We start from the raw sequence: 57,499 nt of genomic DNA on the forward strand, positions 1-57,499 counted from the left end.
TAACGCTTTTTCTTTTGTTACTTTTGGTGTTGTTTCATATGTGAGCAATTCTTTTATAATGTTGCTAGATTCTCCTGAGTAGTGCATCACAGCACCATTTTCTGTATTGATGTTGATCATAAATTGCATATACTCTACTGGAATCCCATTCACATATACGGAAAAGAAAAATCTTTCAACTCCATATTTTTCCTCATCGCGTTCATCCCAAAGATGAAGATATTGTGTGACATCTGGAATAACTCGTTCTAAAAATTGAAGTGCTTTCTGTAAGCATTCCTCTCTTGACAGTATTTGTTTTGCTTCTTTAGCTTCTGTCAGTTTTATAAAGCCAATTAACTCATTGGTTGATTTATTAATAGTAATGCCAACTAAATTATTATACTTTAACATCGGCAAATGTTTTTTAAAAAATTCATTCATTAAATATGGATTCTTCTCTTTCTTTTTGCAATTCCTCTTTCGGTACAAATTTCATCCTTATTTCAAATTCATTTTCCGTCTCATCTACTTTTGTAAAACTTTCTTTATCCCAATCAAACAAAGCAAATATATCATCTTGTTGACTACCTTTTGTCGGTTTGATAACCTCTACTGTTGGAGGTAATTTATAGTGATCTGGTCCAAACAAATCCTTACCTGTACTTGCATGAATAGACGCATGGACAGGTTCTGGCTCATACAAAAGGTGATATCCTTTTATTTCTTGTCCATTTTCATATGCACATGAGGAGAATGTTAAATCAGCAAACACCAGCCTCATATCTTGTCTAGCTTTCAGATTTTCTAAAACGATGTTCTCATTAACAATTTCAATTGGCCATAACGGCTTTTCTTGTATACTTTTTCGTCCGTTATAGGAGAAATTCACAACATTCCCTGAAGGATGCACTCGCACAACACACCTTGTATTCGGCAATGGATATCCATTCACCTCTTGCATATAATTTACTTCCTTTAAATCTCGCCAATCCTCCACATACACATATGTATAAAGCTCAAATCCTTCTCGCAAATGATTTTTTATAAATTTATTTGCAATCTCTTTCGCTTTGTTCTCATCCATCTTTTCATTATTACTCGGAAAATAATCGTCATCATCTATTTTTAATTCAAGTAACGCTCCGGTATGTCTATTTAACGAAATTTGTATCGTTTTCTCCTCATCCTCTTTATATTCCCACCATAATAGATGGTGCGGATCATCCACTCCTTCTTTATCATCTACAACAAGCCTATATTCATCTGGAATTTCAATAATATGAGCTACTTGCTCTTTTCTTTCTTTATCTTTTCGATTCATCATACCTCTCCTTAGTTATACGTTAAGTTAATTATAACAAAATTCCAGAAAAGGATTTAATTGACTAAAATAAAGCTAGAGATATATCTAATCTTTTACTTCATTTCACGATGTAGTGTCACTCGCTTTAATCGTGGACAATATTTTTTAGTTCGACGCGCTCTGAGTTGTTTCGTTTATTTTTCTTAAAAATATAATTCCAATCACTACATTCTGTACAAGCCAATGTAATATTTACACGTACGTGTATTTCCCCTCTCATTTATTCACGATTACAAATAAAACGTAATTATTATGATTCATTTAATATATAGTTCTATTTCAAATTGCCGATTATAAAAAAGACAAAAAACTGAAACAATTAGTTCATACGAATTTCACATGAATCTATTACTATAAGAATTGTACATAGTGAACTTACTAACAATCGCGTTTATTCATATATAAAATTTCATTTGAAAGGAGTTGAAAATATGAAAACTAAATATCGCTTTATGATTTCATCATTTGCTGCTTGCGCCTACATGATTTGGTGTTTAGTATAATAACAACTTCACTTGTAAATAGGAAAAGGTGTGTATATAAATGGAATATAACCAATCAACAGTTAACTACTGGAAAGCTTTTGTATTACCTTATACATTCGCTTTAGAAGAGTTAAAAACTAAATTTGAAATTATGAACCGGGAAGCTCAATTTTTAGAAGACTACAACCCGTTTGAACATATAAAAACTAGACTTAAACAACCCGAAAGTATCATTAGGAAGCTTGAGCGTAAAAACTTATCACCAACAGTTGAAAATGCTCAAACACAATTACAAGATATTATTGGCATCCGTATTACATGTTGCTTTGTAGAAGATATTTACCATTTAAAAGAGGTTATTGAGAAGCGCGAAGATATGGAAATTGTAGAAGTAAAAGATTATATCGCTAGCCCAAAACAAAATGGCTATAAAAGTTTACACATGATAATAAAATATCCATTGTCACTAAATTCTGGTACGAAAGATGTCTTTGCAGAAATTCAATTACGTACACTTGCTATGGACTTTTGGGCAAGTTTAGAACATAAACTTTACTACAAATATGAAGGAAACATACCTGATTATTTGAAGGATGAACTGCACGATGCTGCTATGAAAGCTGAAGATCTTGATAATAAAATGGCAACAATCCGTCAAGATATTGATGACATTGAAGCATGTTCAAATCAAATTTTATTACCACTTTAAAAAGGTTCTCTCCTATGAGAACCTTTTTTATTTCTTTTCTATCGTACGAACCTCTTCAATTTTCCATCCTTCATCTTCTTTTCCAAGCCCATATTGTACTTTCTTCTGAAGAGTAATTCCCCCGTCTATTTCCTTTTCCTCTGTTTCAACAATAACAAGCCCACCTTTAAGAGCTTTCATATTCATATGTTCCAATTCGATTTTCTTATTTCCCTTTTGAAATGCCGCTTCCTTTTGTGTTTTTAAGTCTTCCGCACCGAGCATTTTGTTTGAAAATAACGTCATATGCTCAGTAAATTTTTTTTCATTCGTCGTTCGTACAAATGCTTCAATAACCCCTTGAATAGCCCCCTCTTCTTCTTTCGTTATATGTACTTGTTCTTCCATCTTCTTAGCGACTGTTTTCTTTTCTATATGCTCCTCTTTAGATTGACAACCAACTAACAATAGTCCGACTAGAATAGCGACTCCTAATTTCCCCGTAAAACCTCTCATCTTTTCACCCTTCCTAAAAAGAAAAAATGAGGCAAAAATGCCTCACTTTCTTTTATAATTAGCGTCTTCCTTTATTTGGGTCGCCGCCGCCAACAATATCAAAGACACGTTTAGCTATATTTGTATTCTCTTGAACGCCAGAGAATAAGTATTTACCTGGTCCGAATGCATATACGTTCACATCTTCACCTGTATGTCCACCCGTTGTCCATCCTGTAACCGAACGCTTATTGAAGATATCCTCAATCGCATTATCAATCTTTGTTACATCTTTTGATGGAGCTATATCATTTACAGCTTTAATTTCTTCTGGTGTTAATTGTAGATCAATATACTTTTTCAATGTTTCTTCTACATTTGCACCTTTTGCAATCTCATTTGCCATAAAGTCTGGTGTACGTTTCGCAGCTTTAATCGGCTCTACTTTAAAGTTATACTCACCATTCGCACCTAAAGACAATCCTCCAGTAGAATGGTCTGCAGTTGCAACAACTAATGTATTTTTATCTTTTTTCGCAAACTCAATCGCTGCTTTAAATGCTCTTTCAAAGTCTTCCATTTCACTCATTGCTGCAACGATATCATTATCATGTCCAGCCCAGTCGATTTGACTTCCTTCAACCATTAAGAAGAAACCATTTTTATTTTTGTTCAAACGATCAATCGCTGCATTTGTCATCTCTTCTAATGACGGTGTTTTATCATTACGATCAATCATTTTATCTAAACCGCCTGGTGCAAATAGGCCAAGAACTTGATCGTTTTTATCATTTAATAATTGATTGCGATCTGTTACATAACTATAACCAGACTTCTTAAACTCTTCGGTAAGATTACGGTCTTTTCTAACAAAGTTATTTACGCCACCGCCAAGCATAACGTCTATTTTATGCTTATCTTTTATTTTCTCATCAAAGTAATCATTTGCGATTTCATCCATATTTTTACGACTAATGTTATGTGCACCGAAAGCAGCTGGTGTTGCATGTGTAATTTCAGAAGTTGCAACAAGTCCAGTTGACTTTCCTCTTTCTTTCGCTTGCTCAAGCACTGTTTTTACTTTTGCTTTATCATTATCAACTGCAATAGCTGCATTATATGTTTTTATACCTGCTGACATCGCAGTTGCTGCTGATGCAGAGTCTGTAATATTTTCATGTTCATCTTCTGGATATGTTTTTTGTGTTCCTACAAGATGTTTATCAAATTCTGTAGATTCCATTTCAAATGTTTTTGGATTGTCTTTCATGTAGCGATGAGCTGTCATATATGAAGGCCCCATACCATCCCCAATTAATACAATGACATTTTTAATCTTTTGATCGCTATCTTTCCCATCTGCTTTAACACTGTCTGTGCGTGTGAAATTCCACGTCGCTACAGAAGTAATTGCCAATGACGCCACAACCGCAAATGGCCATGCTTTTTTTACGAACTTTTTCACTTTTTTGTCCCCCTAATTAGGTTATTCATTTCCCACTATCAAATTTAATAGAAGACTGTTAAGAGAAAATTAGTTATATGTAAATTTTTTGTTAACTTATGTAAATATAAGTTATAATTTGTATAACTGTGTCCTTTCATATCAATCATAGCGCCCTTTACAAACTAAATATAAAAAAATCAGATTTCTTTTAACGTAAACCTCTTACTTTACATTTCATAACAATATCAACTCTATTTTTAAAAATAAAATGGAAACTTGGTGAACCTTTATGAAAACAATAAAACTAAACGAATCTTCCATTCCAGATTTACTCTCTCTTTGTGAATCAGTCGGGTGGCTACAGCACGAAAGTTTTATGAAAGAACAATTCCATATGTACCTTTCAATTGGCACAATTTTTGGCTATGTACATGAGAATAAACTTATTGCATCTGGAGGGGTGTTTTCATTCGACCCTGGATTTTCTTCTATCGGCATGTTAATCGTACATCCTGATTTTCAAAGACAAGGCATTGGCCGTATCTTGCTAAACAACAGCTTAAAACTAGCTCATTCACCGCTTCCTATTATGCTCATTGCAACAAAAGCTGGTGAACCTTTATATCAATCATATGGATTTCAATCAATAACAACAATTCATCGTTTCGAAAAACAAGCGACTTACATAAATACAAATTCCGTTCCCATAAAACAAATTCAGCAAACTGATCTTCAATCTCTAATTTCTCTTGATCAAACTGCGACTGGTGCACATCGTTCTAAGATTTATTCATCGCTACTATCAAGAGCAACTTACTCATTTAAAATTGAACGGAATAATCAAATAGATGCTTTTGCTTTATGCATACAAAAAGGAAATGTACTATGTATTACTCCACTTATTTCAAAAAAAGAAGCAGACTCTATTCAATTATTAGAAATGATTTGTAAATCGTGGAATGGGACAATACGCATTGATGTTCCGCATTCACAATTCATATTCCGCCAATTTCTGCAAACAGCAAATTTCCATGAAACACTTCTTTCACCTCTTATGATAAAGAATAGTAATCAACTTCCTGGAAACCGTAATATGCTATTTGCTATGATAGATGCAGCGTTATGCTAGAAAGGGGACAACTAATTGAAGCAACTTACCTATCTTATGGCGGGCTGTCTGACTCTTGCATTATTAGTAGGATGTAGTGCCGCAGAAAAGCCCGTGGAACAAGTAAAACAAGTGAAAAATACAATTACTGCGAAATTAACTACAGAAGAAAAAATGATTGAAATAGATGGTCAAACGATTTACTTTAAGCAAATTGGCAGCAAGAAACCACCTTTACTTATGATTCATGGATTCGGTGGATCATCAGATGGATTCCAAAAGATTTATTCTGATTTAGCAAAAGATCATACAATTATTTCTGTGGATGCTTTAGGATTTGGGCGTTCATCTAAACCGATGGACTTTTATTATTCCTTTCCAACTCATGCGAACTTATATTATAAGTTAATGAAAAAACTAGGTTATGAGACATTCGCAATACTCGGTCATTCCATGGGCGGAGAAATTTCTCTTAATTTAACATATTTATATCCTGATGCGGTTACCCATCTTATTTTAACCGACGCTACAGGTGGCCCGCACTCATTAGTAAGTAAACAAGGCTCTCCTAAACCACAATTGTCGACGGATTTAAGTACAGTTTCTTCTGTTGCAGACTATGATGAAAGCAAAGTAAAATTTAAACGTAATGATGAAGAACATTATAACAAAATGAAATTGTGGCCTAGGCGTCTTCAAATCAATGCAAATGAAATAAAACAACCAACTTTAATTATATGGGGAAGAAATGATAGTAGTGTTTCTTGGAAAGAAGGAGAAACTTATCATCAATTCTTAAAAAATAGCACTTTTCATATTATAGAAAAAGGTTACCACGCACCATTTCGTCAAGAACCACAAGAATTTGTAGGGTATGTACAAGATTTCTTTGAGAAAAATCCTATAAGTGCTGAAAAATAAACGGGTATCTCATTTTTGAGATACCCGTTTTCATATATTAAGCAGCTTGCTTTTGGCGTTTTTGAGTTTTTGATCCTAATACTTTCGGTATAACGAAACCATCGATTCCAAGTTTTCCAGCATTCATACCAGAAACAAGAACGAACATTGATAAGATAACCATTTCAGGGTTTACACCAATTGACCCACTAAACAGATAGGAAAAGTTCATTACAAGACCGAAAAAGACCGCTGTTTTTGTTAAACAGCCTACAATTAAACCAATCCCGACTAAAATTTCTCCCCACGTTACAAGTGTATTAAACAGATCTACATTTGGAATTGCAAATTCTTGTAAGAATGATGCCCACCAAGATTGAACCGCCGGTTGTGCTCCCTTAGATTTTTCAATTGCACCTTGTAGATAACCAGTTGCATCGAATCCTTTTCCTTGTAGTTTACCGATTCCAGCCATTAGCCATGTGTAACCAAGATATACTCGGATTATCGCTAATACAAAAGAAACTGCTTTGTTTTCTCTTAAAAATTGAATAACCATATCTTCCTCCTAAAGTTGTAATTAAGTTAGTTACAAATAATATAATAACATTAGTTACTTATTTTTATAATGTTAATTATGAATAATTTGTGACATCCGAATACAACATCCAAAACTAACGTTTATATAGTAACTTTTATTACCTGTAAAAACTTGAACATATCATACCACAGTTGATAATCATTTTCACTGAAAAAATTGTTAAAAAACTGTGTGCTAAATGTAAAACGTGTTCATTCTATATTTGAATAAGTGTATTTTAGATTATTCATACAATCGAAATGTACGGGGCTTTTCATCAATTAATCTTGCTTCTTGAAAAGCATCTTCTAATGTTTTTTTATGATTAATAAGCCCGTAAAATAAGCAAATTGTAAACATAAGTGCTGCATTTCCATCCACATAATCTATCGATCGAATATACGATTTTGCACCATTTTGTAAAAATACTTCTGCTAGTTTTTGTTCTCCTAACGTACAACCACTATTTACAATATGGATATTATGCAATTTTGCATATCTCTTAATTTCTGCTGCACCAAAGTATCCTCTCGGTTCATTTTCGTCATACACATCTTCTCCTAACTCTTCCATTACAAATTCCCCTTCATCACCATGAAAGCAAAAAATAACATAATTGATATCTTTATATAAAGTCTTTCCGGAAAGAACATCGATGAAATCTTTCGGTCTACCGATCCAATATGTCACAACTCTCGCCCCAAAATATTCAAGTGTTGCTCGAATTGATTGCGCTTCCAAATCAGAGTTATAGCCAACTACTAGTGCAATGTTCATTTGACATCCCCCTTCCTATAAATCTATTTGATATATCCCCGTTTCTTCTAAAAAATCATCTCTCGTTAAAACTACTTTTTGTAAATATTGTCTATAAGCTGTAATTGTTCCATCATGCGAAACGATACAAACTTTTTCTGCTTTTAACTGATAGCACCAATGCAGAAACTCACCTACTATTTGTTGAAATTCCTTCTCTCGGATTATATTGATTCCCTCATTCCATAACAGTTCATTTGTACTTTCTTCTAACGAAAAATGTGGAAATAGATTTCTAATTATCTTTCGATCTAACAATTGATCACACGGCAATGTTTTAGCTAATTCACGATAAGGGAAAATGCGTGGGGATATATATGGATGAACGATTTTTTGACAAGCAACATTCGAACTCCACATTGTCGCAGTTTGTAGTGTTCGAAGTGTAGGACTAGTGATTAATATGTCCCTGTCTTGTAATGGTACATCGCACTGAAGCAATTTAGCCTGCTTCTTTCCTACTCCCGTCAACGGCGGATTCACCACTTGCAAACTTAATGGTAAATCCTTTGTATGTTCACCTTCACCATGACGAACAAAGACAAGTTTCATACTCCTCTTCCTCTCAATATAAAATAGTCTCACATATTCCTTCCCTATTTTATTCTTCATTCCTGCTATATGAAAAAGTAATATGTAAAAAATATTTGACATGCATATTTGGAAAACATTACAATTATATATGTCAAATATTTTTTACAAGAAGAGAAGGACCACAAATATGAAATGGATTATCGTCTTTATCGGAATGATCATATAGGGATACATAAATAGCTTTTTTAATAGTGATAAAACTGCTAATCCTTGGATTACAGATGATGAACGTGAAGCAAAAATTAAGCAAAAAGCAATTATCGCAAGCTGGTCCGGTGTTTTCATTTTTTGCATCATTAATCTCTTAAACAAATGGTTAGATTTAGGAGCGAGCGAAAAATCCCCTTACTTGCCAGACCCTTTCGGGGCTATTTTAAAAGAAAATGTAGAGTTACAAGTTTTACTTATGCTATTTATTACGTATGGAATATTTTACTTATATTACCGAAGAAAACTAAGTGCTTAACTTTTATCTCATGATTTTCCTCCTAAATGGTTATAGTAATTAGGACGAAATGAAAAAAGGAGAGATATAAAAATGAGTAACTCAAATGACTTTTTAGATACATTGCATGAAAAGCAAGCAAAAGATGAACAAAATAGAAAACATCAAGGGAATGGAAACCCTGCGAAAAAAAAGCCAAATAAGACGCATAAATAACATTGAAAATCCTGCCTGAAAATTATATTTCAGGCAGGATTTTTTACTCGTCTTTCACCGAAATGACATCTTCCCAATTCCATTTCTCATAATACCACTCTGGTACATCTATATTTTCAATCCACTTCTTTTCATATTTCCCATCGCTATAAGCAAGCCATACATCAGCTTTCTTACGATTTGAACGTATCCACATTAATTGGTTGCTCTTCTTTATAAAGATAGGATTATAATCACCTTGATTATAAGGTGGCTTTGTGATTTGATGTTGTTCATCGCTTGTACTATTTATCTCATATAAAGTTGGTAGTGGCCTTTTTTCCGGATGTATCGATAGTTCTGCTTCCTTTGCCCTTGAAACGATAATTACTTTATCGTTCTTCCATGTGAAGTCCCAATCAACATATCCTTTTGGAGTAAATGTATTTTGCTGTAGGGCTGGTAATTCTTTTACTTTTAAATGTTTATTCTCTAATGCAACTCTTCCGCTACCTTCAATATACGCCAATATATTTTTTGATGGCGACCATTGAAACCATTGTGTATTTAACAACATTTGATTTATTTTTTCAAAACGACTGCCGTCCGCTCGAATTAAACAAAGTGTATTACTATCCGCTGACAAAGAAGCTGTTGGTACTGCTAAGAACGAAATCCACTTTTGATCTGGTGACCACTTAAATCCACTTGCAACTAATGCTAAAAAGTCATCATGCTCATTCGGTAGTGCATATAAATGTTTCATCTTATGAGGATTCATATTTGCATCCTTTTCCGTTTCATATAGCTGAGCTCCTGTCCATCCTGTTGGAAGCAAATACGCTTCAGATGATACAAGAAACCTCTTACCATCAGGATACCATGCATAGTCACCTACACCAGCTGATACATTTTCAAAATCTGCTTTCTTTTTTTCAGCATCAAACGTATTTAATGTACATGCAAATACAAATGCAATTACATTCTCTATTGGTGACCATTGATAATTCGATGCTTCTGATTGAAACGGTGTAACTTTCTTTCCATCTTTCAACCGATACAGTTCAAGATGATTTCGCTTCTTTCCTTTTGCATATGCAAGCCATCCTCCATCATATGACCATTTCGGCCCTGTTATGTACTCTCCTTTTGTAATCTGCTTTTCTTTTTCACCGACTTTAATCCAAAGATCATGATTACGAATAAAAGCAACTTTTACTCCATTATTTTCTGCGCTAGTAATAGAAATTGTACAGAAAAAAAGAAACAAAATCACGCTGCCACTTACTATAAACTTTTTCATATAACACCCCTATTTTTCCCTATAGCATCCCTCACATTCCGCTTGCTATATGCATGTTGTAGCCATTCGACATAATCCTCAAAAATTTCCCAAGAAATTTTCAATTCAAAGAAGATTGGTATGAATTATGTCGAATGTATAGTTTAGCCAACACCCGTCTTTATAATTAACGATAGAAATATAATATTTATTTCCTGAAAATTAGAACTTTTATTAGTGGGAGTTTCATTGTTGCAACTGATGCAACTGGAAATACATCTAATTTAAACGTTGATTTAGAAGTAAAGTAATAAAATTATTGTTGACAAGCTTTTAAATATAGTTTTATAATACAAAACATAGTTTAGTTGAACGAATTATATATCGGCTTTGAAGGAATACTAGTAGCGACTTATATCCCTGTCTCAGAGAACTGATGGTTGGTGCAAATCAGTACATATACAAGCGTGAATTACAATTCTGGAGCTTCTTTCCCGTAATGCTTTTTATGCATGAAGAGAAAGACGGATCTTTCCGTTATCTTAAAGTAAGTGGTAAACAATTAGTTGTTTACAAATAGGGTGGTACCGCGATTTTTATCGTCCCTATCGGATATTCCGATAGGGACTTTTTTGCGTCCTTCCCTTTTAAATAACTTCATATATACGCGTTGAAAGAATCGCAGTAGTATCTTGTATCCCTGTTTCAGAGAGCTAATGGTCGGTGGAAATTAGCACATATATAAGTACGAATTACAATTCTGGAGCTTCTTTTTCGTAGTGCTTTTATGCATGAAGGAAAAGACGGAGTTTTTCCGTTATCATTAGTTGAGATGTAAGTATATTTTCACTTACAAATAGGGTGGTACCGCGATTCTTTCGCCCCTATCGGATGTTCCGATAGGGGCTTTTTCTATTTCTCACACAAACAGTTGTTAAATAATTCCGAATCTTATGATAAAATTCTATAAGCGCTTACAATTTTGAAAGGAGGTGGTACAAGCTATACGAACCGGTATTCATTTTTATAGAAAAAAAGGAGGATGTCTAAATGACAAAGAAAACAAAAATTCCATCACATTTAAAACCATTCGTATCCACACAGCATTATGATCAATACACGCCGGTGAATCACGCTGTTTGGCGTTACATTATGAAACAAAACCATAACTTCTTAAAAGATGTTGCTCATCCAGCATACGTTAATGGACTACAATCATCTGGTATTAATATAGATGCGATTCCAAAAGTAGAAGAAATGAATGACTGTTTAGCACCAAGCGGCTGGGGCGCCGTAACGATTGACGGACTTATTCCCGGCGTCGCATTCTTTGACTTTCAGGGGCACGGATTACTACCAATCGCAACAGATATTCGTAAAGTAGAAAATATCGAGTATACACCAGCTCCTGATATCGTTCATGAAGCAGCAGGACACGCACCGATTTTACTTGATCCTACATATGCAAAATATGTGAAACGATTTGGACAAATTGGAGCGAAAGCTTTCTCCACCAAAGAAGAACATGAAGCTTTCGAAGCTGTTCGTACATTAACGATTGTAAAAGAAAGCCCGACTTCTACACCTGAAGAAGTTGCAGCTGCTGAAAATGCTGTAATCGAAAAACAAAACTTAGTTTCTGGTTTATCAGAAGCAGAACAAATTTCACGTCTATTCTGGTGGACAGTGGAATATGGCTTAATCGGTAATATAGATGACCCGAAAATTTACGGTGCTGGTCTCCTTTCCTCTGTCGGTGAAAGTAAGCATTGTTTAACAGATGCTGTAAAGAAAGTCCCATTCTCAATTGAAGCTTGTACAGGTACAACTTATGACGTAACAAAAATGCAGCCACAGCTATTTGTTTGCAAATCATTTGAAGAGTTGACTGAGGCACTTGAGAAGTTCTCTGAAACGATGGCATTTAAAACAGGTGGCACAGAAGGATTAGAAAAAGCAATCCGCTCCGAAAACCATGCTACAACTGAGCTAAGTAGCGGATTACAAATTACAGGTACATTTACAGAGACAATTAAAAATGATACTGGTGAAGTCATTTATATGAGAACAAATACACCAACTGCATTAGCAATTCATAATAAACAGTTAGCAAATCATTCTATATCTGTGCATAGCGATGGATTCGGGACACCAATCGGCTTACTAGATGGAGATATTGCATTAGAAAATTGTACAGAAGAACAATTACAATCATTATGCATTACAATTGGAAATAGTGCAGAGTTTACTTTTGCAAGTGGTATTCATGTAAAAGGAACAGTAACAGACATTGTAAAGAATGATAAAAAGATTGCTCTTATCTCCTTTATAGATTGTACAGTTACTCATAAAGATCGCTTATTATTTGATCCTTCATGGGGAGCATTTGATATGGCTGTCGGCTCACAAATCACTTCTGTATTCCCAGGAGCGGCAGATGCAGCTGCATTTTTCCCAATAGATGAAGAAGTACAAGAAACTCCTGATCCGCTTGTACTGATTGAGCTTGAACGTATGTATCAAACGGTTCGTGATATTCGAGGTGAAGGTACTTTACACGACGCGCATGTCGAGCAATTAGTAGCAATCCAAGAAGTATTAAATAAATTTTATCCGAAAGAATGGTTGCTTCGTCTTGAAATTTTAGAATTGCTTTTAGAACATAACAAAGGTCATGAAGCATCAGCAGCATTATTACAACAACTTTCTACCTTCACAACTGACGAAGCTGTAACGCGTCTTATTAACAATGGTCTTGCACTACTACAGATAAAGGATGTGAAAAATGATGCTACGATTAACTAATGAAGAAGTACAAGAGGAATTAGCAAAGCTGGATAAATGGACAGTGAAAGATGAAAAATGGATCGAAAGAAAATATATGTTTTCCGACTACTTAAAAGGAGTCGAATTTGTCTCTGAAGCCGCCAAACTATCAGAAGAACATAATCACCATCCATTTATCCTTATCCAGTATAAAGCAGTCATTATTACTTTGTCATCATGGAATGCAAAAGGTTTAACGAAACTAGATTTTGAGCTTGCGAAGCAATTTGATGAATTATTTTTACAAAACGAAAAAGCAATTATAAGAAAGTAAAAAAGAGAAGCCGTTTTTAGGCTTCTCCTTTTATTTTGAAATGTATACAATGTCCAAATGGGTCCTCAACTTGTAATATTCCATCTTTGTACGTAGCAATCTTGCCAATATTTTTTAAGCTTTCACATACTTGTTCTTTTTGTTTTTCATCCGCTAGTACAATTGTGAAATATTTCAAGCCAACGGAATTTGGCATTTGCGGTGGTATCCCTTCACCTTGCCATGTATTTAAACCAATATGGTGATGATAACCACCTGCGGATACGAACAACGCTCCATTACGAGCTGGGATGGTTACTTCAAAACCAAGACCATCAACATAGAAACGTTTCGCTTCTTCCAAATCAGCTACATGGAAATGAATATGCCCCATCACAGTACCAGCTGGAAAGCCATTCCATGTACTTCCTTGCTGTAATAATTCTTCACCGGCTAACGGGTTACTAACAAATGGTAGCTCTCCATTTTCATCACGCCAAACTTCTTTTTGGCGATCATGATAAATTTCAATCCCGTTTCCATCTGGATCAGCTAAATAAAGAGCTTCACTAAAGTAATGATCGGCTCCGCCGTGCAGTGGATATACCATCTCTACAAGATGACGAAGAACATTCGCTAAATCCTGTCTGCTTGGTAATAAAATTGCGTAATGATATAACCCTGTTCTCCCTCTTTGTTTCGGAAAAGCTTCTTTCTTTTCTTCAATGATAAGGAGTGGTTCGTCATTTTCATTCCCAAATGTAACGACTGTTTCATCTTCTTTTAACACTTTCATGCTTAGTACTTCCGTATAAAACTCTAGTGATTTCTTTATATTTGATACGTATAAATGAACAATATCAAGTGTTGTATCGGGATGAAGTTGAAAACCCATCTTGTTAGCCCCCCATGTAAATTAAGCTTTTTTAAACACTTTTTCTTTTAAGAAATTATCTATAAAACCGTCTGCTTTTGCAACAAATAAGTACGCACCCATCGCTAACAATGCAAGTTCTAATTCGAAGCCAGGATTTTTTCCATCTCCTAATAAACCAGCTGACCATTTCACTTTTACAATTGCTCCAACCATAACAAGTGCAAATAATAATCCAATATATCTTACACCTAAACCTAGAATTAACAATAGACCACCAACTAATTCCACTGTTGCTACACCGTATGCAAGTCCTCCTGGTAAACCAATGCTTGTGAACCACCCTGCAATATTGTCAATTCCTGATTGGAATTTTGTTAAACCGTGCATAAAGAACGTTAGCCCTAACACGATACGAATAATTAAGTTACCGATATGTTGATTCATTTCTTTCTCTCCTTTATAGTTTTCTTATACAGAACTTTTATTTACATTACAAAACATACACTAATTTTTTTTATTCGTCAATTCATTTTCAGTGGGAAAAAATATATTTTTTTTGCTATGATACAAATAGTTGTTTACAAAAAGGAGCTTGATTTTTATGAACATTGGTTCTGCAATACGTGAAATTCGTCAACGTAGAGGGATAACAATCGCACAAATTTGTGAAGGAACAGGTCTTTCTAAAGGCTTTATGAGTCAGGTTGAAAATAATAAAACATCACCATCTATCTCAACTTTAGAAACGATCTCCAATTTTTTAAACGTTCCCCTTCCCTATTTATTATTAGAACAAAAAGATCGGTTGAAAATTGTAAAAAAAGAAGAACGTAAATACAGTGTATACGGAAAAGATGAACAAAGAATTGAACATGTTGCGGAGCAAGGTGGTCTTCGCCTATCTCTAGTAGAAATTCCTACCGGGTTTCCGAAAGAAAACTCACCAAATGCTCATGAAGGAGAAGAATGTCACCTTGTATTACGTGGAAAACTAGAAGTTCAACATGGGGAAGATATTGCAATTGTAGAAGAAGGTGATTCTTTCTCCTGGAATGCATGTGTTCCTCATATTGTTCGTAATGTAGGTGAAGAAACTGCATTATTACTTATCTCTAGTCATGCGGAAAATCGAAAACGTGTTTACTAAATAATAAAAAAGAAGCCTGTTTCAAACAGGCTTCTTTTTTATTCCCGTATAATTCCATAACTTGTCCCAACTAGTACCGTCTTTTCATGTTGGTTACGATAAACTGACTCTATTGAAACTTTTTTATACCCTTCCATTTGTTCAATATTTGTTAAAGTTAATTCACAAGTAATCGTATCCCCTGTAAAAACTGGTCTAATAAACTCACTTACTAATTCCCTTGCTATGTAATGTAACTCTTCGCCTACTTTCGTCCCAATGCTAGCAGTCAATAAACCATGAACCATTAATCGTCCATTCTCATCATATTCCATATGATGTCTACCTTTATCGCCTGTAATATTTGCAAATTCAAAAACTTCTTCCTCGGTAAACTTTCTTTCGTATTTAAATACATCCCCAACTTTTATACTCATTTTTATCCCCCTAATAATAACTGAATTTTCTTTCATTTTACCATAAAATGAGCCTCAATTCATTTTCTATTATGAAAAGAATCAGAATTACTTAACTATGATTTTTCTTTACTTTCCGCTCATTTATCGATGGCCATCCCTTTTTGCAACTTGGTATCCGTAGTACGCACATGTTCCATTTCTTGATAACTCTCTTACTTCAAAACCACAACTTCTATAAAAATCGAAATTGTTAGCAGATGTATGCGCAAACCAATCGCCATGCGGAAGCTTTTGCAAACAAAGAGCCACAAGTTTCTTACCTAATCCTTTTCCTCTATACTCACATTTCACAACTAAATTTACTATGTTAGCAACCATGATTTGATCAGAAATCACTCTAACCATCGCGACCATCTCTTCTTCATCCCAAATTGTGAAAGCCCATGTTGAATTTTCAAATGCAATCGTAAACTTTTCAATTTGCCAAGAAGGGATATTATCATTACTCCAGCCAGCATCTTCAAATAATGTCTTAATCGCATATGCTGGCACTCCATTCGTTCCTTCACGAATAATTAGTCCATTATGATAAATATACATTTAATCCCTCCTTTTATTTTTATATACCATTCTTCAAAAGATACTTATTACCTTTAAAAAAATGAGTTTTTCATCCAACTCTCTTAATAGAATAAACTAGGACATCAATTCCATGAAATGCAGTTGTTTTTTCATAGCTAAGCCCTGTTTTTCTGGCGACAAATATTGAAGCTGGGTGGTTCGGATTAATAAGTGAAATTAATTTATTCATTTGTAACGCTTGAAAACCATAGTCTCGAAATGCTGCCGCTGCCTCTTTCGCATACCCTTTTCTCCAATACTTAGGAAGTAGCCAATAGCCAATCTCAATTTCCTCTTTTCCATCTACTTTCTGCTGGACAAGCCCTGCATGACCAATTCGTATGCCCGTTTCCTTTTCAATCATTACAAATAAACCGAGACCATTTTTATAATTCGGAAGTACCCACTCCTCCAAACTTTTTTTACATTGCATGTATGTTTTTAACGTTCCATTTCCAATATAACGCATTACCTTCTCATTCCCCCATAACGAAGCATAGAACTCTAAATCCTCCATTGTATATTTGCGAAATTGTAGACGATCTGTATGGAACACTATTTTATTCACTCCCATCATTTTGAACCTCATTACATAACAACATATCTCAAATTACGTAAGTGTTGAATGCTTTGTATTAAGAAAATCCCTAAAAAGAAAGAAGATTCAGTCTTATTAAGTTGTATTATATCAAAAAAAAAGCAGTAGACAAAAGAGTGTCTACTGCATCCATATCATAACTAGTATAAAGAAAACTACAACTGAGGGGGTGTAGGCTTTCGAAATATACTAGATACTTATCCCGTTCTAACGGGCGGTAAACTTACCAATTTTTCAAGTGGAAAGTTTACCGCCCATAAGAACTTTTGCGGTCATTAAGAAAGCACCGTTAAGTATTCAAATACACGTTGAGCTTTTTCTCCACCCATTCGTGCATGTTGAAGCAACGAGATGCCATGCGGGCCAGGTGCAGATAATGCTTCTGGCTGTACTACTAAAATAGCTTGTACAACGTCTAACTCTCCAAGCATGGCTGCTGCAAAAATATCCATCCGAGCTCCCTTTTCCAGTAAATAAAGAGCAATATCTTTACGCCCTACATGGGCCGCTGCTCCTAATGCACTTTCCCAATCTGAGCCGCCCCAATTATAAGAAGCATGCAGTAAGCTAGGTGATTCGGCCAAAATCTCCTGTACTCTTTCTAGATCTCCATGAGCTGCCATAACAAATTCTCTTACTAATTCAGTGGTAATACGTTTCTCTGTTTGCATCTCTCTGCTCCTTTTTCACAAATTCGTTTCGGTGTAAAAAATGGCTTGTCGTTTCCTTGAAAAATATCTACTTCTATGCCAAATACATGTTGAAACATTTGATGACATAACACTTCTTCTGGTACACCATCATACTGAATCTTTCCTCGCTTTAATACGAGTAAACGATCACTGTAAACAGCGTAACAGATTTTTTCATTCCTTCACCTCTAATTGATAATGATAATCATTAATTACTATTCTACTTTAATTGACAAGGATTATCATTGTCAATATGAAACGCATACAGTTTCTACAAAAACAAAAAAACGCTACAAAAAGAGTTCTTCTTTTCGTAGCGCCTCATTTAACAATTCTCTTCATATTCGCTCTCCTCTAATTGATCACGCATCGCTTTAACACGCTTAAAGAAGAGGAATGACAAACTTAAAAATAATATGATACTCCCCATCATAACAAAAGTTTGTACCGTCTCTTTTGCTCCATTCGGAATTAATAAACCAACCATCAAAAATGTACTTACTGCAAGAAGCACTTGTCCGAATCGAATATAATCTGCTATTTTTTGTTGTAATTCTTTCATTTATTTATCACTCCCCTCCTCACTGTATCATATTCTATAAAACTTAAAGACAAGTAAATAGAGCCAATCTGGGAGATGTTTTCCAAAGAAAAAGAGCCGCTTAAATGCGACTCTTTCATATCTATTACAGGCCTTTATATGCCTCCATATAAATTTCTTTCAGTTCTGAAATAAGCGGTAATTTTGGATTAGCTGTTGTACATTGGTCTTCAAAAGCTCTTTCTGCTAACACTCCGACAACCTCTTCAAATTGTTCTTTAGCAACTCCTTGCCCTGCAATGCTCATATTAATATTCAAGCTTTTTCCAAGCGCAATAATTGCTTGAACGAGTGATTCCACACCTTCTGCTGTTGAGCTTGCTGGAAGTCCGAGCATTCTCGCAATATGTGCATAGCGTTCATCCGCTACAAAGTGCTCATATTTTGGGAACAATGCGTGTTTTCTTGGCTTAATAGCATTATAGCGGACTACGTGCGGCATAAGAATTGCATTTGCACGCCCATGTGGAATATGGAATTCTGGTCCAAGTTTATGTGCTAAACTGTGATTAATACCTAGGAATGCATTTGCAAATGCCATACCTGCGATTGCGGAAGCATTATGCATTTTTTCTCGAGCTTCTTCATCATTTCCATCTTTATATGCTCTCGGTAAATATTTAAATACGAGATCAATTGCTTTTAATGCTAAACCATCTGTATAGTCATTTGCCATAACAGACACATACGCTTCAATTGCATGTGTTAATACGTCCATGCCAGTATCTGCTGTTACATGAGGTGGTACTGTCATTACAAATTGTGGATCAACAATCGCTACATCTGGTGTTAATTCATAATCTGCGAGCGGATACTTTATATTATTTTTCTTATCTGTAATAACCGCAAATGGCGTCACTTCTGACCCTGTTCCTGATGTTGTTGGAATTGCAACAAACTGCGCTTTATTTCCTAATTTCGGATATTTACATGTGCGTTTTCGTATATCTAAAAACTTCTGTTTAATTCCATAGAATGTTGTTTCTGGGTGCTCATAGAATAGCCACATCCCTTTTGCTGCATCCATAGCTGAACCACCACCAAGTGCGATAATTACATCTGGTTTAAAGCTTTTCATCATGTCCGCACCTTTAAAAACAGTTTCATCTGATGGATCTGGCTCGACTTCAAAGAAAACTTCAACTTTCACATCATTTACATGTTTACGTAAATAGTGTGTAACTGTATCTACATAACCATGCTCCACCATTCCTGGATCCGTTACAATAAATGCACGTGAAATATTAGGCATGTTTTCCAAATATGCTGTCGCATGTTTTTCAAAATAAATTTTTGGTGGTAATTTGAACCATTGCATATTCTTTTTTCTATTTGCCAGCCTTTTTATATTTAATAAATGAGTCGCCGTTACGTTTTGGGAAACTGAGTTTTTCCCGTAAGAACCACAACCAAGCGTAAGTGATGGAATAAATCCGTTATATATATCGCCAATTCCCCCTTGTGATGAAGGTGCATTTACGATGAGACGGCAAGCTTTCATGCGTAATCCAAATTGTTTTTGTACTTCTTTATTTGTAGAATGAATGACTGCTGAATGCCCTAAGCCACCAAGGTCTAACATTCCTTCGCAGTATGTTAATCCTTCTTCTAATGAATTTGCTTTTACACAAGCTAATACTGGGCTCAGTTTCTCACGAGATAGTGGATACGCTGCTCCGATACCTTGTATTTCAGCTACAAGCATTTTTGTATTCTCAGGCACAGTAATCCCAACTAATTCGGCAATATACTGCGCTGATTTCCCTACAATATCGCTATTTACTGCACATGTATTTTCATTAATAACAAGCTTTTCTAATTTTCTTCTCTCTTCTTCTGTTACAAAGTAACAATTGTTTGCAATCATTTCTGTTTTAACATCATCATAAATTTCCTTATCTACAATGATAGCTTGTTCTGATGCACAAATCATTCCGTTATCAAACGTTTTCGATAAAATCAAATCATTAACAGCTCGTTTAACATGTGCCGATTTCTCTATATAACATGGTACATTACCAGGGCCTACGCCTAACGCTGGTTTGCCAGTAGAATAAGCTGATTTCACCATACCAGCTCCTCCAGTTGCTAGAACGAGTGCAACACCTTCATGGTTCATTAATTGTTTCGTTGCTTCGACAGAAGGTCTTTCAATCCATTGAATACAGTGCTTTGGTGCACCAGCCTTCACTGCTGCATCATATACTGTTTTCGCCGCTGCAATGGAACAATTTTGTGCAGAAGGGTGAAATGCGAAAATAATTGGATTTCTCGTTTTTATTGCGATTAATGCTTTAAACATCGTTGTCGACGTTGGATTAGTTACTGGTGTTACTCCTGCTACTACACCGACAGGTTCCGCAATTTCTATTATTTCTTCATGAGGATCTTCGTGAATAATTCCTACCGTTTTATCTTTCTTTATGCTATGCCAAATATATTCAGTGGCAAAAATATTTTTAATGCATTTGTCTTCATATACACCACGGCCCGTTTCTTCAACAGCCAATTTCGCAAGTGGCATATGTTGATCAACACCTGCTAGTGCCATTTCATGAACAATGTTGTCAATTTGCTCTTGTGTAAAACTATCTAATGCTTGTAAAGCTTTTTGACCGTTCTTCACTAACGTATCAATCATCTCTTTTACCTCTTGCATTTCATTTACAACTTTCTCTTTGACTACCATGTAAATTTCCTCCTATTCTACTATCGTGGTCCTTATATGTCCCTATAGGTCAAAATAAGTCCCTATTATCGTAAAAAAAATAGAGTTGCCTTCTTACATGAATCTCATTATTTGTGAAATATTTCACAAGTTTGTTCGTGAGTAACATTTCATGAATTTAATATACAGGAAATCATTTCATTTGTGTGTGTCTAATTTGTGAAACATTTCACAAATTAGCATAATAAAAATGTACTGCTCTATATGAGCAGTACATTTTTATTATGCTAACGCTTGTGCTAAATCTTCAATTAAATCTTCACCATCTTCAATACCGACAGAAATACGAATTAATGTATCTGTAATTCCTAATTCTTTACGGCGATCAGCTGGAATAGATGCATGTGTCATTTGTGATGGAATAGAAATTAAGCTTTCTACTGCTCCTAAGCTTTCAGCAAGTGTAAAATATTGTAGTTTTTCTAGCACTTTATTTAATGTTTCTTCACTATCTACATCAAATGAGATGATTGCACCAAATCCATTTGCTTGTTCTGTTGCTAATTCGTGATTTGGATGCGATTCAAGACCTGGATAATATACTTTATTTACTTTTGGATGGTTATTTAAAAACTCGGCAATTGCACGTGAATTCGTTTCATGCTCTTCCATACGAATTCCTAGTGTTTTTAAACCACGAAGTAGTAAGAAGCTATCTTGTGGTCCAAGAATGCCTCCTGTTGAGTTTTGTACGAAATGAAGGTCTTCTGCTAATTGTGGGCTATTTACAACAACTAGGCCTGCAACCACATCACTATGCCCACCTAAATATTTTGTTGCACTATGAAGTACAATGTCTGCTCCTAAAGAAATCGGTGACTGCCAATACGGCGTCATGAATGTGTTATCAATAATTGTTAATAAATCTTTCTCTTTTGCAAGAGTGGATATTTTCTTAATATCAGTAATTTTCAGTAACGGATTCGTTGGTGTTTCCACATAAATCGCTTTCGTATTTGGGCGAATTGCTTCTACAACTTCCTCTAGGTTTGTTGTATCTACAAAGGTATGCTCAATGCCGAAACGGTTTAGTACTTTTGTAATAACGCGGTATGTTCCACCGTAAACATCATCTGTTAAAATGACGTGATCTCCTTTTGAGAATAACATAATTGTTGCTGTAATAGCTGCCATCCCTGAACCAAATGCAAATCCAGCATGACCATTTTCTAATACTGCAATCATTTCTTCTAAAGCTGAACGAGTTGGATTACCTGTTCGTGAATATTCATATCCTTGATGCTTACCAACTGCTTCTTGTTTGTACGTACTAGTTTGATAAATCGGTACGTTTACAGATCCAGTTGAAGGTTCTCCTATGCGAATACCATGAATTAACTTTGTCTTTGCTCTCATTTTTTATTCCCATCCTTTGTATATATCTTTACTTAAATAACGCTCACTACTATCTGGAAAAATCGTTACAATATTTGTACCTGGTTTTGCTTTTTCAGCCTCAAGCAAGCTTGCATGGAATGCCGCTCCTGAAGAACTTCCAACGAGAAGACCTTCCTTTTGCGCCAATTCTTTTACACGTAAAAATGCATTTCGATCAGAAATCGTATGAATTTCATCGAAATAAGATGTTTTTAAAAATGGTGGAATAAATTCAAGGCCAATTCCTTCTGTTTCATGTGAACCAGCCTTACCACCATTTAAAATAGATCCTTCTGGTTCTACAATAACCGTTTTAATATCAATGTTTTTCTCTTTTAAATAAGACGCAGTTCCCATAAACGTACCGCCAGTTCCTGCCCCTGCAACAAATATGTTAATCTCTCCATTCAGTGCATCCCAAAGTTCAGGACCTAGTGTTTTGAAATAAGCACGAGGATTTGCTTCATTAGCAAACTGACTTGGAGAGTATGAATTTGGTATTTCCTTTACTAATTCTTTTGCCTTTGCAATTGCGCCGGTCATTCCCTGCTCAGTCGGTGTATGCACGACCGTTGCACCTAACGCTTTCATTAATTCTTGCTTTTCAACACTAAATTTCTCTGGTACACAAACAATGACGCGTAAATCATGTTCTAACGCTGCAAGTGCCAGTCCAATGCCAGTATTTCCAGCCGTCGGTTCAATAATTGTTCCGCCCTGGGTAACAAGCCCTTTTTCTAGTGCATCTTCGATTAATTCCCTTCCTAAACGATCCTTAACGCTTCCGCCTGGGTTGTAAAATTCAAGCTTTGCAAATAAACGGACTCCTTTCGGAAGTGAAAAACGAGTAATTTCTATGAGTGGTGTATGGCCAATCAACTCATGAACGCCACGATATACATTCATCGTGTTCTCCCCCTTATTTGCCAATAAAGAAAAGGCAACTGTATGTATTTTCTTTATATGAGACAGTTGCCTTTTTGTTACATTACTTTAACTCTTCTAGTACTTTTACGATAAAGTTTGTAGAATGAAGAGCTGCTTGATCTAAAAATTGATCAAATGAAACATTTGATTCTTTGCCAGCAATATCAGAAAGTGCACGAATAATAACAAACGGAACTTCATATTGGTGGCATACTTGCGCAACAGCTGCTGCTTCCATTTCTACTGCATAAAGGTCTTCAAATTTATCACGAATTGCTGCAACGCGGTTCGGATCACTCATAAATGAATCACCTGTTGCAATCATACCTTTTACAACTTGAATATTTTCTTCTGCTTGCATACATTTCTCAGCTAATGCAACTAATGCCTCATCAGCTTTAAATCCAGGTGGCATTCCTGGCACTTGACCATATTCGTAGTTAAATGCTGTAACATCTACGTCATGATGACGAACTTCTGTTGAAATAACCACATCTCCAACATTTAAAGAATGATGGAATCCACCAGCTGAACCAGTGTTGATTACTTTTTCAGGTTTATATCTTTCTAATAAAATTGTCGTTGACATCGCTGCATTTACTTTACCAATACCAGACTTTAGCAAGATTACTTCATGTCCTGCCAATAGCCCTTTCGTAAATTCACAACCTGCAACAGTTTCTGTTTCTGCTTGTTCTAGTTTGTCACGTAAAATACGTACTTCTTCTTCCATTGCTCCAATTACAGCAATTCTCAATCTAATCCCTCTTTCTATTGCTTAGTTGCCTCCATTACCCATACGAAATGATTTAATCTCGTAAACGTTACATGGAAGCCATTGTTTTCAAAAATAGATTGCATGATAGGAATACGTGTATAGTATTCTGTTTGCAAATCGTTTGCTAACTGATTAAAACCTCTTTGTTTTGCTGTTTCAACAGTTTTATCATATGCATCTTGATCTGCAAATATTGTATCAGCAAACACTATTTTACCACCTTTGTTTAGCAATTGACTATACTTCGCAATTGCTACGTCTTTTTCTTCATCTGTTAAATGATGAAATGCATAGGTGCTCACAATAGTATCAATTGAATTTGGGACTTCAAATGAAAGAAAGTCACCCTCTGTAATTGAAAACTCTTTTGGTAATTTCTCTTTTGCAATAGTACGCATTTCGCGTGACGGTTCTATACCGTAAACTGTGCGACCAGCAAGTAATAATTTATTTGTTAAATTGCCAGTACCAACACCGAATTCTAATACGTTGCCAAATGACTTGTTAACTACATCCTCTAAAATGTCCTCATAATGGGCGAAAACTTCTTTATATTGTATATCTTCGCCTTGTACAAATGAGTCGTACGTATGAGCCCATTCATCAAATAAACCATTAAATTCTATGCCCATAAAAATTCCCCTTTTTCTTATCGGTTTTATCAGTATGATATTCCCTCTTTCTAAAAATGTCAATTGAAATGCACATAGTATTTCCTTCTTTTCTTTGTTACACTATAGGTGATTACATAGGAGAGGGGTCGTCTTCGTGTCATTTACCTTTGAAATGTTAGAAGATAAAGTAGAGTTTTTTGAAGCGGCGGACTTAGCTTCTTTAGAAAAAAAAATTAGTGAGCAAATTGATAATAATAAAGCACTTATGCTCGAAGTACATCATATCTCGCATCAAATGATTATGGATTCTGAAAGCAAAAGACCTTATTATAGTGCGGTTGTTCATTTTAAATTAAAGAAATTACGCTAACTAAAAAAGAGAAGCTCCTAAGAGCCTCTCTTTTTTAGTTTAGAGTTTGAACAAGTACTGGTTTCCAGCCCTCATTATCTACCCAATCAATGTTTACATAATATTTTTTACCTGATTGCTTATCTTGTACGTTACCGTAGGCTTTATTCTTACCGTTATTTCCGATTCTATGAATAACTAATTGCTCTACTGGAACATCAATTGCAGCGGAAATCGCTTGATTCATCTCATTCCAATCTGCTGTACCTTTTTTAAACGTCATCGCAGGTGTTGCACCTTGTTCTGTACCTACTGGCTTCCAAGAAGGTTTCGTATAAGCATCTGTTGCCTTTGGCTGTGTTTTTTCAGCTGATACTTTCTCATTAGCTTTTGCTTCTTCTTCAGCTTTTTTCTTTTCTTCTTCAGCCTTTTGCTTCTTTTCTTCTTCAGCCTTTTGCTTCTCTTCTTCTTTTTTCTTAGCCTCTGCTTTTTCTTGCTCGTTCTTCTTCGTCTCTTCTTTACCTTTAGCTTTCTCAGCTTTATTCTCTTTTGTTGTTTGCTGAGCTACTTTTTTATCACTAGGAGACGCTTGCTCTTTTGTATCAGGAACAAACAATTGATATGCTACTATAGCTACTGCTACTAATACAATAGCAATCGCAATATTTAAAACACCGTTTTGACGACGTTTTTGTTGTTTCTGTTGAAATCTAGATCCTCCTGCCATTCTTCAAACCTCCATGCAGTTTTTCATACTTGCTATTGTAACATTAAATCTAGAAAGGTTGAACATTTACAATAATATTTTCACGAAATGAAAACATTTCATAAATAATTGCAAGATTACTTTTCATTTTCTAATTGATGAATTGCTTCTACCAGTTCTGTAAAAACTGGTGTAACTACATTTACGTTACTATCTGTTTCTATATCAACTACAACTAAAGCATATCTTGGGTTTTCATATGGAAAATAACCTGCAAACCAGCGATTCACCTTCGTTCCTTTTCCTGTTTGTGCCGTCCCAGATTTTCCAGCGACACTTAGTGGTAACGAACGAAATGCCGTTCCTGTTCCCTTCTCCATCGTTACAACGCCTCTTAATAACTCTTGTAGTTTTTTCACCGTTTCATAAGAAAGTTGTTTCCCATTTAATTTATGGTTTTCAAATGTAAAAAAGTCGGTTCCATTTTTATACACTATTTTTTTCACAGCTTTCACTTCCAGCTTCTCTCCATCTCTAGCAATTGTCGCCATCATATTCGCTATAGCTAGAGGTGACACGCGTACATCTTTTTGTCCGACCATCGTTTGGGCAATCGCTTTTCTACTATCTTTATTTTCTTCGCTTCCCCAAATAATAGCACTCTTTTCTTCTGGCAATTGCTCAAATTCCGGTGTATGAAATACGGAACCTTTCCACCCTACCTTCTGACTTGCTCCTAAGGCCTCTAAGTACGTTTCTAAAACTTCACTATCCTTTTGCATTAGTTCGTTACCTAATGCGGCAAACGTCCGATTACAGCTTCTAGCAAAGCTTTCCTTAAAATTTAATGACCCCATCATAACTTGTGGCAGATTTTCATCGTATAAATCCGTATTACAGTTAAATGCACGATTAAACCGCACCAAATTCTCATCAATTACTGCTGCTGCAACCACTGTTTTAAAAACAGACCCCGGAAAATGAGGAGTTAACATTTGATTTTCAAGTGTAGCTTTATATACACTCCTATCACTCATCTGTAAAGATGGCTTACTTACCATTGCTAAAACTTCACTATTCTTTATGTCTAGTAATACTAACCCACCTTTTTTTATTCCGTTTTCATCGATAATCTTTTCTGCCTGGCGTTGCAACGTTTTATGTATTGTCGTTTGAATAGTAACTGGATAAAATGGATTTCCTGGTGAAGTATATTTCGCCTGTTTCCCGAAAATCGGTTCTCCTTGTCGATCCACTTGATATAGTACTTTCGCCTCTCCATCAGTTAGTAAAAATTCATCAAATGATTGCTGCAATCCGGAAATACCAATTGGCGTTTGTTTCGAAAGTTTTTTCATTTCTCCATAACGCTTTTGAAATTCCTGTTCATTCTCTCCCACATCACCTATTAAATGATTTGCCTCTCCCGTTTGCTTCAATCGAACTTCTGCTGCTACAATACCTAAAATATCTAAGCGATTTACCTTCTCCATCTGCTCGACCGTTAATTGAAATGGGATATTCCCCCTTCGTAATATAAATGCTTCATTCTTATTTTTTATTTGCAGTCTTATCTCTTGTCTCGACACACCAATGATATGCGCAATTTTCTCTAACATGTCATTTTTTATTTGTAAAAATGGGAAAATAATTAAAACTGGATATTTCTCTTCACCAATTTCCTTACCATTTCGATCTATAAAATGACCTCTTCCATTATCTACTGTAAGTGATTGTGTGCGCTGCGTAACACTTTTTTCAATCAAATTAATATTTCGGTCAGTAAACGATTCTGTATCTATAATCTGTATTTGGATTAAACGACAAAGTAATAAAAAAATCATACCCATAAAACAAATTAAAACAATTATAATTCTCCGTTTCATTTTCATAAAAAAAACACCTCGTCTATTGTAGTTTAGACGAGGTACTGTTTTATTTATACAAACTGCAAAATTTAAAGCTATATTACCTCAATATACTTAAAGTCCTCAATTATGATATCAAACTATTTAGTAGTTTATTGTCCTTTCCTGTCGAACCGTTTGAAAGTTCTAACAGCTTTTTATTTGTATAAAAAAGTTAAAATAATAAAAAAGATTCCCCCAATTGGGAGAATCTTTTTTATTATTTTACAGAGATAATTTCTACTTGCATTTCTCCACCTGGTGTTTGGATTGCTACCTTCTCACCAATTTGCTTACCTAATAAGCTTTTTGCGATTGGAGAATCGTTAGAAATTCTTCCTTCGAATGGATCTGCTTCTGCGCTACCTACGATTGTGTAAGCTTCTTCGTCTCCACCTGGTAACTCTTTAAATGTTACTGTTTTACCTAATGTTACAACTGTAGACTCTTCACCATTGTCTTCAATGATAACCGCATTACGAATCATGTTTTCCAGTTGTGTAATACGTCCTTCTACGAATGCTTGCTCATCTTTCGCTGCATCGTACTCAGAGTTCTCAGAAAGATCTCCGAAGCTACGTGCGATCTTAATACGCTCTACAACCTCTTTACGTCTTACTGTTTTTAATTGCTCAACTTCGTTCTCTAGTTTTTGCTTACCCTCTTGCGTCATAGGGTATGTTTTTTCTGTTGCCATATTTTCCACTCCTTTTATATACCAATCCCCTGAAAAAAGAGGAGTTCCATATGAAAACTCCCCCGCTTTTATGTATAGCGGAGGTTTCTAGTACGCTTGCACTAGCGGAGTTGTCACATACAACCCCTTATTCCCAATTTTTCTTTACATAAAGAAGATATGTATGGAAACTTGATATAAATATGCCCTCACCTATATATAGATGAGGTTGCATGTTTCATTGTATTCGATAGGAAGGGAAAAAATCCCTTCCTATCGAATATCTTTTACTATGCTATTACAAATTTACTTTTTGTTCAAGAATTGTTGCAATTTTTGTCACCATAATATCAATTGCAACGTGGTTTTGTCCACCTTCAGGGATAATAATATCCGCAAATTTCTTAGAAGGCTCAATAAATTGATTGTGCATTGGACGTACAACACTTACGTATTGATCAATAACTGAATCCATCGTACGACCGCGCTCTTCAATATCACGTTGCATGCGGCGCAGAATACGAAGGTCAGCATCTGTATCAACGAATAGCTTAATGTCCATTAACTCACAAAGACGTGGGTCTTCTAAAATAAGAATTCCTTCTAAAATGATTACATCTTTCGGCTCAACTGGAATAATTTCTTCTGAACGCGTATGCAATGTATAGTCATATACAGGCTTATCAATTTGCTCATATGCAAGCAACTGCTGCAAATGTTCAATTAACAGATCATTATCAAACGCAAGCGGATGATCATAATTTGTTTTTAAACGCTCTTCCATTGGTAAATGGCTTTGATCTTTGTAATAATAATCTTGCTCTAAGATTAAAATAGAATGACCTTGAAAATGGTCAAAAATCGCTTTCGTTACACTCGTTTTACCTGATCCTGAGCCACCAGCAATTCCAATTACAACAGGCTTATTCGTCCCCATTCGACTATCACTCTTTCTTATTGAAGTATGCTTTTGCGCATCATATTATTCACATACACTGGTTGATCCACTTTGAATTTCACGATTTGCAACGGATGTCTCGCTGCATCTAATTCGTTTCCATCCTCATCCCAAATTTTCTCCACCGTCTGCGTAAAGTTTTCTATTTCTGGTCCAAAGAACTCCACTTCATGTCCTGGTTTGAAATGATTACGTTGCTCAATCGTTACGATGCCCGTTTCTTCATTATAATCTAACACTAAACCAGCGAAATCATACGTTGTTTTCTTACTATGATTTCCAAACATTTGCTCTTGATGTCCTGGAACCCCTTCAAAGAATGCAGGAGCTGTATCACGATTTGCACATTTATCAAGCTCATCTAGCCATTCTTGTTTAAACTCAAAATTATCCGGATCCGCACAATACGCATCAATTACTTTACGATATACAGTTGCTACAGTCGCTACGTAATGGATAGATTTCATACGTCCTTCAACTTTCAAGCTATCAATTCCAATTTCAATCATTTTCGGAATTGATAAAATTAAATTTAAGTCTTTTGGACTCATCGCAAAATGAGCATCTTCTTCTTGGAATAGAGGAAGCTCTTTTGCATCTTTATGTTGTGATACTGTTTGAACTAAATCATAGTCCCAGCGACAAGATTGACAACAACCACCACGGTTAGAGTCACGCGCTGTCATATGGTTACTTAATGTACATCTTCCTGAATATGCGATACACATTGCACCATGGACGAATGCTTCAATTTCAATATCCACTTTTTCTTTAATTTCTTTCATCTCTTCATAGCTTGCTTCACGAGCTAATACGAGACGATGTAAACCTTCTTCCTTCCAATACTGTGCTGCTTTCCAGTTGGATAGTGATTGTTGTGTACTTAAATGCACCTCAACAGAAGGCGCTACACGTTTACATGTCTCAATAATAAGCGGATCGGCAACGATAATTCCCGTTACGCCAGCTTTTTCAATCCCTTTTAAATATTCCTCTAGCCCGTCCATATTTTCATTATGTGCAAAGATATTTGTAGTTACGTATATTTTTGCTCCATATTTCTTTGCGAACTCAACGCCTTCTGCCATTTCTTCTAGCGTAAAGTTACCTGCATTCGAACGAAGACCAAATTCTTGTCCACCTAAATATACAGCATCTGCCCCATAATGGATAGCTACTTTTAATTTTTCTAAGTTACCCGCAGGGATTAACAGTTCAGGTTTCTTCACAATAACGCGTTTGCCATCGATCACTCGTGAAATTTCTTGTACAGTCATTTCCTACACCCTCCTCGTTTAATAAACCGTCTCTTTAAAGAAGAACCCTGTATCTAACGGACGATTTACTGGTTGCATTTCTTCTATCTCGTTATATAAATCGTCTTTCACGTCATAATACGCATCACGATCTTCTACACATAAATCAATTGCTTTACGATATTTCTTCGTTACCTCAATAATGTATTCAGAACTTTTTAGTACACCCTCGATTTTTAAGCTATCAACTTCAGCATCGATTAGTTCCTCTAACTCATCAATGAAACAAATATCGTTTGGACTCATAATATGAGTACCATTTTCATCTTCATAAATTGGATATTTATTATTGCGCTCTGGATCATATAAGAACATATTCTCTTCATACTTTTTCTTTTCAATATCGAGATTACGACCTTGATACTCAAAGTAGTTTCCGACTAATGAACGCTTTGATTGGAACATGCAAGTCATACCGTGAATTTGCACCTCAAGTTCCACTTCAGCATTTTCTTTTAATTCAACAATTTCATCTAAGCTAAGCTCACGAGCTAATACAGCGCGTTTCGCACCTCTTTGTCCCCAATAGTTACAAGTAAACCAGTTTGTTGCTGTCGTTTCTGTATTCCAGTGTAACTGCATGTTTGGTGCAACTTCACGAACAGCCATTAATACCGCTGGATCTCCGAAAACAATCGCATCTACATGTATCTCATTTAAAAATGCAACATAGTCCGTTAATTCTTCTACTTTATCGTTATGGAACATCGCATTCATTGCAACGTATACTTTCACACCATTTTCATGTGCAATGTTTACAGCTTCTTTCACATCTTCACGTGAAAAATCTCCTGCTAAACGTAAACCAAACTTTTGTTCACCGATCATTACTGCATCTGCTCCTGCTTTTGCAAGAGGTTCGATATCCGCCACTGCTCTAGGCGTTACTAACAATTCAGGTTTCTTCATACCTTTGTCACCCTTTCTTTTTACTTACAGCCACTCCATCACCAATCGGGAAAATCGTTGTATCATATCCTTCATGGTTCATAAGCCATTCATTGTACGTCTTAATACGACGAATCAAACCACGTGTACGTCTATTTTCAATTTTCTCTTTTGTCGTTACCAGGCCATGGTACATAACATTATCTGAAATAATAACGCCACCAGGATTTAATAACGGTTCATATAAGTCAAAAAAGCGACGATATTGCCCTTTCGCTGCATCAATAAAAATAACGTCAAATGTTCCATGTTCTTTCACTTGTTCGCCCGTTTCTAAAGCATCACCGTAAATAACAGAGATACGGTCTGTTACCGGGGAACATTCTATATATTCAAGTGCCTTTTCATATCGTTCGCGATTGCGCTCTACTGTCACAATGCGAGAATTCGGAATAGCTTGCATCATACGAATACTAGAATAACCGATTGCTGTTCCAAGCTCTAAAATGCTTTTCGGTCCAATTAAACGTAAAAATTGCAGCATAAATTCCATTCCAAGTCGATCCATAATCGGCACATGGTTTTCTGTTGCATACTCTTCCATTTCAAGAATTAATTTATCTTTTGGATCAATAAATGATAATAGGTACTCGTTAACTGCATCCTCCATAATTGGTCCTCCTTATTTACATGGAGAAGTGCCTCTATGACGCGTAAAACTTTGTCTTTTCACACATAGAATGCAATAAAAATACAAGCCAGCTTCACCCTTAGCTTGTACGTCCCGTTTTGATATTAAAAACGATTCTTCTGCCAGTTTTTAACCCGATATATTTTATCATAAAAAAGAGGGATGTGCGACCTTTTTCGCTACCCCTCCCCATTTTACTGTTTTTTCGTTATATATTTTTGCTTTAATGCATTATGTTCTTCTAATGTTTTCGCATAATACACTTCACCACTTGGTGCAGCTAAGAAATAATAATAATCTGTTTGCGCGGGTTCTAACGCTGCTTCTACTGAATGTTTACTAGAGTTTGCAATCGGTCCAACTGGCAATCCTTTCACAACATACGTATTGTACGGTGAGTTCACTTTTAAGTCTTCGTATAATACACGTTGTTTATGCTTTCCAAGCGCGTATAATACCGTCGGATCCGTTTGAAGTGGCATACCTTTCGCTATACGATTATAGAAAACACTAGAGATCTTTTGACGATCTGTAAAACCAGTAGCCTCTTCTTCAATAAGTGAAGACAGCGTAAGAAGCTGATGAACATCCCAGTTCTTCGCTTTCATTTTCGCCTCATTTTGAACAATGATTGCATTCGTTTTCTCAAGCATCGGCATTACGATTTCTTCTAATGTCGTATCTTTCTTATAGAACGAATACGTTGCAGGATATAAATAACCTTCTAATGGATATTTAATATTGCTATCAAAGATTTTGTCAGTCAATAACTTCGGATACTTTTGCTGCATTTTTTGAACAAATGCCTTATCGTTTAATTGACGTATAACATCATCTTTATTCCACTTTAATTCTGCCGCAATCACTTCTGCAATTTCAGTTACTTGTGCTCCTTCTTTAATCGTCACTTTATAAAGAGCCGGACGATGTACGTTGCCCGATGACATTTGTTCAATGACATCGTTAGCACTCATCGAAGGATTTAATAAATATGTACCTGCTTGTAAACTTTTTGATTTAGCCTTCGTATAAAAGCTAAATACTGTACCGTTTTTCACAGCACCTTTTTCTTCTAAAATCTCACCAATTTTGCTTGTAGATGACCCCTTTGGAATCTCTACTTCAATCTCTTTTTTATTCTCGCTATCAACCGGTCCTAACGCCGATGAAATATACGCATAGACTGAACCACAAACTAAGAGCAATGCAATAATCGAAAATAAAAAAATGCGTCTACGCTTCTTTTTCACTTGATTCTCTACCAAAACTCTTCCTCCTTATTCAATTGTAGACCATTTGGACATATTTCTATACAACACGATGGAAAACCACAACAAACTCACCTATCTTTTTTAGATAGACGTTTTATCCCGATTGGTGTGGGCTAATAATTAGTGGGGATGGACAAAACCCCACTGATTAAAGTTTCACTTTATTTTTCTACAATCCGTCTCATTATACTACAAAGGATTACGCAGTTTCGACAAAAAATCTTTTATTTTACATATAAAAACAAAAAAGATGGACTATATGTCGTCCATCTTTTCAGTACTTACTATTCTGCGTCTTGATCTGCCTCATCAGCTAGAGTGTTGAACATTTCTTGTACCATTTCCCACTCTTCTTCAGATTCGATTGGAAGTAAAGTTCCGCCCTCTTCTTCATTTTGCTCATAAGCCATTGCATCATAAATTTGGTCTCCATCTTCGTCTACTTCACCGATTGGAGAGAAGACTACGTATGATTTTTTTCCAAATTTTTCAGCATCAAAAGTGAAAACAATCTCACATAAATGTTCGTTACCTTTTTCGTCTACAATTGTAATTTGATTTTCTTCCATTTTGGTCACCTCTTATTTACTATCTAAAAATCCTTGTAAGATTACGACTGCAGCCATCTTATCGATTACTTGCTTTCGCTTCTTACGGCTTACATCAGCTGAAATGAGCAGACGTTCCGCTGCCATCGTCGACAAACGCTCGTCCCACATTACAACGTCTAATTGTAACAGCTCTCGTAGGTTTTCTGCAAATTGCTGGCAAGCTTCACCACGTGGGCCAATTGTACCATTCATATTTTTAGGTAAACCTACTACTATCTTGTCCACATCATACTGTTTTACTAACTCGGAAATACGGTCAAAACCAAATTGACCTCGTTCTTCGTTAATCTTGATTGTTTCCAATCCTTGTGCTGTCCAGCCCATTTCGTCACTAATTGCAACTCCGACTGTTTTTGTACCTACATCTAAACCTAATATCCGCATAAACTACTCCTCACGATGATGTTTCAAGTAAGACTTCACAAGCTCTTCAATTAACTCATCACGCTCAAGCTTGCGAATGATGCTTCGAGCATCTTTATGGCGAGGTATGTATGCTGGGTCTCCACTTAATAAATAACCGACGATTTGGTTAATCGGATTATAGCCTTTTTCTTGAAGTGCATCATACACAGTTAAAAGTACATCGTTTACATGGACACTCTGTTTTTCATCTTGAATGCTAAACTTCATTGTTTTATCAAAACCGTCCATTTCAAGCACCTCACTTGTAAGTAGTAAGTATAGGGAGAAGAACTTCTCCTCTCCCTACCATTGTACACTACTATCTCTTTATTTTGAAACAGATTTAACGTACTCTTGTACAAATGCTAAAGCTTCCTCAACTTGCGCTGGGTTTTTACCGCCTGCTTGTGCCATATCAGGACGGCCACCACCGCCACCGCCACAACGAGAAGCTACTTCTTTTACAAGCTTACCTGCATGGTAACCTTGGCTAATTAAATCTTTCGTTACGCCAGCTAAAATGTTTACTTTATCATCATTTACAGACGCTAATACAACAACTGCAGACTCTAATTTATTTTTAAGGTCATCCATCATCGTACGTAAGTTGTTCATATCTGCAACATTTACTTTCGCTGCTAATACGTTCACTCCATCAACTGTCATTACTGAATCAGTTAAGTTTCCAGCTTCGATATTGCTTAATTTCGCAGCAAGAGATTCGTTTTCTTTTTGAAGTTGTTTCACTTCAGCAAATAAACCATCAACTCTTGTTAAAATATCTTTCGGATTTGTTTTCATTTTTCCTGCTGCTTCTTTTAATAAACCTACTTGATCGTTCATTAATTCGTATGCAGACTTACCAGTTACCGCCTCAATACGACGAGTTCCTGCACCGATACCAGACTCAGCAACAATTTTGAAAATACCGATAGAAGCTGTGTTATCAACGTGACAACCACCACAAAGCTCTAAGCTATAATCGCCTACTTGTACAACGCGTACAACATCTCCGTATTTTTCACCGAACAATGCCATCGCGCCCATTTCTTTCGCTTCTTCGATTGCTTTTTGAGAAATCGCAACATCAATACTTTCCCAAATTTTTTCGTTTACGATACGCTCAATTTTTTCTAATTCGTCAGCTTGTACTTGACCGAAGTGAGAGAAATCAAAGCGTAAACGTTCAGAAGTTACAAGAGAACCAGCTTGGTTAACATGCGTTCCAAGTACATCTTTTAATGCTTGGTGCAGTAAGTGAGTTGCTGTATGGTTTTTCACAACGCTACTACGGTTTTTCGTATCGATAACAGCTTTTACAGCCGCTTCTTTCGTTAATGTACCTTCTTCAACAACAACTTTGTGTAAGTTTTGACCATTTGGTGCTTTTTGTACGTCTTTTACAAAAACTTTCACGCCGTCAGCAAGAAGGTAACCACGGTCTGCAATTTGTCCACCGCTCTCAGCGTAGAATGGTGTTACGTCAAGAATTAACTGTCCTTCTTCACCTGCTTGTAAGCTATCTGTGTACTCACCATTTTTCACAAGTGCAACAACGTTACTTTCGGTTGCAACTGTACCGTAACCAACGAATTCGCTCGCTACTTTAACTTCGCCAAGGACACCGCCTTGAACTTGCATAGAATCAACGTCTTGACGAGCAGCACGTGCACGCTCACGTTGTTTTTCCATTTCAGCTTCAAAGCCTTCATGATCAACTGTCATACCAGCTTCTTCTGCGTATTCTTCTGTTAATTCAATCGGGAAACCGTACGTATCGTATAGACGGAACGCATCTACGCCAGAGATAACAGTTGTTTTTTCTTCTTTCGCTTTTGCAATTACTTCAGCTAAAATTGCTTCACCATCATGAAGTGTTTCATGGAAACGCTCTTCTTCATTTTTCACAACTTTTGCGATGAAATCTTTCTTTTCAAGTACTTCTGGATAGAAGTCTTTCATTACCTCTCCAACAACCGGTACTAATTCAAACATGAATGGACGGTTGATATTTAATTTTTTCGAGTAACGAACAGCGCGGCGTAATAAACGACGTAATACATAACCACGGCCTTCGTTAGATGGAAGAGCACCGTCACCAACAGCGAATGTTACTGTACGAATATGGTCAGCAATTACTTTAAACGCCATATCTTTTTCTAAGTCGCCATTACGATACTTCTCACCAGAAATTGATTCTGTCGCGCCAATCATCGGCATGAATAGATCTGTATCAAAGTTCGTAGGCACATCTTGAACGATAGATGTCATACGCTCTAGACCCATTCCTGTATCGATGTTTTTCTTAGGAAGTGGCGTATATGAACCATCTGGATTATGGTTAAATTGAGAGAATACAAGGTTCCATACTTCTAAGTAACGCTCATTTTCTCCACCTGGATATAATTCTGGGTCACTAAAGTCATTACCGTAAGATTCTCCACGGTCATAGAAGATCTCTGTATTCGGTCCACTTGGTCCTTCACCGATATCCCAGAAGTTTTCTTCTAAGCGGATGATGCGCTCTTTTGGAACACCCATTTTCTCATTCCAAATTGTGAATGCTTCTTCATCTTCTGGATGGATTGTAACTGATAGTAATTCTTTATCGAATCCGATCCATTTGTCGCTCGTTAAGAATTCCCAAGCCCAAGTAATTGCTTCTTCTTTGAAGTAATCACCGATTGAGAAGTTTCCTAACATTTCAAAGAATGTATGGTGACGAGCTGTTTTCCCTACGTTTTCAATATCGTTTGTACGAATTGATTTTTGAGCATTTGTAATACGTGGATTTTGCGGGATTACACGGCCATCAAAATATTTTTTTAATGTCGCTACACCACTGTTAATCCATAGAAGAGATGGATCCTCATGTGGAACTAGTGATGCACTAGGTTCTACTGCATGTCCTTTTTCCTGGAAAAAGTCTAAAAACATTTGACGAATTTGAGCGCCTGTTAGTTGTTTCATTGTATTTTCCTCCTTAAATATAAAAAACTCCCGCCCCTATAAAAGGGACGAGAGTTAACTCGCGATACCACCCTAATTATGAATTGATTATTATAACAATCAATTCATCACCTCATGGTGCCGTAACGTGGCAAGACGGCAGTGATTAGCTGCTCTCAGGATTAGCTTTCTGGTACCCTTCATTTAAAGCTTCTTTCAGCCAGTGGAAGCTTCTCTCTATAAATGGACTGTAACATACTTGTTCCGTCATTGATTTAATGTATTATATGACTAAATATAATAGAATTCTCTTAAGTTTGTCAATGTAGATAATCATTTATATTGTATCAATTGCTTATTAACCATAGTTATTCTACTATTCATTCTTAACAGCCTTTTAATATATTATGCATTTATTAATAAATCGTACTATCCTCATAAAAATATCCCTGCGAACTTTTCTGAATATTACATTTTTGTTATAATTAAATTATTAACAATAAAGGAGCGATTATAATGACAACTTTATTGAATCAAGCTAAAGAAATGTTAACTACTGACGAAAAAATCCTTTTTTATGCAGCATGTTCATTAGATATATTTATCTATCGTTCCGTCGCAAGGCCAGGACTGTTAATCTTGACGAACAAAAGGCTCTTCTTTTACGGACCAGATTTAAGCAAGAACCCTATATTTGAAGAGTACTCTTTCGCAAAAATTTCTAATCTAAAAGAACAGAAACGACTTTTCAGCAATCAAATTGTATTTATGTATGATGATGAATGGAAAATAATAAAACATATTCAAACAAATGATGTGAGCGGGATTGTTCAGCAAATAAAAGAACAACTACCTAAATAGGCAGATTGAAAGCCCTCTATTTCTATAAATAGAGGGATTTCACATTAAATATCTTCTCTTTTCCAAAGAGGCCTTACATGAACGATCACTGTACGAATGACCGCTAAAATAGGAACCGATATTAGTAAGCCTACAATCCCCGCAACTTCTCCCCCAACTAGTAATGCAAACATAATAATAACAGGATGCATACGGAGCGACTTACCAACGATGTAAGGAGATAAAATATTACTTTCAACAAATTGCAAAATCGCAATTGTAATTGCCGCCTTAATGAGTAAACTCGTTGATACCGTTGCCGCGATCATCAATGTCGGAATGGCTCCTAAAATAGGGCCAAAATACGGGATTATATCCGTTACCCCAATAATAATACCGAGCAGCAATGGATATTTCATACCGATAAACCAAAAAGAAAGAGCGGATACTCCCCCTAATACTAAGCAAACAAATAACTGTCCTCGAATATAGCTTCCAAGTGACTTGTCAATTTCTTTCGCGAGCATTTGTCCTGTACTACGCCATTTACTTGGAACTAGTTTCCAAAAGATATGATAAAACTCACCGTAGTCTTTTAATATGTAAAATACAATGAACGGAATTAAGAAAATAATGAGCAATGAATCCAGTACACCACGAGCTGTGCTCATTACTTTATTCAAAAGCGCTTGAATCTTCATTTCTACACCAACAAAAATTTGTTTCACCTTTTCATGAATAAATGATGGGAAATTCGCTGTTTGTTCTGTTACCCCATCCATCCAAGAATCGTACATTTTTGTAAACTGCGGAAATTGTTCATTAATCTCTTGCAACTGCTTTATAACAATTGGCGTTCCTTTATAAATTCCATAGCCAATCCCGCCGAAGAAAAGGACATAAATGAGCAAAATAGCAAGTGTGCGTGGCATCCCTTCCTTATGGATTTTTTCAATTAACGGGTGTAATAAATATGCAATGAAACACGCAATAAGAAATGGTGTAATTGCCATTTTAAACACAAAAATAATCGGTGCCCATAGCGGCTTAATTTTTAAAAAGACAAGCAAACAAAGAAAAACGAGTAACAATAATCCTAAACGATATATCCAAATGATTTTAAGATTCTTCACACGAAAAACCTCCTCCACCTTTATTTTGAAAATAAATAGGGTAGGTTATGTGCAAAACTTTTAAAATCTTTTCATACAGACCATACTGTTTTTTAAAGACGTACATATATTTAACATAATAAGGACAACCACCCCTGAGAATACAAAAAATCAAAATATAATCAGGAGGCTAATTATGGTTTTATTTATGCTCGTATTATCCGCACTTTTTATGATTCTTGAATGGATTTGTATCGGGTTTGGCATTTGGAAAGGTTTCTTTATTCGTTCCTCGCGAAAAGAAAGAGCGAAGCAATTATGGCATTATGGAATACTTGGAGTTGGATGTTACGGTCTATCTTATGTTTTCTCGGAAATCGGACTTTTATATTTGCATATGAACACGTAAAAAAACTCCCTCGTCAATAAGGGAGTTTTTCACTTTATCGAAATGATTATAAATAAGACTTAATCATCTTACGCGCTTTTTTCATATTGCGTTTTGAAAATACATCTTGCTTGCGAGCATATCGATATGCTGCAGCCCCAACACCTAATGCGATTAATGAATTGCGTAGATTCAAAGTAGATCCCCCTTTTCGTTATCCGATCGTTCTCTCATTCTCATCAAATAAATCATCAAGAGAGCTTAATGAACCATCTTCCTCTACTTGATGTGTATGGATTTTCCCCTTTGAAACCGATAATTCAATATAACAATTCCAGCAATAAAATTGGTTGACACCTATTTTTCCAATGTCTTTCCCTTTGCAATTTGGACAACTGAACATATGGCTTTCATCTCCTCACAGTCTCCCAGATTCTATTCGCCATTATGTCCAAACCGCATTCATTTATACATGCTAGAGCCTTTCAACGTTGTACGTTTGAAAGTTTCACTATATAATCTCACCTTGTTACATGAAATCATACGGTGAAATGTTTTCCACGTCCATTTCTTCACCATTAACCGTTACCATCTGTACCTCTCCTTGTGATTCTTGCAATCGACCAGCTAAAGTCGTTTGACGCATTGCATCATCAAGGCGATTTACACCGGATTGAAAAGCTGTTTCCTCTCCGCAAATAATAAGGAATTTTTTACTTCTCGTAATGCCCGTGTAAATTAAATTACGACGTAACATACGATTGTAACTTTTTACAATCGGCATAATAACAATCGGGAATTCACTACCTTGTGATTTATGAATCGAACAACAATATGCATGTGTAATTTGATTTAAATCTGGCTTTGTATACGTTACTTCAATCCCATCAAATGAAACGATAATCATATCTTGTTGCTCAACGTTTTCTTTCGCATAAAACACCGAAACGATTTCTCCGATATCACCATTAAACACTTGGCTCTCTGGCTGATTCACCAATTGTAGTACTTTATCACCTCTTCGGTATACAACATCACCGTAAGCAATTTCTTTACTCTTTTCTTTTTTCGGATTAAATACTTCTTGCAACGCTTCATTCAGCACATTAATACCAGCAGGTCCCCGGTACATCGGCGCTAATACTTGTACATCTCTTGCACTAAATCCTTTTGTCTTTGCATTTTCACAAACCTTTTTGACAACCTCAACAATTTGATTTCCTGTACAAGCAATAAACGAACGGTCTTTTTTGTTTTCCGCTAAATCTGGTGGTAGCATTCCATCTTTTATCGCATGGGCAAGCTGAATAACAGATGATCCTTCCGCTTGACGATAAATTTCTGTAAGTTTGACTGTCGGAACTGCACCTGCATTCAATAAGTCTTTTAACACTTGTCCAGGGCCTACAGATGGCAACTGATCTTCATCGCCTACAACGATAACTTGAATATTTGTCGGAAGCGACTTGAATAGCTGATTTGCAAGCCAAATGTCAACCATTGAAAACTCATCAATAATGAGTAACTTCCCTTGAACCGGGTCAGTTTCATTACGCTGGAAAGAACCTTCTGGCGTCCAACCAAGCAAACGATGAATTGTGCAAGCTGGAAGTCCTGTTGATTCACTCATTCGCTTCGCCGCTCTTCCTGTCGGGGCCGTTAATAGTATTGGAAATGGATTATCATCACTATATTCATTTGGATTTAGTGATAATCCGTGCAATGACGCATACATTTCAACAATTCCTTTAATAACTGTTGTTTTCCCCGTTCCTGGTCCACCTGTTAATAACATCATCGGTTTATGAAGTGCAGTTTGAACTGCTTCTTGCTGAAGCGGTGCATACTGCACCTTCAACTGTTCTTCAATTTCTCCTAATGTTTTTAACACTTCTGCTTCAGGGAATGAAGGAGTTTCTTCTTGATTCATAAGACGACGAATTGACTTTACAACGCCTTTCTCAGAATAGAATAAAGAAGCTAAATACACTCGCTCTTCTTCTATAATGACTTTCCCTTCACTTTGCATCATTTCAACGCAGCCTACAATGTCTTCCTCAGTCACTCTGCCTTCTTGATTATTTAAAAGTGACATCGTTTCTCTTACAAGCTGACCTTTTTCCATATAAACGTGACCAAATTGTAATGACACATTCTCTAATGTATAAAAACATCCCGCACGTACACGGTCGTCGTGATTGCCCGATATACCTAATGCACGCCCTATATCATCTGCTCTCCCAAAACCAATTCCATCCACTTCTTCAATAAGCTTATATGGATTATTACGAATCACTTCTAATGTCATCTCTTTATATTGCTGATAAATTTTAATTGAAAGCTTCGTCCCAAAACCGTAACCATTTAAAAAACTCATCACTTTTTCTAACCCTTGGTGCTCAATAATCGTCTCATATATTTCCTGCGCTTTTTGCTTGTTTACAACACCATTTAACGCATCAGGATCATCCATAATTTTAGAAATGGCATGCTCACCAAGATGGTCCACGATTTTTTCAGCCGTACGCTTTCCAATCCCTTTAAATAAATCGCTCGCTAAATACTGCACCATACCTGCTTTTGTTTGTGGCAATTCTTTCTTAAACGTTTCAACTAAATATTGTTTTCCATACTTTGGGTGGTCTTTAAAATGACCTGTTAATGTAAACACTTCATCTTCATGCATACGGGGAAAATGACCGTTTATCATTACTTTTTTTTCGTCGTATGTTTCATTCGTTTCAATGACTTTCATACTGACAACGGAATAGAGGTTTTCTTCGTTGTGGAAAATGGTATGAAGAACTTGCGCTTTTATAAATTTTTTCTCTTCCTCAAACAAATCCATTGCATGTTGATTTCCCATCTTTCCTCTCCTTTCCGATTTCTTTTCACTTTAATGAGCAGTACATCCCCCACCTGTTGCACACTCTTTAGATGAGGGGTAACTGCGCATTAAACTATAATTTCACTTTATTCAGCTTCTTGCTCTAATAAACGAATACCATTACCAGCTAAAAAGTGATCTGGCTGAACTTCAGTTGCTTTCTTAAATAAAGTAAGAGCTTTCTCGTTATTTTCTTCGAATACGTACGCAACACCTAAATTATAATACGCATCTGCATGCTCTTCATCCATTTCTAATACCTTTTCAAAATAAGGTTTCGCCTCTTGAATATGTTCTAGTCGCGCGAAGCAAAGTCCGCATTGGAATACAGCTTCTACATCATTTTCATCTAATTCAGTTGCTCTTTGTAAAAATGGCAATGCAAGACGATCATTTCCAAGTTGCACATGTGTGATACCTAGCATAAATGTTACATCAGCTGATTGTAGTCCTGCTTGCATCGCTTGTTCAAATACAGCCTTTGCTTCTGTAAATTGCTCTTGACCGTAATATACATTCCCTAAACCATAATAAGCAGCCGCAGATTTATCATCTAATTCTAATGCACGTTTATAAAATAAAATTGCTCGCTCACTATCACCTAATACATCTAATAAATTCGCAAAGTTAATGTATCCAAGCGCATCTTTCGGATTTTCTTCAATTGCTTCCGTAAAGTTTTTAGCTGCTTCTTCCCAGTTTCCTTCTTGCATATATTGAATACCTGTTTCAAGTTTGTTTGACATGTCCTTCACCTCTACAACAAATTATAACAAAGAATGTATTTTTCAAGCGAACGAAAATTCGCTTTATGTAAAAGAAACCTCTAACCGCTAATCGGCAGAGGCTTCTTGTTCTATCCTAAATAATCTAATTTCTTACCACTACGATATACTTCATCAATTGTAGCACCGCCTAAGCACTCATCTCCATCATAGAAAACAACTGCTTGGCCTGGCGTAATCGCACGAATTGGCTCATCACAAAGAATACGAACTGTATTTTCATCAACGATTTGAACCGTTACTTTATTGTCTGCTTGACGATAACGGAATTTCGCTGTACATGTAAATTCTTTTTCCTTCGCTTTATTACTTACCCAGCCTACATTCGTAGCAATAACTTCATCACCATATAGAAGTTCGTTATGGAATCCTTGGTCAACATATAAAATGTTTTCTTTCAAGTTTTTCCCAACAGCAAACCACGGATCACCGTTACCACCAATACCAAGACCATGACGTTGTCCAATTGTATAGTACATTAAACCATCATGTTTCCCTTTCACTTCACCAGATAATGTTTGCATCACACCTGGTTGTGCTGGCAAATAGTTGCTTAAGAAATCTTTAAAGTTACGCTCACCGATGAAGCAAATGCCAGTACTATCTTTCTTCGCCGCTGTCGCTAAACCAGCTTCTTTCGCCATTTCGCGAATTTGCGGTTTCTTTAATTCACCTAATGGGAACATTGTTTTTGATAATTGCTCTTGGCTTAATTGATTCAGGAAATATGTTTGGTCTTTATTATCATCAACGCCGCGAAGCATTTTATATTCGCCGTCCATATAAGCAACGCGTGCGTAATGACCTGTTGCTACATAATCAGCACCAAGTGCAATTGCATGCTCTAAAAATGCTTTAAATTTAATTTCTTTATTACACATTACATCTGGATTTGGTGTACGCCCAGCTCGGTACTCATCTAAAAAGTACGTAAATACTTTATCCCAGTATTGTTTTTCAAAGTTTACTGCATAATACGGAATACCGATTTGGTTGCACACTTCAATTACATCATTGTAATCTTCTGTTGCTGTACAGACACCATTCTCATCTGTATCATCCCAGTTTTTCATAAAAATTCCGATTACATCATAACCTTGCTCTTTTAATAAAAGAGCTGCTACAGATGAATCGACGCCACCAGACATCCCGATGACAACGCGTGTTTCTTGAGGTAGTTTGTTCATCATGTCACCTCCCATGCTAATTTTGTGTTAATCGCTTCACGATTTTCACTGTTTCGTACGCAGCTTTTTCAATTTGCTCTTTCGTATTTCCAAGTCCGAAACTAAAGCGTACGGATGAACGTATTTGATCGGAGTCTTTTCCGAACATCGCTACTAATACATGTGATGGATCAATCGAACCAGCTGTACAAGCAGAACCACTTGATACTGCAATGCCAGCTAAGTCTAAGTTTACAAGAAATGGTTCAATGTTCATTCCTGTAAAGTTTATATTCAACACATGCGGTAAGCGATATTCCAAGTTTCCGTTTACCTCGAAATGAATGTCCTCATTTTTGAAGACAGATACCATTATATCTTTAAACTCTTCATATTGGGCATTTTTTTGCTCACGAGTTTTTTCAGCTAGCGAAACTGCATGTTGAAGTCCGGCAATACTAGGTACATTTTCAGTACCAGCACGACGTTTTCTTTCTTGCTCCCCACCTGTTAATAACGGTTCAAATTTCACATCTGTACTAGCATACAAAAATCCTACACCTTTTGGACCGTTAATTTTATGAGCTGAAATTGATAATAGGTCAATTCCAAGTTCTTTCACATCAATTGCTACTAAACCGTAAGCTTGTACAGCATCTGTATGGAAATAAGCTTGATGTTCTTTTAACAGCCTTCCTATTTCCGCAATTGGTTGTATTGTCCCAACTTCATTATTCCCGAACATAATAGATACAAGAATTGTCTCACTTGTTAACGCTTCTTCTATATCAGAAACTTGAACACGCCCTGTTTCATCAACAGGTAAATACGTCACTTCAAACCCTTCACGCTCTAGCACTTCACATGTATGCAAAATCGCATGATGTTCAATTTGCGTTGTAATAATGTGGTTACCTTTATGACGATTCGCGCGTGCTACACCTATAAGTGCTAAATTATCAGCTTCTGTACCACCGCTCGTAAATATAATTTCATTTGGATTTGCATGAATGCTACGTGCACACACACGTCTCGCCTCATCTACCGCATGGCGCGTTTGACGCCCATAAAAATGAATACTAGACGGATTTCCAAATACTTCTGTCATATATGGAATCATCTTTTCGACCACTTCTGGGTGAGTCGGAGATGTCGCGGCATGATCTAAGTAAATGCGTTCCATTAAATCTCCTTCTTTCCAAATCGTTTCACAAGGAATTAAATGTAAAACATATAGCCCCCATGATTTTCTTCCTCATAACGTACTAAATCTTCTAAAGTTGTACTATCTAATACTTCTTGCACCGCATCACGAACACGCATCCATAATTGGCGTTGTGCAGGTTCTTCTTCCTCTATCATTTCCACAACACTAATTGGCCCCTCTAGTACACGGATTACATCCCCAGCTGTAATGTTAGCCGGTTGATCAGATAATACATATCCACCGTATGCACCACGCGTACTCTTTACAAGTCGAGCGTTACGAAGCGGCGAAATTAATTGCTCTAAATAATGCTCAGATAAGTCATGTGCCTGCGCAATTGATTTTAATGAAATTGGACCTTCACCAAACTTTTTTGCAAGGTCGATCATAATTGTTAAGCCGTAACGGCCTTTTGTTGAAATCTTCATCTATTTTGCACCTCTTTTCAAATTTTCACTTCTATTGGTTATATCTTTATTCGTAAAAGAACACAATTTAAAATCCTATGAAATTATAGCATAATATAGTATTATAAGAAATTTCAACTTGTGTAACAAAATGATAACATAAAATCACATTGAAAAACTCGGGAATTATTACAATTGAAAGAAAAATAAGAATATTTAATATTAATATACAAATAACACCGCAATATATTTCAATTTTTCACATAAAAAATGATACGATACAATGAGATTACATATTAAGGGAGACGGTCAAAATGAAACAACCACTCGCACATCGAATGCGTCCAACAACGATTCAAGACATTATTGGACAACAGCATTTAGTTGGTGAAGGAAAGATTTTATGGCGGATGGTCCAAGCAAACCATTTTCAATCAATGATTTTATACGGTCCTCCAGGCACAGGAAAAACATCGATTGCAAGCGCAATTGCAGGAAGTACCGGAACGCCGTTTCGCCTCTTAAACGCTGTTACTCATAATAAAAAAGATATGGAAGTTGTCGTACAAGAAGCAAAAATGCATCGCCATCTCGTTTTAATTTTGGATGAAGTTCACAGGTTAGATAAAGCGAAGCAAGACTTTCTATTACCTCATTTAGAAAGCGGACTCCTTACTTTAATCGGTGCAACGACAAGCAATCCGTTCCATGCTATCAATTCTGCTATACGAAGCCGTTGTCAAATTTTCGAATTACACGCATTAACAGAAGATGATATTTTAATTGGTTTAAAACGAGCGCTTGAAGATAAAGAAAAAGGGCTTGGAGAATATGATGTCATTGTCACAGAGGAAGCTCTCCTTCATTTCGCAAATGCCTCGGGCGGTGATATGCGCTCAGCTTACAATGCACTTGAACTTGCTGTTTTATCTAGCTTTACTACAGACGACCAAGCGGCTGAAATCACACTCGAAATCGCTGAAGAATGTTTACAGAAAAAGAGTTTTGTTCACGACAAAGGTGGCGATGCTCACTATGACGTTTTATCTGCTTTTCAAAAATCAGTACGCGGAAGTGATGTGAACGCCGCACTTCATTATTTAGCACGTCTTATTGAAGCAGGTGACTTACAAAGCATTGGTAGACGTCTTCTTATTATGGCATATGAAGATATCGGACTTGCAAGTCCACAAGCTGGCCCACGTACACTTGCAGCGATTGAATCAGCTGAACGGGTCGGCTTCCCAGAGGCACGCATACCACTTGCAAATGCCGTTATCGAACTTTGCCTATCACCGAAATCAAATTCGGCCTATAAAGCACTCGATGCCGCACTACACGATCTACGTAATGGTCAAACTGGCGATATTCCAAGTCATTTAAAAGATAGTCACTATAAAGGAGCCGAATCGCTAGGTAGAGGCATCGGATACTTATATCCACACGATCATCCAAACGGCTGGGTACAACAGCAATACTTACCTGATAAAATAAAAAACAAGCAATATTATAAACCGAAAACGACAGGAAAATTTGAACAAGCGCTGTCTACCGTTTATGAAAGATTACAAAGTTCGCATAAAACGAAGAATAAAGGGTAATATAAGCGAAAACGTCACTATTACGGAGGCTTCGCTTATGAAAACACGTCAAGATGCCTGGACAAAAGAAGACGATCTCCTTTTAGCAGAAACTGTTTTACGACATATTCGCAGCGGAAGTACACAAATAAAAGCATTCGATGAAGTTGGCAATACATTAAACCGAACTTCAGCAGCTTGTGGATTTAGATGGAATGCTGAAGTAAGACCAAATTATGAAGATGCGGTGCAACTTGCAAAAAGACAACGTAAAGAATTAAAGCGTTCGGAAGCTAAAATAGAAAAAGAGCAGTTCTCACAAACGAAACAACTCGTAATCGATGCCAAGTTTGCAGAAGATATTCCGCCAAATAAACAAGATCTTACAATGCAAAATGTCATCTCATTTTTGCAAAACTTGGAGTACCATAATCCTTCACTCACAAAGTTACAAACTGAAAATGACGTATTACAAGATCAGCTCACTTCCCTGCAAAACACGAATAATGAACTTGAAGCAAAATTGGCTGTTCTCACAAAAAAACAACAAGCAATCGAAGAAGATTATGCAATGCTTGTTAGAATTATGGATCGTGCTCGAAAACTTGTTTCAGTCGAAGAACAGGAGGAGCAGATTGCTCCGATTTTCAAGACTGATCAAAATGGAAATTTAGATATTATATATTCAGCAGAAAATTGAAATAATCCCCACCTAATATTACATGGTGGGGATTATTTTTTGTGCATTCAAACTACAATAAGGTAAAATATAACTTTTATGTTATTGCAACCCTAATGGTGTGTATTATCGAAAGGAGAGATGAGCTATTTCATTACCAATTTTCAAAATAACACTTGGGATTCTTGTCTTACTTTTAAGATTTTTCACTATTAGAAGCTTAAAAAAGACTTCCTCATACAAGTCAGACAAATGCGATAATTATCTATTATTTTTAACTGCTTTTGAAGCTATCGCATTACCAATATGGATATTTTTTAAAAATTTTTTATACAAATTAAAAAGCGCATACTCCTCATGGAATATGCGCTTTTGTTTTTTATTCTTGCCCTACACGCTTCACTTCTACGTTTTTAATACATTCACGTACAACATGACTCGCCATAATTAAACCAGCCACAGATGGTACGAACGCATTTGAAGAAGGTGGTAATTTCGCTTTACGAATTTTTGCATTTTCGTCTGGTACGATTTCTTTACGTACCTCTTCACGAATTACGATTGGGTTTTCGTCAGAGAAGACAACTTTTACACCCTTTTTAATACCGTCTTTACGAAGCTTCGTACGAATTACTTTCGCAATTGGATCTGTGTGTGTTTTAGAAATGTCCGCAATACGGAAACGAGTTGGGTCCATTTTATTTGCCGCACCCATACATGAGATAATTTTAATTTTACGACGTAAACATTGTTTAATTAAATGAATTTTGAACGTAATCGTATCAGATGCATCTACTACGAAATCTAAACCGTGTTTAAAGAACTCTTCATATGTTTCATCTGTATAAAACATTTCTAGTCCAATTACTTCACATTCCGGATTAATGTCTGCAATACGCTCTTTCATTAATTCTACTTTTGAACGTCCTACAGTAGATACTAAAGCGTGAATTTGACGGTTTACGTTTGTAATATCTACAACGTCTTTATCAACCAATACAAGACGTCCTACGCCAGAACGCGCTAACGCTTCTGCCGAAAATGACCCTACTCCGCCAATTCCTAAAATACCGACTGTACTATTTTTTAATATTTCAAGGCCCTCTTTTCCGAAGGCTAATTCATTACGTGAAAATTGATGTAACATTCAGCTCTACACTCCTATTACAAAAATGGTCTACCATGTATTCTAGCGTTTTTCCGACTATTTGTATAGAAAAAGTTATAGAATTCCTAAAAATACATATTTCAAAAATGAAAGCACCTTGTAAACCGGACTTTTTAAACTTCCTCTTCAATATACGTTTAAAAAGGAGGATTTAGAGAACCGAGCTAATCGAGGCGCTGAAGCCAGGAGGAGCGCAGTGTAGCTTCTACTACTCGAGCACCGGACTGGCGAAGCAACGATGAGATGCGACCGTTATCTAAACCGGACTTTTTAAACAACCTCTCAAAAAAAGTCTAGACGGCTATAGTATAACCATCTAGACTTCATTCTTACTTCTCTTCTTTCAAGCTCAATTTTAAGTTTAACTCTTCAAGCTGAGCTTCTGCAACTGGGCTTGGAGCTTCTGTTAATAGACAGCTTGCGCTTGCTGTTTTCGGGAATGCAATTGTATCACGAAGGTTTGTACGACCTGCAAGTAACATAACAAGACGGTCTAAACCTAATGCGATTCCGCCGTGTGGTGGTGTACCGTATTCGAATGCTTCTAATAAGAATCCGAATTGCTCTTGCGCTTCTTCTTGTGAGAATCCAAGCGCTTTGAACATTTTCTCTTGTACGTCACGCTCGTAAATACGAAGTGATCCACCACCAAGCTCATAACCGTTTAATACAAGGTCATATGCTTGTGCACGCGCTTTTTCTGGTGCTGTTTCTAGTAGTTCAACATCTTCACGGAATGGCATTGTGAATGGATGGTGAGCTGCGAAGTAACGATCTGCATCTTCATCGTACTCAAGAAGTGGCCAATCAGTTACCCATAGGAAGTTAAATTTACTTTCGTCAATTAACTCAAGTTCTTTACCTAGACGTAAACGAAGTGCACCTAAGCTATCTGCAACTACGCTCTTCTTATCTGCTACGAATAGTAATAAGTCGCCAGCATTAGCTTCTAATGTACTCATTAACGCATTTGCATCTTCTTCACCGAAGAATTTCGCAATCGGTCCTTTTAAGCCATCTTCTTCAACTTTAAGCCAAGCTAGACCTTTTGCACCGTATACTTTTGCGAATTCAGTTAATGCATCGATGTCTTTACGAGAGTATTTGCTCGCTGCACCTTTTGCGTTAATTGCTTTTACTTGTCCGCCGCTTTCTACAGCACTTGTAAATACTTTAAATCCACAACCTGCTGCAAATTCAGATAGGTCGGTTAGTTCCATCTCAAAGCGTGTATCCGGCTTATCAGATCCAAAGCGAGCCATTGCATCAGCATATTTCATACGAGGGAATGGTGCACTAACTTCTACACCTTTTGCATCTTTCATGACTTTCGTCATCATACGCTCCATCATTTCTAAAATTTCATCTTGTGTTAAGAATGATGCCTCGATATCGATTTGTGTGAATTCCGGTTGACGATCCGCACGTAAATCTTCATCACGGAAACAACGTGCTACTTGATAGTAACGCTCAAATCCACCGACCATAAGAAGCTGTTTAAATAGCTGTGGTGATTGAGGTAATGCATAAAATTCACCGTCATGCACACGGCTTGGTACTAAATAGTCACGTGCCCCTTCTGGTGTGCTCTTCGTTAAAATTGGTGTTTCAACTTCTAAGAACTCTTCTGTATCTAAGAAGTTACGAATTGTTTTCGTTACGTCATGACGCATTTTGAATGTGTTGAACATTACAGGACGACGTAAGTCTAAGTAACGATATTTTAAACGCACATCTTCTGATGCATCTGTATCATCAGCAATAATGATTGGCGTTGTTTTCGCTGCATTTAATACGTTTACTTTCGTTGCTTGTACTTCAATACGGCCAGTTGCCATATTGTCATTAATTGCACCTTCACCACGTTCCACAACTGTACCTTCTACGTGTAATACGTATTCGCTACGAATCGTTTCTGCTACTTCTAGCGCTTCTTTTGATGTTTCTGGGTTAAATACAACTTGCACGATACCTGTACGGTCACGTAAGTCAATAAAGATTAATCCACCTAAGTCACGGCGTTTTTGTACCCAACCTTTTAATTGAACTGTTTGTCCAACCGCTTCTACTGTTACTTTTCCACATGCATGTGTTCTTTCAGCCACTGTAAGTTCCCCCTATATTAATTTCTCTGCTACATATGAAGCAAATACATCTAACGCTACTTCTTCTTGTCCGCCAGTTGCCATATCTTTTAAGTTAATGATGCCTTTATCTAGCTCATCTTCCCCTAATACAGCTACATATTTTGCATTTAAACGATCTGCTGATTTAAATTGTGCTTTCATTTTGCGATCTAAATAATCTTTTTCAACTGATAATCCAGCTTTACGAAGATCAAACGCAATTTTCGCAGCATGGTCTTTCGCTTTTTCACCAAGCGCTACAACGTAACAATCAATACTATGTTCAATTGGCAACTCAATATTTTCAGCTTTCAGTGCCATAATTAAACGCTCAATACTCATCGCAAAACCGATACCCGGCATCTCCGGCCCACCAATTTCTTGCACAAGTCCGTTATAACGGCCACCGCCACTTAATGTTGTGATAGCACCGAAACCTTCTGCCTCACTCATAATTTCAAAAACAGTGTGTTGATAGTAGTCTAAACCACGTACTAAGTTCGGATCTTTTTCAAATGGTACATCCATCATCGTTAATAGTTCTTGAACTTTGTCGTAGTATACTGCTGAATCTTCGTTTAAGTATTCTGTAATAGATGGTGCCGTAGCCATTAATTCATGATTACGGTCCTTCTTACAGTCTAAAATACGAAGTGGATTCTTTTCTAAACGAGATTGGCAATCAGAACAGAATTCTCCGATGCGCGGCTCAAAGTGAGCAATTAACGCATCACGGTGTGCTTGACGGCTCGCTGCATCACCTAAGCTGTTTAATACAACTTTAATATTTTTTAAGCCCATGCCGCGGTAAAACTCTACAGCAAGTGCAATTACTTCTGCATCAATTGCAGGATCGTTACTGCCGATTGCTTCAATACCGAATTGTACGAATTGACGATAGCGACCTGCTTGTGGTCTTTCGTAACGGAACATTTGACCGATATAGTATAATTTCGTTGGTTGTGTTGCATCACCGAACATTTTGTTTTCAACATAAGAACGTACAACAGGTGCAGTACCTTCTGGACGTAATGTTAAACTACGCTTTCCACGGTCTTGGAATGAATACATTTCTTTTTGTACGATATCTGTCGTATCACCTACACCGCGTAAAAATAGCTCTGTGTGTTCAAAAATCGGTGTACGAATTTCTTTATAATTGTAACGACGGCAAATTTCGCGCGCTTGCCCTTCGATGTACTGCCATAACTCTACACTACCTGGAAGAATATCTTGCGTTCCGCGTGGGATTTGAATAGACATATTCAGTTCCTCCTCAAATTGTTTTAATCTTAATAAAAATAAAAAAACTCCCGCCTCTACTGTTTGAACAGTAGGGACGAGAGTATTATACCCGTGGTGCCACCCTAATTGAAGCACGTATGCTTCCACTTTTTTAATAACGCTTAAATTTGCGTTCATCTCTACTAAGCATATACACCTTTCGAGTTGAAACCTACAGAGTGTCATTCAATCAGTCATCATGTAGAAATGTTTTCAGCCTAGGACATTTCTTCTCTTTCCATGTGTGTCTCATTTACTCTTCTCTATCAACGGCTATATTCATATGTAAATATAAAATTACTATACGTTTGTTGCGTAGGATTGTCAAGTGCTCTAGGAGCGTTCAATTTGCTTCTTTAGACGCTTTACATCTTGTAGTGAAATTCCGAACTCAGAAGCGAGTTCCATTGAAGTATTGTTTTGCTCTTTTGAAATAAAATCATGAAAATTCACGTTAAACAGTTGATTTGCACCATTTGTAACAGAATGTCCTTTTTCATTCATACGCATACGTATATCCCTCACATTCAATATGGATGTTTTACTTTTTATTGTTCCATATTGATGAGATAGTTATACATAACTGAAACAGCTATTGATTCCAAACAAACATTAGAATTCGATTAACAATAATAACAATAGCTAATCCACTCGCCAGCATAGGATGCTTCAAATGATACAATGCTGCAACGCCTAATCCAAAAACGGTAATCTCTAATAGAACGTGTAGAGTGCCATGAAGTTCCCACTCTGCATTGGGCGCTCCAAATAGCCCCCATATAACAGCCACAACAACCGGAAGAATTACAGAAAGCATAAGTTTTACAGCCGGTATTTCTCCTTTACGAAATCCCCAGTACCCAATACTCCCAAGAATGCATAACTCTAACATAAAGCGCAAAGCTATATTGAATTCTTGAATCATGATACACCTTCTTCTACTTTTATTCCCCTTCACAATCATCCTATGATAAATCAACAAAACATACAACAATGTATGAAAAAGAGAGGATTATATAATCCTCTCTTCTCGGGCAACACTATTTACTTTCCACAATTAAGGTCACCGGACCATCATTGATTAAAGAAACGTCCATCATCGCTCCGAACTTCCCTGTTTCGACATGCAGCCCTTGTTTACGAACTTCTTCATTAAAGAAATCATATAAACGCTCTGCATAGTCAGGTTTCGCAGCATCCATAAAGTTTGGACGTCTTCCTTTACGGCAATCTCCGTATAATGTAAATTGCGAAATAGATAGAACTTGTCCCTTCACATCAAGTACAGAGTGGTTCATCTTTCCGCTCTCATCTTCAAAAATGCGTAGGTTTGCAATTTTTTCTGCAATATAAGTTGCATCTTTTTCTGTATCTTCATGCGTAATGCCAACTAGTAATGTTACACCGAATGGAATTTGTCCTACAATCTCACCATCTACTGTGACAGACGCTTCCTTTGATCGTTGTAAAACAACTCTCATCTTTTCTACACTCCCTATTAATGCATCATGCGTCGTACTGCATAAATTTCCGGAACACGTTTAATGCGCTCCACTACTTTTTTCAAGTGTTGTAAGTTACGAATCGAAATCGACATGTTAATCGTCGCCATCTTATTACGGTCACTTCTACCGGAAACGGCTGAAATATACGTTTTCGTTTCTGTAACAGCTTGTAATACTTCATTTAATAAACCACGACGATCATAGCCTGAAATTTCAATATCAACATTGTATTCAATCTCTTTTTCAGGGCTACCTTCCCACTCTACTTCTAATAAACGCTCTACCGCTTCTTCTGTATGCACATTAACGCAATCACGACGGTGAATCGATACGCCTCGGCCTTTCGTAATATACCCAACGATATCATCGCCCGGAACTGGGTTACAGCATTTCGATAAACGAATTAATAAATTATCAGCACCGCTTACCTTTACACCAGAATCCCATTTTCGAATTTTCATCGGTTTACGAACTTCTTTAACTTCAACGATTTCTTCTTCTTCACGTTGCTTACGGAACTTGTCCGTTAATCGCGTAACAATTTGTGCAGCTGTAATTCCGTTATATCCAACTGCTGCAAACATATCTTCTTCATTTGCAAAGTTAAACTTCTCAGCAACACGTTTTAAATTATCAAGCGCTAATACTTCTTTCATCTCATACTCTAAGCCACGCACTTCTTTTTCAACAAGCTCACGGCCTTTTTCAATATTTTCATCTCTACGTTGTTTCTTAAAGAATTGACGTATTTTATTTTTCGCATGAGATGTTTGAGCAAGCTTTACCCAATCTTGACTTGGGCCATACGAATGTTTCGATGTCAAAATTTCAATGATGTCACCCGTTTTTAGCTTATAATCAAGCGTCACCATTTTCCCATTTACCTTTGCACCAATTGTTTTGTTTCCAATTTCCGAATGGACACGATACGCAAAATCAATTGGGACAGAGCCAAGAGGTAATTCCATAACATCGCCTTTCGGTGTAAAGACAAATACCATATCAGAGAACAAATCAATTTTTAATGATTCCATAAACTCTTCTGCATTAGAAGCTTCATTTTGCCATTCTAATATTTGACGGAACCATGTTAGTTTCTTCTCCAATGTACCCGTTGTTTCTGCTGTTTTTCCTTCTTTATACGCCCAATGTGCCGCAATCCCGAATTCTGCAATTTCGTGCATTTCTTTCGTACGAATTTGCACTTCAAGTGGATCACCTTTCGGCCCAATTACAGTCGTATGAAGAGATTGATATAGATTTGCTTTCGGCATTGCAATATAATCTTTAAAACGACCTGGCATTGGCTTCCAGCACGTATGAATAATTCCAAGTACCGCATAACAATCTTTAATACTATTTACAACGACACGTACAGCTAATAAATCATAAATTTCATTAAATTGCTTATTTTGCAGTGCCATTTTACGATAAATACTGTAAATATGCTTTGGTCTTCCAGAAATCTCAGGTTGAATTGCAACTTCTTTTAATTTCTCACGAATGCCAGTCATTACTTCATCTAAATATTCTTCACGCTCTGCACGTTTACGCTTCATTAAATTCACAATACGATAATATTGCTGCGGGTTTAAATAGCGAAGTGACGTATCCTCTAGCTCCCATTTAATAGTACTAATTCCGAGTCTATGTGCTAAAGGTGCAAAGATTTCTAACGTTTCATTTGCAATGCGACGCTGCTTCTCTTGAGGCAAATGTTTCAATGTACGCATGTTATGAAGACGATCAGCTAGTTTAATTAAAATAACTCGAATATCTTGAGCCATTGCAATAAACATTTTGCGATGGTTTTCTGCTTGTTGCTGTTCATGGGATTTATATTTAATCTTTCCAAGCTTTGTAACACCATCGACAAGCATAGCGATTTCTTTATTAAATTCCCGTTCAATATCTTCTAATGTAATTTCTGTATCTTCCACTACATCATGCAAGAAACCTGCCGATACTGTAGATGGATCCATGTGTAAATCAACTAAAATACCTGCAACTTGAATTGGGTGAATAATATATGGTTCACCCGATTTTCTATATTGTTCGCTATGTGCATCACGCGCATATTCATAGGCACGTGCCACTAGCTCAATATCTTCATCCGCTAAATATTGACTTGCTTTCTCGAGTACCTGTTCAGCTGTTAGTACTTGCTCATTTGCCATCGAATCACCTTTTATTGAAAATTGACTTTATCTTTATTGAATAGAATAAATTATATTCTATCATTATAACCCAATGATTGTGAATTGTGAAAAGGAAAAGATTTTACTGACATTTCACCATATTTTTTGTGCAATTATACAAAAGTACCCGCTCCTCTCCAAGAGATTCACGGGTACTTTTTATCACCGTAGTTTCACCTATATAATGATTAGTATTTTTCTAATACTAATACATCGTAACCATCTAACATTTTACGACCATCTAAGTAAGTAAGCTCTACTAAGAATGCAATTCCTGCTACAACTCCGCCAAGTTCTTCAACTAGTTTAATTGTCGCTTCGATCGTTCCACCTGTAGCTAATAGGTCATCTGTAATTAATACACGTTGACCTGGCTTAATTGCATCTTTATGGATTGTTAAAACATCTGTTCCATATTCTTTACCGTAGTCAACTGTAATTACTTCACGTGGTAATTTTCCTAATTTACGAACTGGTGCGAAACCTACTTCTAATGCATAAGAAACTGGGCAACCGATAATAAAACCACGTGCTTCTGGTCCTACTACAACATCAATGTCTCTTTTTTTTGCATAAGCAACGATTTCATCTGTTGCTGCTTTGTATGCTTTTCCATCGTTCAT

59 protein-coding genes, 3 pseudogenes and 4 other annotated features (2 of these 66 cut by a window edge) are annotated in these 57,499 nt (G+C 36.4%); of the genes and pseudogenes, 13 read left to right on the forward strand and 49 right to left on the reverse strand.

Features of this window, described 5'->3' with window-relative positions; translation table 11 throughout:
• Both ACTFQM_RS16685 and rpmG read right to left on the reverse strand, forming a co-directional pair.
• A pseudogene (locus ACTFQM_RS16685) lies at positions 1 to 1,306 on the reverse strand (YcdB/YcdC domain-containing protein); it reaches 183 nt to the left of the window's first position.
• A 92-nt stretch (positions 1,307 to 1,398) separates the two neighbouring features.
• Positions 1,399 to 1,565, reverse strand: a pseudogene (rpmG, locus tag ACTFQM_RS16690) (50S ribosomal protein L33).
• A 323-nt stretch (positions 1,566 to 1,888) separates the two neighbouring features.
• On the opposite strand from rpmG, the gene ACTFQM_RS16695 reads away from it, so the two are divergent.
• The gene (locus ACTFQM_RS16695; protein ID WP_002173533.1) at positions 1,889 to 2,539 is read left to right on the forward strand and encodes a GTP pyrophosphokinase; all 651 of its coding nucleotides are present in this window, start codon (positions 1,889 to 1,891) and stop codon (positions 2,537 to 2,539) included.
• 27 nt (positions 2,540 to 2,566) lie between these two features.
• Here the strand turns inward: ACTFQM_RS16695 and ACTFQM_RS16700 are convergent, their stop codons facing one another.
• Complete coding sequence (locus ACTFQM_RS16700) at positions 2,567 to 3,034, reverse strand: hypothetical protein (RefSeq protein ID WP_440035266.1); 468 nt, start codon at positions 3,032 to 3,034, stop codon at positions 2,567 to 2,569.
• A 58-nt stretch (positions 3,035 to 3,092) separates the two neighbouring features.
• Positions 3,093 to 4,478 carry an alkaline phosphatase gene (locus ACTFQM_RS16705; RefSeq protein ID WP_002173535.1) on the reverse strand — a complete coding sequence of 462 codons (1,386 nt, stop codon included), beginning with the start codon at positions 4,476 to 4,478 and terminating at the stop codon, positions 3,093 to 3,095.
• A 271-nt stretch (positions 4,479 to 4,749) separates the two neighbouring features.
• Here ACTFQM_RS16705 and ACTFQM_RS16710 point away from each other — a divergent pair, with 271 nt between their 5' ends.
• Both ACTFQM_RS16710 and ACTFQM_RS16715 read left to right on the forward strand, forming a co-directional pair.
• On the forward strand, positions 4,750 to 5,589 hold the full coding sequence (locus ACTFQM_RS16710; RefSeq protein WP_002173536.1) for a GNAT family N-acetyltransferase: 840 nt from the start codon (positions 4,750 to 4,752) through the stop codon (positions 5,587 to 5,589).
• Between the two features lie 36 nt (positions 5,590 to 5,625).
• Positions 5,626 to 6,489 carry an alpha/beta fold hydrolase gene (locus ACTFQM_RS16715; protein ID WP_440035807.1) on the forward strand — a complete coding sequence of 288 codons (864 nt, stop codon included), beginning with the start codon at positions 5,626 to 5,628 and terminating at the stop codon, positions 6,487 to 6,489.
• Between the two features lie 37 nt (positions 6,490 to 6,526).
• On the opposite strand, the gene ACTFQM_RS16720 is transcribed toward ACTFQM_RS16715, so the two are convergent.
• The 3 genes from ACTFQM_RS16720 to ACTFQM_RS16730 form a co-directional block, all read right to left on the reverse strand.
• Complete coding sequence (locus tag ACTFQM_RS16720) at positions 6,527 to 7,027, reverse strand: DoxX family protein (protein WP_002173538.1); 501 nt, start codon at positions 7,025 to 7,027, stop codon at positions 6,527 to 6,529.
• A 264-nt stretch (positions 7,028 to 7,291) separates the two neighbouring features.
• Positions 7,292 to 7,825, reverse strand: a complete 534-nt coding sequence (locus tag ACTFQM_RS16725) for a delta-aminolevulinic acid dehydratase (protein ID WP_440035269.1) — start codon at positions 7,823 to 7,825, stop codon at positions 7,292 to 7,294.
• 15 nt (positions 7,826 to 7,840) lie between these two features.
• The gene (locus tag ACTFQM_RS16730) at positions 7,841 to 8,416 is read right to left on the reverse strand and encodes a phosphoglycerate mutase family protein (RefSeq protein ID WP_440035271.1); all 576 of its coding nucleotides are present in this window, start codon (positions 8,414 to 8,416) and stop codon (positions 7,841 to 7,843) included.
• A 214-nt stretch (positions 8,417 to 8,630) separates the two neighbouring features.
• Here ACTFQM_RS16730 and ACTFQM_RS16735 point away from each other — a divergent pair, with 214 nt between their 5' ends.
• Entirely contained in the window at positions 8,631 to 8,924 is a 294-nt protein-coding gene (locus tag ACTFQM_RS16735; protein WP_440035810.1) for a phosphoglycerate mutase, read from the forward strand.
• A 72-nt stretch (positions 8,925 to 8,996) separates the two neighbouring features.
• A complete protein-coding gene (locus tag ACTFQM_RS16740) occupies positions 8,997 to 9,119 on the forward strand; it encodes a DUF4023 domain-containing protein (protein WP_002173541.1) in 123 nt (40 codons plus the stop codon).
• A 43-nt stretch (positions 9,120 to 9,162) separates the two neighbouring features.
• On the opposite strand, the gene ACTFQM_RS16745 is transcribed toward ACTFQM_RS16740, so the two are convergent.
• Positions 9,163 to 10,401, reverse strand: a complete 1,239-nt coding sequence (locus ACTFQM_RS16745; protein ID WP_440035273.1) for a translocation protein TolB — start codon at positions 10,399 to 10,401, stop codon at positions 9,163 to 9,165.
• A 360-nt stretch (positions 10,402 to 10,761) separates the two neighbouring features.
• Positions 10,762 to 10,990: a binding site (T-box leader), on the forward strand.
• A gap of 51 nt (positions 10,991 to 11,041) precedes the next feature.
• Positions 11,042 to 11,269: a binding site (T-box leader), on the forward strand.
• 161 nt (positions 11,270 to 11,430) lie between these two features.
• Between ACTFQM_RS16745 and ACTFQM_RS16750 the strand changes: the two genes are divergently transcribed.
• Both ACTFQM_RS16750 and ACTFQM_RS16755 read left to right on the forward strand, forming a co-directional pair.
• On the forward strand, positions 11,431 to 13,185 hold the full coding sequence (locus tag ACTFQM_RS16750; protein WP_440035274.1) for an aromatic amino acid hydroxylase: 1,755 nt from the start codon (positions 11,431 to 11,433) through the stop codon (positions 13,183 to 13,185).
• Complete coding sequence (locus ACTFQM_RS16755) at positions 13,166 to 13,480, forward strand: 4a-hydroxytetrahydrobiopterin dehydratase (protein WP_033719209.1); 315 nt, start codon at positions 13,166 to 13,168, stop codon at positions 13,478 to 13,480. The genes ACTFQM_RS16750 and ACTFQM_RS16755 overlap by 20 nt, the downstream gene beginning before the upstream one ends.
• A gap of 16 nt (positions 13,481 to 13,496) precedes the next feature.
• On the opposite strand, the gene ACTFQM_RS16760 is transcribed toward ACTFQM_RS16755, so the two are convergent.
• Positions 13,497 to 14,354, reverse strand: coding sequence for a VOC family protein (locus ACTFQM_RS16760; protein ID WP_440035275.1), 858 nt, complete (start codon positions 14,352 to 14,354; stop codon positions 13,497 to 13,499).
• Positions 14,355 to 14,375: 21 nt separating this feature from the next.
• The gene (locus ACTFQM_RS16765; RefSeq protein WP_440035277.1) at positions 14,376 to 14,780 is read right to left on the reverse strand and encodes a DoxX family protein; all 405 of its coding nucleotides are present in this window, start codon (positions 14,778 to 14,780) and stop codon (positions 14,376 to 14,378) included.
• Between the two features lie 157 nt (positions 14,781 to 14,937).
• On the opposite strand from ACTFQM_RS16765, the gene ACTFQM_RS16770 reads away from it, so the two are divergent.
• Complete coding sequence (locus ACTFQM_RS16770; protein ID WP_048372288.1) at positions 14,938 to 15,483, forward strand: helix-turn-helix domain-containing protein; 546 nt, start codon at positions 14,938 to 14,940, stop codon at positions 15,481 to 15,483.
• Between the two features lie 38 nt (positions 15,484 to 15,521).
• Here ACTFQM_RS16770 and ACTFQM_RS16775 read toward each other — a convergent pair whose 3' ends face one another.
• The 11 genes and pseudogenes from ACTFQM_RS16775 to ACTFQM_RS16825 form a co-directional block, all read right to left on the reverse strand.
• Positions 15,522 to 15,899 (reverse strand): MaoC/PaaZ C-terminal domain-containing protein, encoded by a 378-nt coding sequence (locus ACTFQM_RS16775; protein ID WP_002173548.1) that lies wholly within the window; start codon positions 15,897 to 15,899, stop codon positions 15,522 to 15,524.
• Positions 15,900 to 16,022: 123 nt separating this feature from the next.
• Positions 16,023 to 16,481 (reverse strand): GNAT family N-acetyltransferase, encoded by a 459-nt coding sequence (locus tag ACTFQM_RS16780; protein WP_002173549.1) that lies wholly within the window; start codon positions 16,479 to 16,481, stop codon positions 16,023 to 16,025.
• Positions 16,482 to 16,551: 70 nt separating this feature from the next.
• Positions 16,552 to 17,079 carry a GNAT family N-acetyltransferase gene (locus ACTFQM_RS16785; RefSeq protein WP_440035279.1) on the reverse strand — a complete coding sequence of 176 codons (528 nt, stop codon included), beginning with the start codon at positions 17,077 to 17,079 and terminating at the stop codon, positions 16,552 to 16,554.
• Between the two features lie 296 nt (positions 17,080 to 17,375).
• The gene (locus tag ACTFQM_RS16790) at positions 17,376 to 17,771 is read right to left on the reverse strand and encodes an ankyrin repeat domain-containing protein (protein ID WP_440035280.1); all 396 of its coding nucleotides are present in this window, start codon (positions 17,769 to 17,771) and stop codon (positions 17,376 to 17,378) included.
• Positions 17,738 to 17,953 (reverse strand): annotated as a pseudogene (locus ACTFQM_RS16795) (ABC transporter ATP-binding protein); the annotation flags it as partial. The pseudogene ACTFQM_RS16795 and the gene ACTFQM_RS16790, both read right to left, overlap by 34 nt.
• A 164-nt stretch (positions 17,954 to 18,117) precedes the next feature.
• A complete protein-coding gene (locus tag ACTFQM_RS16800; RefSeq protein ID WP_098303762.1) occupies positions 18,118 to 18,354 on the reverse strand; it encodes a YrhC family protein in 237 nt (78 codons plus the stop codon).
• A gap of 124 nt (positions 18,355 to 18,478) precedes the next feature.
• The gene (gene adhE, locus ACTFQM_RS16805; protein ID WP_440035281.1) at positions 18,479 to 21,082 is read right to left on the reverse strand and encodes a bifunctional acetaldehyde-CoA/alcohol dehydrogenase; all 2,604 of its coding nucleotides are present in this window, start codon (positions 21,080 to 21,082) and stop codon (positions 18,479 to 18,481) included.
• 261 nt (positions 21,083 to 21,343) lie between these two features.
• Complete coding sequence (locus ACTFQM_RS16810) at positions 21,344 to 22,477, reverse strand: bifunctional cystathionine gamma-lyase/homocysteine desulfhydrase (RefSeq protein ID WP_002173554.1); 1,134 nt, start codon at positions 22,475 to 22,477, stop codon at positions 21,344 to 21,346.
• A 3-nt stretch (positions 22,478 to 22,480) separates the two neighbouring features.
• Positions 22,481 to 23,404: an O-acetylserine dependent cystathionine beta-synthase gene (locus ACTFQM_RS16815; RefSeq protein WP_440035284.1), complete on the reverse strand. Its 924-nt coding sequence runs from the start codon at positions 23,402 to 23,404 to the stop codon at positions 22,481 to 22,483.
• Between the two features lie 82 nt (positions 23,405 to 23,486).
• Positions 23,487 to 24,182 carry a 5'-methylthioadenosine/S-adenosylhomocysteine nucleosidase gene (gene mtnN, locus ACTFQM_RS16820; RefSeq protein ID WP_002088741.1) on the reverse strand — a complete coding sequence of 232 codons (696 nt, stop codon included), beginning with the start codon at positions 24,180 to 24,182 and terminating at the stop codon, positions 23,487 to 23,489.
• A gap of 14 nt (positions 24,183 to 24,196) precedes the next feature.
• Positions 24,197 to 24,835 carry a class I SAM-dependent DNA methyltransferase gene (locus tag ACTFQM_RS16825; protein ID WP_440035285.1) on the reverse strand — a complete coding sequence of 213 codons (639 nt, stop codon included), beginning with the start codon at positions 24,833 to 24,835 and terminating at the stop codon, positions 24,197 to 24,199.
• Between the two features lie 136 nt (positions 24,836 to 24,971).
• Here ACTFQM_RS16825 and ACTFQM_RS16830 point away from each other — a divergent pair, with 136 nt between their 5' ends.
• A complete protein-coding gene (locus tag ACTFQM_RS16830) occupies positions 24,972 to 25,187 on the forward strand; it encodes a YrzA family protein (RefSeq protein ID WP_002173557.1) in 216 nt (71 codons plus the stop codon).
• 34 nt (positions 25,188 to 25,221) lie between these two features.
• Here ACTFQM_RS16830 and ACTFQM_RS16835 read toward each other — a convergent pair whose 3' ends face one another.
• From ACTFQM_RS16835 to alaS, 12 genes are all read right to left on the reverse strand, one after another.
• A complete protein-coding gene (locus tag ACTFQM_RS16835) occupies positions 25,222 to 25,893 on the reverse strand; it encodes a YrrS family protein (RefSeq protein WP_440035287.1) in 672 nt (223 codons plus the stop codon).
• A gap of 116 nt (positions 25,894 to 26,009) precedes the next feature.
• Positions 26,010 to 27,764, reverse strand: a complete 1,755-nt coding sequence (locus tag ACTFQM_RS16840; RefSeq protein ID WP_440035288.1) for a peptidoglycan D,D-transpeptidase FtsI family protein — start codon at positions 27,762 to 27,764, stop codon at positions 26,010 to 26,012.
• A gap of 235 nt (positions 27,765 to 27,999) precedes the next feature.
• Positions 28,000 to 28,476: a transcription elongation factor GreA gene (greA, locus tag ACTFQM_RS16845; protein WP_002173560.1), complete on the reverse strand. Its 477-nt coding sequence runs from the start codon at positions 28,474 to 28,476 to the stop codon at positions 28,000 to 28,002.
• Positions 28,477 to 28,753: 277 nt separating this feature from the next.
• The gene (udk, locus tag ACTFQM_RS16850; protein WP_002173561.1) at positions 28,754 to 29,392 is read right to left on the reverse strand and encodes a uridine kinase; all 639 of its coding nucleotides are present in this window, start codon (positions 29,390 to 29,392) and stop codon (positions 28,754 to 28,756) included.
• A 17-nt stretch (positions 29,393 to 29,409) separates the two neighbouring features.
• Positions 29,410 to 30,690: a peptidase U32 family protein gene (locus ACTFQM_RS16855; protein WP_000217969.1), complete on the reverse strand. Its 1,281-nt coding sequence runs from the start codon at positions 30,688 to 30,690 to the stop codon at positions 29,410 to 29,412.
• 18 nt (positions 30,691 to 30,708) lie between these two features.
• Entirely contained in the window at positions 30,709 to 31,638 is a 930-nt protein-coding gene (locus ACTFQM_RS16860; RefSeq protein WP_002173562.1) for a peptidase U32 family protein, read from the reverse strand.
• Positions 31,639 to 31,645: 7 nt separating this feature from the next.
• Positions 31,646 to 32,287 (reverse strand): O-methyltransferase, encoded by a 642-nt coding sequence (locus tag ACTFQM_RS16865; RefSeq protein WP_002173563.1) that lies wholly within the window; start codon positions 32,285 to 32,287, stop codon positions 31,646 to 31,648.
• Positions 32,288 to 32,502: 215 nt separating this feature from the next.
• Complete coding sequence (gene mltG / locus ACTFQM_RS16870) at positions 32,503 to 33,573, reverse strand: endolytic transglycosylase MltG (protein ID WP_440035289.1); 1,071 nt, start codon at positions 33,571 to 33,573, stop codon at positions 32,503 to 32,505.
• Positions 33,574 to 33,863: 290 nt separating this feature from the next.
• Positions 33,864 to 34,148: a DUF1292 domain-containing protein gene (locus ACTFQM_RS16875; RefSeq protein ID WP_002173565.1), complete on the reverse strand. Its 285-nt coding sequence runs from the start codon at positions 34,146 to 34,148 to the stop codon at positions 33,864 to 33,866.
• Positions 34,149 to 34,160: 12 nt separating this feature from the next.
• Positions 34,161 to 34,574 (reverse strand): Holliday junction resolvase RuvX, encoded by a 414-nt coding sequence (ruvX, locus tag ACTFQM_RS16880; protein ID WP_001221197.1) that lies wholly within the window; start codon positions 34,572 to 34,574, stop codon positions 34,161 to 34,163.
• Between the two features lie 3 nt (positions 34,575 to 34,577).
• On the reverse strand, positions 34,578 to 34,844 hold the full coding sequence (locus ACTFQM_RS16885; RefSeq protein ID WP_000348590.1) for an IreB family regulatory phosphoprotein: 267 nt from the start codon (positions 34,842 to 34,844) through the stop codon (positions 34,578 to 34,580).
• 78 nt (positions 34,845 to 34,922) lie between these two features.
• The gene (gene alaS, locus ACTFQM_RS16890; protein WP_440035292.1) at positions 34,923 to 37,565 is read right to left on the reverse strand and encodes an alanine--tRNA ligase; all 2,643 of its coding nucleotides are present in this window, start codon (positions 37,563 to 37,565) and stop codon (positions 34,923 to 34,925) included.
• A 40-nt stretch (positions 37,566 to 37,605) separates the two neighbouring features.
• Positions 37,606 to 37,824, reverse strand: a binding site (T-box leader).
• Positions 37,825 to 38,060: 236 nt separating this feature from the next.
• Between alaS and ACTFQM_RS16895 the strand changes: the two genes are divergently transcribed.
• Positions 38,061 to 38,405, forward strand: coding sequence for a PH domain-containing protein (locus ACTFQM_RS16895; protein ID WP_002173567.1), 345 nt, complete (start codon positions 38,061 to 38,063; stop codon positions 38,403 to 38,405).
• A gap of 44 nt (positions 38,406 to 38,449) precedes the next feature.
• Here the strand turns inward: ACTFQM_RS16895 and ACTFQM_RS16900 are convergent, their stop codons facing one another.
• Complete coding sequence (locus ACTFQM_RS16900; RefSeq protein ID WP_002173568.1) at positions 38,450 to 39,517, reverse strand: AI-2E family transporter; 1,068 nt, start codon at positions 39,515 to 39,517, stop codon at positions 38,450 to 38,452.
• 175 nt (positions 39,518 to 39,692) lie between these two features.
• Here ACTFQM_RS16900 and ACTFQM_RS16905 point away from each other — a divergent pair, with 175 nt between their 5' ends.
• Complete coding sequence (locus ACTFQM_RS16905; protein WP_002173569.1) at positions 39,693 to 39,905, forward strand: hypothetical protein; 213 nt, start codon at positions 39,693 to 39,695, stop codon at positions 39,903 to 39,905.
• 46 nt (positions 39,906 to 39,951) lie between these two features.
• Here the strand turns inward: ACTFQM_RS16905 and ACTFQM_RS16910 are convergent, their stop codons facing one another.
• From ACTFQM_RS16910 to cymR, 7 genes are all read right to left on the reverse strand, one after another.
• On the reverse strand, positions 39,952 to 40,080 hold the full coding sequence (locus ACTFQM_RS16910; protein WP_002173570.1) for a YrzQ family protein: 129 nt from the start codon (positions 40,078 to 40,080) through the stop codon (positions 39,952 to 39,954).
• Positions 40,081 to 40,098: 18 nt separating this feature from the next.
• Complete coding sequence (locus ACTFQM_RS16915) at positions 40,099 to 40,287, reverse strand: hypothetical protein (protein ID WP_000490499.1); 189 nt, start codon at positions 40,285 to 40,287, stop codon at positions 40,099 to 40,101.
• 126 nt (positions 40,288 to 40,413) lie between these two features.
• Entirely contained in the window at positions 40,414 to 42,750 is a 2,337-nt protein-coding gene (gene recD2, locus ACTFQM_RS16920) for an SF1B family DNA helicase RecD2 (RefSeq protein WP_440035294.1), read from the reverse strand.
• Between the two features lie 107 nt (positions 42,751 to 42,857).
• Positions 42,858 to 43,517, reverse strand: a complete 660-nt coding sequence (locus tag ACTFQM_RS16925; RefSeq protein WP_440035296.1) for a tetratricopeptide repeat protein — start codon at positions 43,515 to 43,517, stop codon at positions 42,858 to 42,860.
• A 110-nt stretch (positions 43,518 to 43,627) separates the two neighbouring features.
• Entirely contained in the window at positions 43,628 to 44,743 is a 1,116-nt protein-coding gene (gene mnmA / locus ACTFQM_RS16930; RefSeq protein WP_002173573.1) for a tRNA 2-thiouridine(34) synthase MnmA, read from the reverse strand.
• 16 nt (positions 44,744 to 44,759) lie between these two features.
• The gene (locus tag ACTFQM_RS16935; protein ID WP_440035297.1) at positions 44,760 to 45,905 is read right to left on the reverse strand and encodes a cysteine desulfurase family protein; all 1,146 of its coding nucleotides are present in this window, start codon (positions 45,903 to 45,905) and stop codon (positions 44,760 to 44,762) included.
• 35 nt (positions 45,906 to 45,940) lie between these two features.
• Positions 45,941 to 46,357: a cysteine metabolism transcriptional regulator CymR gene (gene cymR / locus ACTFQM_RS16940; RefSeq protein ID WP_000704116.1), complete on the reverse strand. Its 417-nt coding sequence runs from the start codon at positions 46,355 to 46,357 to the stop codon at positions 45,941 to 45,943.
• Between the two features lie 293 nt (positions 46,358 to 46,650).
• On the opposite strand from cymR, the gene ACTFQM_RS16945 reads away from it, so the two are divergent.
• Both ACTFQM_RS16945 and ACTFQM_RS16950 read left to right on the forward strand, forming a co-directional pair.
• The gene (locus ACTFQM_RS16945) at positions 46,651 to 47,937 is read left to right on the forward strand and encodes a replication-associated recombination protein A (protein WP_025147352.1); all 1,287 of its coding nucleotides are present in this window, start codon (positions 46,651 to 46,653) and stop codon (positions 47,935 to 47,937) included.
• A gap of 37 nt (positions 47,938 to 47,974) precedes the next feature.
• Complete coding sequence (locus ACTFQM_RS16950) at positions 47,975 to 48,616, forward strand: RsfA family transcriptional regulator (protein WP_440035298.1); 642 nt, start codon at positions 47,975 to 47,977, stop codon at positions 48,614 to 48,616.
• Positions 48,617 to 48,974: 358 nt separating this feature from the next.
• Here the strand turns inward: ACTFQM_RS16950 and ACTFQM_RS16955 are convergent, their stop codons facing one another.
• From ACTFQM_RS16955 to ACTFQM_RS16990, 8 genes are all read right to left on the reverse strand, one after another.
• A complete protein-coding gene (locus ACTFQM_RS16955) occupies positions 48,975 to 49,742 on the reverse strand; it encodes a tRNA threonylcarbamoyladenosine dehydratase (protein ID WP_440035299.1) in 768 nt (255 codons plus the stop codon).
• A 350-nt stretch (positions 49,743 to 50,092) separates the two neighbouring features.
• Positions 50,093 to 51,868: an aspartate--tRNA ligase gene (aspS, locus tag ACTFQM_RS16960; protein ID WP_440035302.1), complete on the reverse strand. Its 1,776-nt coding sequence runs from the start codon at positions 51,866 to 51,868 to the stop codon at positions 50,093 to 50,095.
• A 12-nt stretch (positions 51,869 to 51,880) separates the two neighbouring features.
• Entirely contained in the window at positions 51,881 to 53,152 is a 1,272-nt protein-coding gene (gene hisS, locus ACTFQM_RS16965; protein WP_440035304.1) for a histidine--tRNA ligase, read from the reverse strand.
• A gap of 69 nt (positions 53,153 to 53,221) precedes the next feature.
• Positions 53,222 to 53,452 (reverse strand) — a binding site (T-box leader).
• Between the two features lie 54 nt (positions 53,453 to 53,506).
• Positions 53,507 to 53,683 (reverse strand): hypothetical protein, encoded by a 177-nt coding sequence (locus tag ACTFQM_RS16970; protein ID WP_001242605.1) that lies wholly within the window; start codon positions 53,681 to 53,683, stop codon positions 53,507 to 53,509.
• 82 nt (positions 53,684 to 53,765) lie between these two features.
• Positions 53,766 to 54,098 (reverse strand): YrdB family protein, encoded by a 333-nt coding sequence (locus ACTFQM_RS16975; protein ID WP_002173579.1) that lies wholly within the window; start codon positions 54,096 to 54,098, stop codon positions 53,766 to 53,768.
• A gap of 115 nt (positions 54,099 to 54,213) precedes the next feature.
• A complete protein-coding gene (locus ACTFQM_RS16980; protein ID WP_440035306.1) occupies positions 54,214 to 54,654 on the reverse strand; it encodes a D-tyrosyl-tRNA(Tyr) deacylase in 441 nt (146 codons plus the stop codon).
• A gap of 17 nt (positions 54,655 to 54,671) precedes the next feature.
• Positions 54,672 to 56,855 (reverse strand): GTP diphosphokinase, encoded by a 2,184-nt coding sequence (gene relA / locus ACTFQM_RS16985; protein WP_002173581.1) that lies wholly within the window; start codon positions 56,853 to 56,855, stop codon positions 54,672 to 54,674.
• Positions 56,856 to 57,064: 209 nt separating this feature from the next.
• A protein-coding gene (locus ACTFQM_RS16990) for an adenine phosphoribosyltransferase (RefSeq protein WP_002173582.1) crosses the window boundary here: on the reverse strand, positions 57,065 to 57,499 show its 3' portion. Its footprint extends 78 nt past the window's final position; the window shows 435 of its 513 coding nt (coding positions 79-513); its start codon lies beyond the right edge, outside the window; its stop codon occupies positions 57,065 to 57,067.

It is taken from the genome of Bacillus cereus group sp. MYBK30-2, from assembly GCF_051915945.1.
Classification (GTDB): Bacteria; Bacillota; Bacilli; order Bacillales; family Bacillaceae_G; genus Bacillus_A; species Bacillus_A paramycoides.

What these genes read in the sequence shown, in the direction of transcription:
- ACTFQM_RS16695 (WP_002173533.1), top strand. Translation starts at nt 1,889, where the DNA reads ATGGAATATAACCAATCAACAGTTAACTACTGGAAAGCTTTTGTATTA.
- ACTFQM_RS16700 (WP_440035266.1), bottom strand. Translation starts at nt 3,034, where the DNA reads ATGAGAGGTTTTACGGGGAAATTAGGAGTCGCTATTCTAGTCGGACTA.
- ACTFQM_RS16710 (WP_002173536.1), top strand. Translation starts at nt 4,750, where the DNA reads ATGAAAACAATAAAACTAAACGAATCTTCCATTCCAGATTTACTCTCT.
- ACTFQM_RS16715 (WP_440035807.1), top strand. Translation starts at nt 5,626, where the DNA reads ATGGCGGGCTGTCTGACTCTTGCATTATTAGTAGGATGTAGTGCCGCA.
- ACTFQM_RS16720 (WP_002173538.1), bottom strand. Translation starts at nt 7,027, where the DNA reads ATGGTTATTCAATTTTTAAGAGAAAACAAAGCAGTTTCTTTTGTATTA.
- ACTFQM_RS16725 (WP_440035269.1), bottom strand. Translation starts at nt 7,825, where the DNA reads ATGAACATTGCACTAGTAGTTGGCTATAACTCTGATTTGGAAGCGCAA.
- ACTFQM_RS16730 (WP_440035271.1), bottom strand. Translation starts at nt 8,416, where the DNA reads ATGAAACTTGTCTTTGTTCGTCATGGTGAAGGTGAACATACAAAGGAT.
- ACTFQM_RS16740 (WP_002173541.1), top strand. Translation starts at nt 8,997, where the DNA reads ATGAGTAACTCAAATGACTTTTTAGATACATTGCATGAAAAGCAAGCA.
- ACTFQM_RS16745 (WP_440035273.1), bottom strand. Translation starts at nt 10,401, where the DNA reads ATGAAAAAGTTTATAGTAAGTGGCAGCGTGATTTTGTTTCTTTTTTTC.
- ACTFQM_RS16750 (WP_440035274.1), top strand. Translation starts at nt 11,431, where the DNA reads ATGACAAAGAAAACAAAAATTCCATCACATTTAAAACCATTCGTATCC.
- ACTFQM_RS16755 (WP_033719209.1), top strand. Translation starts at nt 13,166, where the DNA reads ATGATGCTACGATTAACTAATGAAGAAGTACAAGAGGAATTAGCAAAG.
- ACTFQM_RS16760 (WP_440035275.1), bottom strand. Translation starts at nt 14,354, where the DNA reads ATGGGTTTTCAACTTCATCCCGATACAACACTTGATATTGTTCATTTA.
- ACTFQM_RS16765 (WP_440035277.1), bottom strand. Translation starts at nt 14,780, where the DNA reads ATGAATCAACATATCGGTAACTTAATTATTCGTATCGTGTTAGGGCTA.
- ACTFQM_RS16770 (WP_048372288.1), top strand. Translation starts at nt 14,938, where the DNA reads ATGAACATTGGTTCTGCAATACGTGAAATTCGTCAACGTAGAGGGATA.
- ACTFQM_RS16775 (WP_002173548.1), bottom strand. Translation starts at nt 15,899, where the DNA reads ATGAGTATAAAAGTTGGGGATGTATTTAAATACGAAAGAAAGTTTACC.
- ACTFQM_RS16780 (WP_002173549.1), bottom strand. Translation starts at nt 16,481, where the DNA reads ATGTATATTTATCATAATGGACTAATTATTCGTGAAGGAACGAATGGA.
- ACTFQM_RS16785 (WP_440035279.1), bottom strand. Translation starts at nt 17,079, where the DNA reads ATGATGGGAGTGAATAAAATAGTGTTCCATACAGATCGTCTACAATTT.
- ACTFQM_RS16790 (WP_440035280.1), bottom strand. Translation starts at nt 17,771, where the DNA reads ATGCAAACAGAGAAACGTATTACCACTGAATTAGTAAGAGAATTTGTT.
- ACTFQM_RS16800 (WP_098303762.1), bottom strand. Translation starts at nt 18,354, where the DNA reads ATGAAAGAATTACAACAAAAAATAGCAGATTATATTCGATTCGGACAA.
- adhE (WP_440035281.1), bottom strand. Translation starts at nt 21,082, where the DNA reads ATGGTAGTCAAAGAGAAAGTTGTAAATGAAATGCAAGAGGTAAAAGAG.
- ACTFQM_RS16810 (WP_002173554.1), bottom strand. Translation starts at nt 22,477, where the DNA reads ATGAGAGCAAAGACAAAGTTAATTCATGGTATTCGCATAGGAGAACCT.
- ACTFQM_RS16815 (WP_440035284.1), bottom strand. Translation starts at nt 23,404, where the DNA reads ATGAATGTATATCGTGGCGTTCATGAGTTGATTGGCCATACACCACTC.
- ACTFQM_RS16825 (WP_440035285.1), bottom strand. Translation starts at nt 24,835, where the DNA reads ATGGGCATAGAATTTAATGGTTTATTTGATGAATGGGCTCATACGTAC.
- ACTFQM_RS16835 (WP_440035287.1), bottom strand. Translation starts at nt 25,893, where the DNA reads ATGGCAGGAGGATCTAGATTTCAACAGAAACAACAAAAACGTCGTCAA.
- ACTFQM_RS16840 (WP_440035288.1), bottom strand. Translation starts at nt 27,764, where the DNA reads ATGAAAATGAAACGGAGAATTATAATTGTTTTAATTTGTTTTATGGGT.
- greA (WP_002173560.1), bottom strand. Translation starts at nt 28,476, where the DNA reads ATGGCAACAGAAAAAACATACCCTATGACGCAAGAGGGTAAGCAAAAA.
- udk (WP_002173561.1), bottom strand. Translation starts at nt 29,392, where the DNA reads ATGGGGACGAATAAGCCTGTTGTAATTGGAATTGCTGGTGGCTCAGGA.
- ACTFQM_RS16855 (WP_000217969.1), bottom strand. Translation starts at nt 30,690, where the DNA reads ATGACTGTACAAGAAATTTCACGAGTGATCGATGGCAAACGCGTTATT.
- ACTFQM_RS16860 (WP_002173562.1), bottom strand. Translation starts at nt 31,638, where the DNA reads ATGAAGAAACCTGAATTGTTAGTAACGCCTAGAGCAGTGGCGGATATC.
- ACTFQM_RS16865 (WP_002173563.1), bottom strand. Translation starts at nt 32,287, where the DNA reads ATGGAGGATGCAGTTAACGAGTACCTATTATCATTTATTGATCCAAAA.
- ACTFQM_RS16875 (WP_002173565.1), bottom strand. Translation starts at nt 34,148, where the DNA reads ATGGAAGAAAATCAAATTACAATTGTAGACGAAAAAGGTAACGAACAT.
- ruvX (WP_001221197.1), bottom strand. Translation starts at nt 34,574, where the DNA reads ATGCGGATATTAGGTTTAGATGTAGGTACAAAAACAGTCGGAGTTGCA.
- ACTFQM_RS16885 (WP_000348590.1), bottom strand. Translation starts at nt 34,844, where the DNA reads ATGGACGGTTTTGATAAAACAATGAAGTTTAGCATTCAAGATGAAAAA.
- alaS (WP_440035292.1), bottom strand. Translation starts at nt 37,565, where the DNA reads ATGAAACAACTAACAGGCGCTCAAATTCGTCAAATGTTTTTAGACTTT.
- ACTFQM_RS16895 (WP_002173567.1), top strand. Translation starts at nt 38,061, where the DNA reads ATGACAACTTTATTGAATCAAGCTAAAGAAATGTTAACTACTGACGAA.
- ACTFQM_RS16905 (WP_002173569.1), top strand. Translation starts at nt 39,693, where the DNA reads ATGGTTTTATTTATGCTCGTATTATCCGCACTTTTTATGATTCTTGAA.
- ACTFQM_RS16915 (WP_000490499.1), bottom strand. Translation starts at nt 40,287, where the DNA reads ATGTTCAGTTGTCCAAATTGCAAAGGGAAAGACATTGGAAAAATAGGT.
- recD2 (WP_440035294.1), bottom strand. Translation starts at nt 42,750, where the DNA reads ATGGGAAATCAACATGCAATGGATTTGTTTGAGGAAGAGAAAAAATTT.
- ACTFQM_RS16925 (WP_440035296.1), bottom strand. Translation starts at nt 43,517, where the DNA reads ATGTCAAACAAACTTGAAACAGGTATTCAATATATGCAAGAAGGAAAC.
- mnmA (WP_002173573.1), bottom strand. Translation starts at nt 44,743, where the DNA reads ATGAACAAACTACCTCAAGAAACACGCGTTGTCATCGGGATGTCTGGT.
- ACTFQM_RS16935 (WP_440035297.1), bottom strand. Translation starts at nt 45,905, where the DNA reads ATGGAACGCATTTACTTAGATCATGCCGCGACATCTCCGACTCACCCA.
- cymR (WP_000704116.1), bottom strand. Translation starts at nt 46,357, where the DNA reads ATGAAGATTTCAACAAAAGGCCGTTACGGCTTAACAATTATGATCGAC.
- ACTFQM_RS16945 (WP_025147352.1), top strand. Translation starts at nt 46,651, where the DNA reads ATGAAACAACCACTCGCACATCGAATGCGTCCAACAACGATTCAAGAC.
- ACTFQM_RS16950 (WP_440035298.1), top strand. Translation starts at nt 47,975, where the DNA reads ATGAAAACACGTCAAGATGCCTGGACAAAAGAAGACGATCTCCTTTTA.
- ACTFQM_RS16955 (WP_440035299.1), bottom strand. Translation starts at nt 49,742, where the DNA reads ATGTTACATCAATTTTCACGTAATGAATTAGCCTTCGGAAAAGAGGGC.
- hisS (WP_440035304.1), bottom strand. Translation starts at nt 53,152, where the DNA reads ATGTCTATTCAAATCCCACGCGGAACGCAAGATATTCTTCCAGGTAGT.
- ACTFQM_RS16970 (WP_001242605.1), bottom strand. Translation starts at nt 53,683, where the DNA reads ATGCGTATGAATGAAAAAGGACATTCTGTTACAAATGGTGCAAATCAA.
- ACTFQM_RS16975 (WP_002173579.1), bottom strand. Translation starts at nt 54,098, where the DNA reads ATGATTCAAGAATTCAATATAGCTTTGCGCTTTATGTTAGAGTTATGC.
- ACTFQM_RS16980 (WP_440035306.1), bottom strand. Translation starts at nt 54,654, where the DNA reads ATGAGAGTTGTTTTACAACGATCAAAGGAAGCGTCTGTCACAGTAGAT.
- relA (WP_002173581.1), bottom strand. Translation starts at nt 56,855, where the DNA reads ATGGCAAATGAGCAAGTACTAACAGCTGAACAGGTACTCGAGAAAGCA.